The organism is Kitasatospora sp. NPDC048239 (assembly GCF_043202015.1).
GTDB lineage: Bacteria > Actinomycetota > Actinomycetes > Streptomycetales > Streptomycetaceae > Kitasatospora.
On the sequence record NZ_JBICZP010000004.1, the window covers coordinates 224,662 to 280,986 of the forward strand.

48 protein-coding genes and 1 riboswitch (1 of these 49 only partly in view) are annotated in these 56,325 nt (G+C 73.7%); of the genes, 19 read left to right on the forward strand and 29 right to left on the reverse strand.

Going from position 1 to position 56,325, the window contains the following annotated elements:
* Positions 1-389, forward strand: the 3' end of a protein-coding gene (locus ACGFZP_RS12315; protein WP_392931368.1) for an 8-oxoguanine deaminase. It extends 997 nt beyond the left edge of the window; the window shows 389 of its 1,386 coding nt (coding positions 998-1,386); the start codon falls outside the window, past its left edge; its stop codon occupies positions 387-389.
* A gap of 258 nt (positions 390-647) precedes the next feature.
* Here ACGFZP_RS12315 and ACGFZP_RS12320 read toward each other — a convergent pair whose 3' ends face one another.
* Entirely contained in the window at positions 648-1,886 is a 1,239-nt protein-coding gene (locus ACGFZP_RS12320) for an MFS transporter (RefSeq protein WP_392931370.1), read from the reverse strand.
* Between the two features lie 55 nt (positions 1,887-1,941).
* Here ACGFZP_RS12320 and ACGFZP_RS12325 point away from each other — a divergent pair, with 55 nt between their 5' ends.
* Complete coding sequence (locus ACGFZP_RS12325) at positions 1,942-2,949, forward strand: helix-turn-helix domain-containing protein (protein WP_392931372.1); 1,008 nt, start codon at positions 1,942-1,944, stop codon at positions 2,947-2,949.
* Positions 2,950-2,974: 25 nt separating this feature from the next.
* Here ACGFZP_RS12325 and ACGFZP_RS12330 read toward each other — a convergent pair whose 3' ends face one another.
* A complete protein-coding gene (locus tag ACGFZP_RS12330; protein WP_392931373.1) occupies positions 2,975-3,361 on the reverse strand; it encodes a gamma-glutamylcyclotransferase in 387 nt (128 codons plus the stop codon).
* Between the two features lie 142 nt (positions 3,362-3,503).
* A complete protein-coding gene (gene aceB, locus ACGFZP_RS12335; RefSeq protein WP_392931375.1) occupies positions 3,504-5,156 on the reverse strand; it encodes a malate synthase A in 1,653 nt (550 codons plus the stop codon).
* A 200-nt stretch (positions 5,157-5,356) separates the two neighbouring features.
* Between aceB and ACGFZP_RS12340 the strand changes: the two genes are divergently transcribed.
* Positions 5,357-6,154: an IclR family transcriptional regulator gene (locus ACGFZP_RS12340; protein WP_392931377.1), complete on the forward strand. Its 798-nt coding sequence runs from the start codon at positions 5,357-5,359 to the stop codon at positions 6,152-6,154.
* A gap of 186 nt (positions 6,155-6,340) precedes the next feature.
* A complete protein-coding gene (locus tag ACGFZP_RS12345) occupies positions 6,341-6,907 on the forward strand; it encodes a hypothetical protein (RefSeq protein WP_392931379.1) in 567 nt (188 codons plus the stop codon).
* Between the two features lie 100 nt (positions 6,908-7,007).
* Here the strand turns inward: ACGFZP_RS12345 and ACGFZP_RS12350 are convergent, their stop codons facing one another.
* Positions 7,008-8,258, reverse strand: coding sequence for a family 16 glycosylhydrolase (locus ACGFZP_RS12350; protein WP_392931380.1), 1,251 nt, complete (start codon positions 8,256-8,258; stop codon positions 7,008-7,010).
* Between the two features lies 1 nt (position 8,259).
* A riboswitch (cyclic di-AMP (ydaO/yuaA leader) is annotated at positions 8,260-8,425 on the reverse strand.
* Positions 8,426-8,721: 296 nt separating this feature from the next.
* Here ACGFZP_RS12350 and ACGFZP_RS12355 point away from each other — a divergent pair.
* Positions 8,722-10,761 (forward strand): hypothetical protein, encoded by a 2,040-nt coding sequence (locus tag ACGFZP_RS12355; protein ID WP_392931382.1) that lies wholly within the window; start codon positions 8,722-8,724, stop codon positions 10,759-10,761.
* A 173-nt stretch (positions 10,762-10,934) separates the two neighbouring features.
* Positions 10,935-11,264 carry a MoaF N-terminal domain-containing protein gene (locus tag ACGFZP_RS12360; protein WP_387945892.1) on the forward strand — a complete coding sequence of 110 codons (330 nt, stop codon included), beginning with the start codon at positions 10,935-10,937 and terminating at the stop codon, positions 11,262-11,264.
* Positions 11,265-11,478: 214 nt separating this feature from the next.
* Here ACGFZP_RS12360 and ACGFZP_RS12365 read toward each other — a convergent pair whose 3' ends face one another.
* A complete protein-coding gene (locus tag ACGFZP_RS12365) occupies positions 11,479-12,621 on the reverse strand; it encodes an alpha/beta hydrolase (RefSeq protein WP_392931384.1) in 1,143 nt (380 codons plus the stop codon).
* 337 nt (positions 12,622-12,958) lie between these two features.
* The gene (locus tag ACGFZP_RS12370; RefSeq protein ID WP_392932228.1) at positions 12,959-13,585 is read right to left on the reverse strand and encodes a TetR/AcrR family transcriptional regulator; all 627 of its coding nucleotides are present in this window, start codon (positions 13,583-13,585) and stop codon (positions 12,959-12,961) included.
* A 258-nt stretch (positions 13,586-13,843) separates the two neighbouring features.
* On the opposite strand from ACGFZP_RS12370, the gene ACGFZP_RS12375 reads away from it, so the two are divergent.
* The gene (locus ACGFZP_RS12375) at positions 13,844-14,608 is read left to right on the forward strand and encodes an SDR family NAD(P)-dependent oxidoreductase (RefSeq protein WP_392931386.1); all 765 of its coding nucleotides are present in this window, start codon (positions 13,844-13,846) and stop codon (positions 14,606-14,608) included.
* Between the two features lie 111 nt (positions 14,609-14,719).
* Here ACGFZP_RS12375 and ACGFZP_RS12380 read toward each other — a convergent pair whose 3' ends face one another.
* Positions 14,720-15,427 carry a TetR/AcrR family transcriptional regulator gene (locus ACGFZP_RS12380; protein ID WP_392931388.1) on the reverse strand — a complete coding sequence of 236 codons (708 nt, stop codon included), beginning with the start codon at positions 15,425-15,427 and terminating at the stop codon, positions 14,720-14,722.
* 144 nt (positions 15,428-15,571) lie between these two features.
* Between ACGFZP_RS12380 and ACGFZP_RS12385 the strand changes: the two genes are divergently transcribed.
* Entirely contained in the window at positions 15,572-16,663 is a 1,092-nt protein-coding gene (locus ACGFZP_RS12385; RefSeq protein ID WP_392931390.1) for a DNA-binding protein, read from the forward strand.
* Positions 16,664-16,772: 109 nt separating this feature from the next.
* On the opposite strand, the gene ACGFZP_RS12390 is transcribed toward ACGFZP_RS12385, so the two are convergent.
* On the reverse strand, positions 16,773-19,871 hold the full coding sequence (locus ACGFZP_RS12390; protein ID WP_392931392.1) for an NPCBM/NEW2 domain-containing protein: 3,099 nt from the start codon (positions 19,869-19,871) through the stop codon (positions 16,773-16,775).
* 839 nt (positions 19,872-20,710) lie between these two features.
* On the opposite strand from ACGFZP_RS12390, the gene ACGFZP_RS12395 reads away from it, so the two are divergent.
* The gene (locus ACGFZP_RS12395; RefSeq protein ID WP_392931394.1) at positions 20,711-21,700 is read left to right on the forward strand and encodes an aldo/keto reductase; all 990 of its coding nucleotides are present in this window, start codon (positions 20,711-20,713) and stop codon (positions 21,698-21,700) included.
* Between the two features lie 258 nt (positions 21,701-21,958).
* On the opposite strand, the gene ACGFZP_RS12400 is transcribed toward ACGFZP_RS12395, so the two are convergent.
* From ACGFZP_RS12400 to ACGFZP_RS12425, 6 genes are all read right to left on the reverse strand, one after another.
* Positions 21,959-23,035 carry an LLM class flavin-dependent oxidoreductase gene (locus ACGFZP_RS12400; protein ID WP_392931396.1) on the reverse strand — a complete coding sequence of 359 codons (1,077 nt, stop codon included), beginning with the start codon at positions 23,033-23,035 and terminating at the stop codon, positions 21,959-21,961.
* Positions 23,036-23,039: 4 nt separating this feature from the next.
* The gene (locus ACGFZP_RS12405) at positions 23,040-23,945 is read right to left on the reverse strand and encodes an ABC transporter substrate-binding protein (RefSeq protein ID WP_392931398.1); all 906 of its coding nucleotides are present in this window, start codon (positions 23,943-23,945) and stop codon (positions 23,040-23,042) included.
* Between the two features lie 59 nt (positions 23,946-24,004).
* Positions 24,005-24,712 (reverse strand): ABC transporter ATP-binding protein, encoded by a 708-nt coding sequence (locus ACGFZP_RS12410; protein WP_392931399.1) that lies wholly within the window; start codon positions 24,710-24,712, stop codon positions 24,005-24,007.
* A complete protein-coding gene (locus tag ACGFZP_RS12415; RefSeq protein ID WP_392932230.1) occupies positions 24,709-25,527 on the reverse strand; it encodes an ABC transporter permease in 819 nt (272 codons plus the stop codon). Before ACGFZP_RS12415 ends, ACGFZP_RS12410 begins: the two co-directional genes overlap by 4 nt.
* 140 nt (positions 25,528-25,667) lie before the next feature.
* On the reverse strand, positions 25,668-26,690 hold the full coding sequence (locus ACGFZP_RS12420) for an ABC transporter substrate-binding protein (protein ID WP_392931401.1): 1,023 nt from the start codon (positions 26,688-26,690) through the stop codon (positions 25,668-25,670).
* A 113-nt stretch (positions 26,691-26,803) separates the two neighbouring features.
* Entirely contained in the window at positions 26,804-27,835 is a 1,032-nt protein-coding gene (locus tag ACGFZP_RS12425) for an ABC transporter substrate-binding protein (protein ID WP_392931402.1), read from the reverse strand.
* Between the two features lie 382 nt (positions 27,836-28,217).
* Between ACGFZP_RS12425 and ACGFZP_RS12430 the strand changes: the two genes are divergently transcribed.
* The gene (locus ACGFZP_RS12430) at positions 28,218-29,000 is read left to right on the forward strand and encodes an IclR family transcriptional regulator (protein WP_392931404.1); all 783 of its coding nucleotides are present in this window, start codon (positions 28,218-28,220) and stop codon (positions 28,998-29,000) included.
* A gap of 111 nt (positions 29,001-29,111) precedes the next feature.
* Here the strand turns inward: ACGFZP_RS12430 and ACGFZP_RS12435 are convergent, their stop codons facing one another.
* The 6 genes from ACGFZP_RS12435 to ACGFZP_RS12460 all read right to left on the reverse strand — a co-directional run bounded on the left by ACGFZP_RS12435 (position 29,112) and on the right by ACGFZP_RS12460 (position 34,901).
* Entirely contained in the window at positions 29,112-29,798 is a 687-nt protein-coding gene (locus tag ACGFZP_RS12435; RefSeq protein ID WP_392931406.1) for a winged helix-turn-helix domain-containing protein, read from the reverse strand.
* Between the two features lie 82 nt (positions 29,799-29,880).
* Positions 29,881-30,009 carry a hypothetical protein gene (locus ACGFZP_RS12440; RefSeq protein ID WP_387945856.1) on the reverse strand — a complete coding sequence of 43 codons (129 nt, stop codon included), beginning with the start codon at positions 30,007-30,009 and terminating at the stop codon, positions 29,881-29,883.
* 504 nt (positions 30,010-30,513) lie between these two features.
* Complete coding sequence (locus ACGFZP_RS12445) at positions 30,514-31,179, reverse strand: ATP/GTP-binding protein (RefSeq protein ID WP_392931408.1); 666 nt, start codon at positions 31,177-31,179, stop codon at positions 30,514-30,516.
* Positions 31,160-31,702, reverse strand: coding sequence for a DUF742 domain-containing protein (locus tag ACGFZP_RS12450; protein WP_392931410.1), 543 nt, complete (start codon positions 31,700-31,702; stop codon positions 31,160-31,162). The genes ACGFZP_RS12445 and ACGFZP_RS12450 overlap by 20 nt, the downstream gene beginning before the upstream one ends.
* Before the next feature lie 8 nt (positions 31,703-31,710).
* Positions 31,711-32,130 carry a roadblock/LC7 domain-containing protein gene (locus tag ACGFZP_RS12455; protein ID WP_387945850.1) on the reverse strand — a complete coding sequence of 140 codons (420 nt, stop codon included), beginning with the start codon at positions 32,128-32,130 and terminating at the stop codon, positions 31,711-31,713.
* Entirely contained in the window at positions 32,127-34,901 is a 2,775-nt protein-coding gene (locus ACGFZP_RS12460) for a nitrate- and nitrite sensing domain-containing protein (protein WP_392931411.1), read from the reverse strand. The genes ACGFZP_RS12455 and ACGFZP_RS12460 overlap by 4 nt, the downstream gene beginning before the upstream one ends.
* Before the next feature lie 454 nt (positions 34,902-35,355).
* Between ACGFZP_RS12460 and ACGFZP_RS12465 the strand changes: the two genes are divergently transcribed.
* From ACGFZP_RS12465 to ACGFZP_RS12480, 4 genes are all read left to right on the forward strand, one after another.
* Positions 35,356-37,185: an AMP-dependent synthetase/ligase gene (locus ACGFZP_RS12465; RefSeq protein WP_392931413.1), complete on the forward strand. Its 1,830-nt coding sequence runs from the start codon at positions 35,356-35,358 to the stop codon at positions 37,183-37,185.
* A gap of 205 nt (positions 37,186-37,390) precedes the next feature.
* Entirely contained in the window at positions 37,391-38,533 is a 1,143-nt protein-coding gene (locus ACGFZP_RS12470; RefSeq protein ID WP_392931415.1) for a polysaccharide deacetylase family protein, read from the forward strand.
* 110 nt (positions 38,534-38,643) lie between these two features.
* Complete coding sequence (gene cutA / locus ACGFZP_RS12475; protein WP_392931417.1) at positions 38,644-38,967, forward strand: divalent-cation tolerance protein CutA; 324 nt, start codon at positions 38,644-38,646, stop codon at positions 38,965-38,967.
* A gap of 432 nt (positions 38,968-39,399) precedes the next feature.
* A complete protein-coding gene (locus ACGFZP_RS12480; protein WP_392931418.1) occupies positions 39,400-40,314 on the forward strand; it encodes a nitroreductase/quinone reductase family protein in 915 nt (304 codons plus the stop codon).
* Positions 40,315-40,454: 140 nt separating this feature from the next.
* On the opposite strand, the gene ACGFZP_RS12485 is transcribed toward ACGFZP_RS12480, so the two are convergent.
* The 3 genes from ACGFZP_RS12485 to ACGFZP_RS12495 form a co-directional block, all read right to left on the reverse strand.
* The gene (locus tag ACGFZP_RS12485; RefSeq protein ID WP_392931420.1) at positions 40,455-41,255 is read right to left on the reverse strand and encodes an SGNH/GDSL hydrolase family protein; all 801 of its coding nucleotides are present in this window, start codon (positions 41,253-41,255) and stop codon (positions 40,455-40,457) included.
* 335 nt (positions 41,256-41,590) lie between these two features.
* Positions 41,591-42,232, reverse strand: a complete 642-nt coding sequence (locus ACGFZP_RS12490) for a hypothetical protein (protein WP_392931421.1) — start codon at positions 42,230-42,232, stop codon at positions 41,591-41,593.
* Between the two features lie 206 nt (positions 42,233-42,438).
* Complete coding sequence (locus ACGFZP_RS12495) at positions 42,439-43,320, reverse strand: hypothetical protein (protein WP_392931423.1); 882 nt, start codon at positions 43,318-43,320, stop codon at positions 42,439-42,441.
* Positions 43,321-43,787: 467 nt separating this feature from the next.
* On the opposite strand from ACGFZP_RS12495, the gene ACGFZP_RS12500 reads away from it, so the two are divergent.
* Complete coding sequence (locus tag ACGFZP_RS12500) at positions 43,788-44,957, forward strand: exonuclease SbcCD subunit D (RefSeq protein WP_392931425.1); 1,170 nt, start codon at positions 43,788-43,790, stop codon at positions 44,955-44,957.
* On the forward strand, positions 44,954-48,007 hold the full coding sequence (locus tag ACGFZP_RS12505) for an AAA family ATPase (RefSeq protein WP_392931427.1): 3,054 nt from the start codon (positions 44,954-44,956) through the stop codon (positions 48,005-48,007). The genes ACGFZP_RS12500 and ACGFZP_RS12505 overlap by 4 nt, the downstream gene beginning before the upstream one ends.
* A 40-nt stretch (positions 48,008-48,047) precedes the next feature.
* On the opposite strand, the gene ACGFZP_RS12510 is transcribed toward ACGFZP_RS12505, so the two are convergent.
* The gene (locus ACGFZP_RS12510) at positions 48,048-48,320 is read right to left on the reverse strand and encodes a hypothetical protein (RefSeq protein WP_392931428.1); all 273 of its coding nucleotides are present in this window, start codon (positions 48,318-48,320) and stop codon (positions 48,048-48,050) included.
* 172 nt (positions 48,321-48,492) lie between these two features.
* Between ACGFZP_RS12510 and ACGFZP_RS12515 the strand changes: the two genes are divergently transcribed.
* A complete protein-coding gene (locus tag ACGFZP_RS12515; RefSeq protein WP_392931430.1) occupies positions 48,493-49,041 on the forward strand; it encodes a DUF1990 family protein in 549 nt (182 codons plus the stop codon).
* A gap of 38 nt (positions 49,042-49,079) precedes the next feature.
* Here the strand turns inward: ACGFZP_RS12515 and ACGFZP_RS12520 are convergent, their stop codons facing one another.
* From ACGFZP_RS12520 to ACGFZP_RS12530, 3 genes are all read right to left on the reverse strand, one after another.
* A complete protein-coding gene (locus ACGFZP_RS12520; RefSeq protein ID WP_392931432.1) occupies positions 49,080-49,568 on the reverse strand; it encodes a YjbQ family protein in 489 nt (162 codons plus the stop codon).
* 259 nt (positions 49,569-49,827) lie between these two features.
* On the reverse strand, positions 49,828-50,094 hold the full coding sequence (locus ACGFZP_RS12525; protein ID WP_392931434.1) for a hypothetical protein: 267 nt from the start codon (positions 50,092-50,094) through the stop codon (positions 49,828-49,830).
* A 520-nt stretch (positions 50,095-50,614) separates the two neighbouring features.
* Positions 50,615-50,749, reverse strand: a complete 135-nt coding sequence (locus ACGFZP_RS12530) for a hypothetical protein (protein ID WP_392931436.1) — start codon at positions 50,747-50,749, stop codon at positions 50,615-50,617.
* A 42-nt stretch (positions 50,750-50,791) separates the two neighbouring features.
* On the opposite strand from ACGFZP_RS12530, the gene ACGFZP_RS12535 reads away from it, so the two are divergent.
* On the forward strand, positions 50,792-53,029 hold the full coding sequence (locus tag ACGFZP_RS12535; RefSeq protein WP_392931438.1) for a CDP-glycerol glycerophosphotransferase family protein: 2,238 nt from the start codon (positions 50,792-50,794) through the stop codon (positions 53,027-53,029).
* Between the two features lie 164 nt (positions 53,030-53,193).
* Here the strand turns inward: ACGFZP_RS12535 and ACGFZP_RS12540 are convergent, their stop codons facing one another.
* The gene (locus ACGFZP_RS12540; RefSeq protein ID WP_392931440.1) at positions 53,194-53,406 is read right to left on the reverse strand and encodes an EF-hand domain-containing protein; all 213 of its coding nucleotides are present in this window, start codon (positions 53,404-53,406) and stop codon (positions 53,194-53,196) included.
* Positions 53,407-53,625: 219 nt separating this feature from the next.
* On the opposite strand from ACGFZP_RS12540, the gene ACGFZP_RS12545 reads away from it, so the two are divergent.
* The gene (locus ACGFZP_RS12545; RefSeq protein ID WP_392931442.1) at positions 53,626-54,294 is read left to right on the forward strand and encodes a lysophospholipid acyltransferase family protein; all 669 of its coding nucleotides are present in this window, start codon (positions 53,626-53,628) and stop codon (positions 54,292-54,294) included.
* Between the two features lie 116 nt (positions 54,295-54,410).
* On the opposite strand, the gene ACGFZP_RS12550 is transcribed toward ACGFZP_RS12545, so the two are convergent.
* Complete coding sequence (locus ACGFZP_RS12550) at positions 54,411-56,225, reverse strand: ABC transporter ATP-binding protein (protein WP_392931444.1); 1,815 nt, start codon at positions 56,223-56,225, stop codon at positions 54,411-54,413.
* Positions 56,226-56,325: the final 100 nt, after the last annotated feature.

The window sequence follows — 56,325 nt, forward strand, 5'->3', positions numbered from 1 at the left end:
CCAACGAGTCCGGCGAGCTCGGCACCGAGCTGCGCAACGCGCTGCTGATCAACCGCCTGCACGGCTCCCCGACCGCGCTGACCGGCCGCCAGGCCCTGCGCCTGGGCACCATGGGCGGCGCCCGGGTGCTCGGCCGGCAGAACGAGATCGGCTCGATCGAGGTCGGCAAGCTCGCCGACCTCGCCCTGTGGAAGATCGACGGCATCATGCACTCCTCGATCGCCGACCCGATCGCCGCCCTCACGCTCGGCGCCCTGCCCCCGCTGGCCACGCTCTTCGTCAACGGCAACGCCGTGGTCGAGAAGGGCCAGCTGACCACCGTCAACGAGGACCGGATCGCCCAGGCCTGCGCCCGCGCCGCCCGGGAGCTCGCCGCCCGGCCGGTCTGACGGCCGGATCCCGAACCACAGCCCAGATACCTGACAACACCCCAGATCCGTTACAACACGCCAGATCCCCTACAACACCCCAGACTCCGGGCCGCCCAGGGACGGTGCGTGACCCGGACTCCGTGAGCCGCCTCCAACCGGGCGGCGAGCGGACCGCAGCCCCGGACCCACGGCGAGGGTCCGGGGCTGCGGCGTACCCGCACCCGACCGGGCCGCCCGCTCCCACCCCCGTGGGGCGCGGGCCGGCCCGGCCGGCCGTCACCCGGCGCGCGCCGCCCCGCGGACGGCCACCGGCAGGGCCTGCCCGGCCAGGGCGAACAACCCCGCCAGGACCACCCAGCCCACCGCGCCGTGGTCGACCGCCGTCAGCGTGATCACCAGCGGCCCGATCACGTGCGCCGCCGCCTGCCCGCTCATGAACACCCCCTGGTACTCGCCGTGCGCCTGCGGATCGGCCAGGTCCAGGCTGAGCGTCCAGCCGCCGGCCGAGGTCAGCAGCTCCCCGAGGGTGTGCACCAGCGCCCCGGCGAGCAGCACCCCGGCGGCCGCCGCCGCCGGGCCGTACTGCGCCGCCGCGTAGACCAGACAGGCGGCCGCCAGCAGCAGCGCGCCCCGGGCACACGCCCGCGCGGCCGTGGCGAGATCGGTGACCCCCCGGCTCGCCCGGACCTGGAACAGCACCACCAGCAGGCAGTTGACCACGTTCACCGCGGCGAGCACCGCCGGCGGCGCGTCCGTGCCGAGCACGATCCACAGCGGCAGGCCCACCCCGAGCACCGCGAGCTGCAGCTCCAGCACCGCGTGCAGGGCGGTGACCAGCAGGTACCGGCGGTCCCGCAGCGCCGAACGCCGCTTCACCGGCACACCGGCGTCGGCCGCCGGGCCGGCGTCCCCGTCCGGGACGGGCAGCCCGACCAGCAGCGCCGACGCCCCCAGGAAGCTCAGCGCGTCCAGCACCAGCACGGCCACGTACCCGGTGTAGGAGTCGCTCTGCAGGACGAGCGCCGCTCCGCCGGAGCCGACGACCAGGCCGGCGTTCATCACCGAGCGCAGCAGCGCCCGGGCACGGATCTGGTTCTCTGCTGGCACCGCCCGGGCGATCAGGGCGCTGCGCACCGCCGACGAGCCGCGCGACAGCACCGTCGCCGCGCAGGTCAGCACCACGAACGCGGCGAAGGAGTGCACGAAGGCGTAGCCGAGCACGGCCGCGGCCTCCAGCGGCCCGACCACCAGCAGCAGCCGCCTGCTGCCGACGCGGTCCGCCAGCCGCCCCATCGGCACCCCGGCGAGCACGCCGCAGACGCCGGCGATCGTGAGGCCGAGCGCGACCCGACCGGGTGTCAGGCCGATCGAGCGGGTGAAGAAGAGCACGCTCACCGTGATGAAGAGGCCGTTCCCGACCGTGTTCACCAGGCTCATCAGCACGAGTCGGCGCAGCAGTGGATCGTCGGGCAGAAAGCGGCCGACGACGGTCGGGCGCGCCATGGTGGAGGTCATGGCAGAAGCACAGCGGGGTTCCCGAACGGGCGGAATTCTTTTACCGTTACGGTCAATGTTCGAGTTCCGTTTCGGCGTCGACGACCTCGCCGCGACCTGGTTCGCCTACTCCCCGCTGCAGGAGGCGGTGCTGAGCCTGCGCACCCGTTCGGCGGCCGCCCGCTACCCGGAGCAGCAGCCGTGGCTCGCCCGCTGGCAGTCCCGGTACGAGACGCTGGACACCGCGCTGCTGGAGTCGCTGATCGCGCCGGTCGGCTTCGTACCGGACTTCCTCACCCCCCGTCCGAGCGGCCCCCGTCCGGACTTCGCCGCCGAACTCGCGCGCTTGGCGGATACCCCGCCGGAGGTGGTGCGGGCGGACGTGCTCGCCGCGTACCGGGGCGACGGCAGCCCGCTGCCGCCGGTGCTCGCCGGGCTCGTGGACGACCCGGCCGCGCTGACCGCGCGGGTGGCCGAGGCGCTGGAGGCGTACTGGACGCGCTGCCTCGCGCCGGACTGGTGGCCGCGGGCGCGGTCGGTGCTGGAGGCGGACATCGCCTACCGGGGCCGGATGCTCTCGGAGCGCGGCGCGGAGGGGCTCTTCGCGGACCTCGACAACCGGCTCTGCTGGCAGGCCGGGGTGCTGCGGCTCACCGACCCGCATCCGGCGGTACGGGCCCTGGCCGCCTCGGTGGACGTCGCCGGGCGGGGGCTGGTGCTGATCCCGACGCTGTTCGGGCTGGGCGCGCAGACCGACATCACCCAGGTGGGGCCGCCGCTGATCGCCTACCCCGCGCGCGGCAAGGCCACCATGAGCGAGGGTCTGACGGCCGCTCACCGGGCGGTGCCGCACGGGCCGCTGGCCGGGCTGATCGGCGCGCCCCGGGCCAGGCTGCTCGTCCTGCTCGCGACTCCCGCCAGCACCACCGAGCTCGCCCACCGGCTGGGCGTCACCCCGGGCGCGGTCAGCCGCCATCTGGGGGCGCTCGCCGCCGCGGGCCTGCTCGACCGGGCCCGGCACGGCCGCAGCGTGCTCTACCGCCGCAGCCGGCTCGGCGACGAGCTGGCTGCGGGCCGGTCCTGAGCCGCCGTCGGCGCGGGCAGCCGGCTCAGGCCGTCCGGCCGAGGGTGGCGAGGTAGGCGCGCCAGCCGCCGTGGTGGGTGATCTCGCGGTGGACGCCGCGCTCGGCCTCGCCGCGGGCGAGCAGCATCGAGAGGCAGGCGGAGCCGTCGTCGAGCTCGATCACGCCGAGTTCCAGCTCGCGCGGCTCGCCGGGGAGGATGACGTCCCGCAGGTGCTCCAGGGTGATGTCGTAGAGCTCGCCCTCGACCGCGGTGCCGACGGCGGGGTCGGGGTGCAGCCCGGGGCAGACGTCGTCGATGGAGAAGAACCGGTAGCCGGGCGCGGTGCGGGCCGGACCGATCAGGGCGTCGGCGACGGAGGCGTGGAACGGACCGCCGACCATGGCCTGGCCGTTGAAGAAGATGCGGGGCACTGCGGGCTCCTCGGATGACAGGCCGTTCCGTACGGCGACGAGAGGACAGGTGGGTTCGTCGCCGTACGGAACGGAGTAAAGGGGCGGCCGGACTGCTACAGCCTGGCAGGCGGCAGCGGCCGCGCCGGTGGATAGGTTGGGATCAGCCCAGCAGGGGAAGCGCGGGGAGGGTCAGGAAGTCCGCGAACTCCTCGGCGAGGGCGACCTGTTCGAAGAGCCCGGCGGCCTCGCGCCAGCGCCCACCGGCGTAGGCCTCGTCGCCCAGCTCGGCCCGGAGCCCGGCCAGCTCCTCGGCCACCAGCCTGCGCACCAGCTCGGCGGTGGCCTTCTCGCCGGTGTCGGCCAGCACCACGCCGTTGTTGACCCACTGCCAGATCTGCGAGCGGGAGATCTCGGCGGTGGCGGCGTCCTCCATCATGTTGAAGATGCCGACGGCGCCGAGGCCGCGCAGCCAGGCCTCGATGTAGCGGATCCCGACCTGGACGGCGTTGTGCAGGCCGGCCCGGGTGCAGCTGCCGCCGGAGCCGGCGATGTCGAGCAGCTGGGCGGCGGTGACGGGCTCGGCCGGGCCCGGGTTGTCCTTCTGGTTCGGGCGCTCGCCGAGCACGGCGTCGAAGCAGGCGCGGGCGACCGGGACGAGGTCGGGGTGGGCGACCCAGGAGCCGTCGAAGCCGTTGCCGGCCTCGCGCTCCTTGTCGGCCTTGACCTTCTCCAGGGCGGCGGCGTTGACCTCGGGGTCGCGTCGGCTGGGGATGAACGCGGCCATGCCGCCGATGGCGTGGGCACCGCGCCGGTGGCAGGTCTGCACCAGCAGGCGGGTGTAGGCGGCCATGAACGGGGAGGCCATGGTGACGGAGTTGCGGTCCGGCAGGATGTAGTGCTCGCCGGCGTCGCGGAAGTTCTTGACGATCGAGAACAGGTAGTCCCAGCGGCCGGCGTTGAGCCCGGCGGCGTGCTCGCGCAGCTCGTAGAGGATCTCGTCCATCTCGAACGCGGCGGTGATGGTCTCGATCAGCACGGTGGCGCGGATGGTGCCGTGCGGGATGCCGAGGGCGGCCTGGGCGTGGGTGAAGACGTCGTTCCAGAGCCGGGCCTCGAGGTGGCTCTCGGTCTTCGGCAGGTAGAAGTACGGGCCGGAGTTCGGGTCCTCGGCGCCGCGGGCCAGCAGCCGGGCGGCGTTGTGGAAGAAGTAGAGGCCGAAGTCGAGGAAGGCGCCGGCCACCGGGGTGCCGTCGACCAGCAGGTGGTTCTCGTCCAGGTGCCAGCCGCGCGGGCGGACCACGACGGTGGCGAGTTCGGCGGCGGGCCGCAGGGTGTAGGCCTTGCCGGCCGGGGAGGTGAAGTCGATCCGGCCCTCGAAGGCGTCGATCAGGTTGACCTGGCCGCTGACGACGTTCTCCCAGGTGGGGGAGGTGGCGTCCTCGAAGTCCGCGAGCCAGACCCGCGCCCCGGAGTTGAGGGCGTTGATCACCATCTTGCGGTCGGTGGGGCCGGTGATCTCGACCCGGCGGTCCCGGAGCGCGCGGGGGGCCTCGGCGACCTTCCAGTCGCCGGCCCGCACGGCGGCCGTCTCGGGGAGGAAGTCCAGCGTCCCGGCCCTGGCGGTCTCGGCTCGGCGGGTCTTTCGTCGGACCAGGAGTTCCTGCCGTCGGCCTTCGAAGGCGCGGTGGAGGCCGACCACGAAGGCGACCGCCTCCGGAGTGAGCACCTCCTCCGCCCGCGGGACGCGCGGACCGGCGACAGTGACGACCGGAGCGGCGGGAGAGGCGCCGGCGGGTCCCTGATCTGTAGCCATGGGCAGGACACTCCTAAGACGGTTGAGCCTGGCGAAGGGAGCTCCGGTGGGAACTTCCTTGATCTGAACCGATCGGAACCCACCTGTCGGCGGGTCCGATTCTGTAAGGTGGAGACTAGTTTCCGCGATACAGAATTTCAACGGTTTGTTGAGATGATCGCTGGGACTCTACTCCTCCCCCGACAGCGAAGGGAACGCCGGTGGTCGCCACCCCCGACACAGCATCGACGACCAGCACGGACCGCGCGAGCGGCGGCGTGCAGTCCGTCGAGCGCGCCTTCCAGCTGCTGGAGGCACTGGCCGACGCCGGCGGCGTGGCGACGCTCAGCGAACTGTCCACCTCGTCCGGTCTGCCGATGCCGACCATCCACCGCCTGGTTCGTACCCTCGTGCAGCAGGGCTATGTCCGCCAGGACACCGCGCGCCGCTACACCCTCGGGCCGCGGCTGATCCGCCTGGGCGAGACGGCCGGCCGGCTGCTCGGCAGCTGGGCCCGCCCGTACCTGGCCGAACTCATGGAGGCCACCGGCGAGACGGCCAACCTGGCCGTGCTGGAGGGCGGCGAGGTGGTGTACGTCGGGCAGGTGCAGTCGCGGCGCTCGATGCGGATGTTCACCGAGGTCGGCCGCCGGGTGCAGCCGCACTGCACCGGCGTCGGCAAGGCGCTGCTGGCGCAGCTGCCCGAGGAGGAGGCGCGCGCCGTGCTCGGCCCCAACCCGCTGCCCGCGCACACCTCGTACACGGTGACCGACCCGCAGCAGCTGCTGGACCAGTTGGCGCAGGCGCGCGAGCGCGGCTACGTGGTGGACGACCAGGAGCAGGAGATCGGGGTGCGCTGCATCGCGCTCGCGGTACCGGGTGCGCCGACCCCGACGGCGCTCTCGGTCTCCGGTCCGGAGGCGCGGATCCGGGCCCTGGAGGAGCAGGCGGGCGCGGCCTCGCTCGTCCCCGTCATGCAGGAGATCGCGACCCGGCTGGGGCGGGTCCTGGCACCCTGACGGGTCGTCATCGCACTGTTCTCGCACGCAGGGTCGAACCGGCCGACTTCCGGTGGGCCCGTTCGGCCGTTCGAGCGGCCCGAGGGCGGGTTGCCCCGGCCGCGGCGGACCGGTCGGTCACGCTGGGGGCGGACGCGCCCCGCGACGGTGCGGGGCGCCGCAACGCAGAGGGCAGGGTGAGCGGCAATGTCGCGTAGTACGTCCGTACGGGGTTTCCTCGGCAGGTCACTGATGGCGGGGGGCGCCCTGGTGGCGATGGTCGGCGGGACCGCCCTGGCGTGTCCGGCCGACGACCCCGCGCCGAACCCCGCGCCGACCGCCGAGGTCTCGGCGCCGGCCGCGGCCGCCGTCCCGTCCGACTCCGACCTGGCGGTGGTCCGGATCGACCCGGACCCCGCCTCCCCGGGCGGCACCACCACGGTGCACGCCTTCGTCGCCAACCTCGGCCCGGACCGCACCGCCTCGCCGTTCACCGTGGTGGTCACCCTGCCGGAGGGGGTGACGGCCGAGGGGCCGTTCTTCCCGGAGAACTGCTACGAGTTCCAGAACGGCCACCGGGTGCGCTGCACCTTCCCGGCCGGGCTGCCGGACTACCAGAGCGCCACGGCGCTGATCCCGGTCCGGCTCGCCACCACCGTCCCCCTCGGCGAGCTGACGGGCGGCTACGTCGCGGTGCGCGGCGACGACGACCGGAACGAGAAGAACAACCGGCAGCCGTTCAGCATCCAGGTCGTGGAGACCGCCCGGAGCTGAAGCCGGAACGGCCCGGGCCGTACCGTGCTGCGCCGTGTGGGCGCGGGACGGTACGGCCCGGGTCGTTCTGCCGGGCCGGCTCGGGTTCTGCCGGGGCGGCCTAGCGGTAGACCCGGACGTAGTCGGCGGCGAAGGTGATCGGGGCCGTGCCCGTCGGCGCGGGGTGGTACTGCCCGGCGCTCAGGGACAGGTTGAGGATCAGGTACGCCGACCAGTTGGCACCGACGCCCTTGCCGTCCGCGAAGACCTTCACCCCGTTGATGTACCAGTCGACCGAGTTGGCGCCGTACTGGGTGCCGACGGTGACCCACTGGTCGTGGGCGATCGCCTTCGCGTCGGTGACGTACTTGTGGTCCGCGTTGACGTGGTTGGTCAGCTCCAGCAGGTTCGCGTTGTCCGAGTGGTACTCGAAGGTGTCGATCTCGCCGTGGTTGCCGCTGGTGCTGTTCCACGTCCACAGCGCCGGCCAGGCGCCGGTGCCGGCCGGGAGCTTCACCCGGGTCTCGACGTAGTCGCCGGTCTTCACCTTGAAGCCCTCGCTGGAGTACTCGGTGGTGAGCAGGCCGGTGTCCCAGGCCTGCTTGCCGTTCTCCAGCGTGTGGCTGCCCGGCTTGGCGGTGAACGTGGCGGCGCCGCCGGAGACGGTGACGTTGTTCTTGTTCAGCCAGTCGAGCTTGTTGTCGTTGGGGTTGTGGTCGCCGTAGTGGTACGAGCTGCTCTTGTCGGCGGTCCAGCGCGAGCCCAGGGCGAGGCTGTTGAACTCGTCGGACCAGGTCAGCTTCTTGCCGGCGACCGGCGCGGCGGGGGCGGTCGTACCGGTCGGCGTCGGCGCGGGGGTGGGGGTCGGCGCGGGGGTCGGCGTGGGCGCGGGGGTCGGCGTGGCGGTGGCGTTGGAGACCACCAGCTGCTGGGAGGCCAGGTTGTGCCAGGCCCCCGCCGAGTCCTGCCAGAAGCCGAACTGGGTGTAGGTGCCGGCCGGCAGGGTGCGCGAGCCGGTGGTGATCGACAGGCCGCCGGGGCAGATCCTCGCGTTGGCGACGTTCCCGGGGAAGTCGAGGTTGTGGCCGGCCGCGTCGCGCACGCCGACGCCGAGCGTCTTGGCGGTGAAGCAGGTCGAGGAGTGCACCGTGAGGGAGGCGGTGGAGGCCTTCCCCGCGACCATGGCGGCCGGGGTGAGCCGGTCCTGGGTGACGGTCGGGGCGGCGGCCGCCTGGGCGGTGGTGACCGCCGGGACGCCGAGCAGGCCGGCGCCGGTCACGGCGAGCGCGCCGGTGACGGCGAAGGCGGTGTTGCGGCCCCGGTGGGAGGGGCGGGCATGGCGCGGTGCGGTGCGCCGGGCAGGCTTCTGCATGGGGTGTCCTCTGCCACGCCTGCGAGGTGAGCTGTCGGGTTCGGGCTGAGGTTGCCCGGCCGCCTGTGGAGCGGCTTCACCCCTAGCCGCGGCCCGTGCGCGGGAGCGCACGGGTCGGGCACTGACCTTGGGTCCCCCGCTCCCGTCCGCTGTGGTGCTCGGTTACGCGCCGTCGGGTGGACAGGACTCGGCGTCCCGACGGCGGGGTCCGCGAGGGCGGACGACTCGTGCAGGCTAGGCAGGCCGTCCGGAGCGCGCCAAGGAATCGGCGGCGGTTGTCGCGCAGCTCACACCGGCCCGGGCGGGCCGCCGGTCCACCGGCCGGACGCTCGGACATGTGTACGTTCCGTGGCGCTTATGATGTCGCATTGAAGGTCGTGTACCCACGGGTGCCGGCCGGGATCGCGTCCTTACGGGGGGGGTGCGAGACACAGGACCCGATCGAAGAGAGCGCTCTTTCGCGATGGCCTTTCCGTCTGCCGTACTGGACCGACCGTCGGATGCCCCACCGTTCACCGGAGAGCTCCGCCCCCAGGAGGGCGGGACGCCACGGCGCCGCCTTCCGCTGCTCGCCGCACTCCTCGCGGCGTCCTGGCTGCTGCCGCTCGCCCTGCACCCGGCCGGACTGGACGTGCTGCTGCTGCCGGTCCTGGTGCTGGCCGTGGCCTCACTCGTCCGGGTCGGCGGCGGCCTGGTCGACCGGCTCTTCGCGGCCGCCCTGATCACCGCCGCCGGCGTGATGACCTTCGGGCTGGTCTTCTCGGTCTGGCCGTGGGGCATCCACCCCGTGCCGACCGCCGGGGTGCTGCTCAGCACCGTCTGCCTGGCCGGCTGGCTGGCCGGCCGGCGTCCGCGCCTGCCGCTGCGCCTGCGCGGGACGGACCTGCTGGTCGCGGGCACCGCGGCCGTCGTCTGGTACCACCTGCACCGGGCGGTGGCCGGCAAGTCGCTCACCGAACGGGTGGCGTACATCGCCACCGCCGAGGACCGGCTCGGGCACTTCTCCTACTTCGAGGGCATCCGGCACGTCGGCGGCTACGCCTTCCTGCACCAGGAGCAGGCCCGGACGTACATGATGACCCCGGCCGAGGCGGTGTACCCGCAGGGGTCGCACTTCCTGCTGGCCTGGGTCGACGCCCTGGTCCGCTCCTCCACCGCGCCCGGGGCCGCCCTCGACGCGATGAACCGCTACTTCCTCTACGTGCTGGCCGCCTACGCGCTGCTCTGCGCCGCCCTGGTCTGGGCGGCCCGGTGGATCGGCGGCCCGCGGCTGCGCGGCTGGCAGGCCACCGCCGTCTGCGCGACCGCGGCCTCGCTGATGCTCGCCGGCAACTACTCCGACCTGGTCGGACACGGCTTCGACTCCACGATCATCGGCCTGCTCCTCCTCGCCGTGGCGCTCCCGCTCGCGGTGCGGCCGGCCATGGGCCGCGCCGAGCACCTGTTGATCGCCGTGGCCGGCCTGATCACCGTCACCTACGTCTACAACCTGTACGGGGTCTTCGCGGGCCTCGCCGTGGCGGCCGGGGTGCTGGTCAACCGGCGCCGCTTCGCCGGCCGGTGGCGCTCGACGGCCCTCGTCCTGCTCGCGGGGCTGGGGGTGGCGGCGCTGCCCAGCGCGGTGTCCGTGCTGTCCGACCTCGACGTCGCGAGCACCTCGAACCTGGCCGGACCGATGGTCGGCGCCGACCGCGCCCTCCTGCTCGGCGGCGGGCTGCTCGCCCTGCTCGGCGCGCTCGGCCGGACCACCCGGCGCACCGCCGCCGGCCAGGCGCTACTGGTGCTGGTCGTCGGGGCGGGCCTGGTAGTCGGCGGCTTCGGGTGGTGGCAGCTGCACACCATCGGGCACTACTCGTACTACTTCGAGAAGATCGCCGCCGCCGGCGTGGTGATCGGCCTGATGTCGATCGGCGCGGTCGGGCTGCTGCTGCGCCCCTCCCCAGCCCCGGCGCGCGGCACCTCCCGCCCGGCGCTGCTGCGCCGCGGCGGCGAGGCCGGCCTGTCGGTGCTCGCGGTGGCGACCGCGCTCAGCCTGTTCGCCGGCGTCCAGTGGGGCGTCCTGACCGCCTGGAGCAAGCCCGCGGCCTGGTACGCCAACCCGCTGGTGGTCTGGAGCCACGGCAAGGGGCGCAGCGATCTCGCGCCGTTCGCCACGACGCTGGTGGAGCGCGACCTCGCCCGGGCGAACGGCGGTCCGCTGATCGCGCTCTACTCGGACGACTCCTACCAGAACCTGCGCTCCACCTTCGTCGCCGAGCTCCTGCTGCGCCGGGGCGGCGAGATGCGGGCGCTGTACGACGTCTACACCGTCAAGGTCTCCTGGCAGCCGACGGCGGAGCAGTACCAGAGGATGCTGCAGGACCTGAGGAACACCATCGCGAGGCTCCCCGCCGCGCCGACCGTGCTGGTGGCCAACAAGTTCATTGCGGACCGGCTGCAGGCCGACCTGACCGCGGCGAGGGTGGCGGCCACCGTCCTGCACGGGCCGGTGCTCGGGCAGTGAGCGGCGGGGTGGTGGGCGTGCGGCGGTGGGCGGGTGGCGGGGTCGTGTGGCGGTCCGCCGCGTCGTGGGGCGCCGTGAAGTCCACCGGGAAGTCCGCCGGGAACGTCACCCGGTCGGATAGGTTGGAGGCCGACCTGCATGCACCGCACGAGACAACGAGGACCAGCCCAGCCATGACCGCGTCCCTGCCCGCCTTCGCCGGCCGCACCTACCTCTTCCAGGTCGACAACGGCGCGGCGTTCCGCAACGCCTACTCGGCCGACGGCAAGCGGCTGCGCTGGGAGGGCCTCGGCGAGTCGGCCGGCCAGTGGGAGGACGTCGCGCTGCACGTGGCCGAGGTCGGCCCCCAGGTGTACTTCGTCAGCTGGACCGAGCAGAGCGGTATCACCGTCAGCCACGTCATGGACCTCGGCAAGCTGACGGTGCGCGCCTTCTGGACGTACGAGGGCGAGGGCGGCCGGGTCGGCGAGCTGCACACCGGGACGCTGGAGCCGGTCGCCTGACCTGCCGGGCCTCGACGGACCACCGCCGGCCCTGGCGCTTGCCCGGGCCGGCGGTGTCGTTCCCGGGCGGTGTCGGTCCCGGGCGGTGGCCGTCTTCGGGCGGGTGTCCGGTGCCGGTGTTCGGTGCGGGTGTCCGGTGCCGGCGTTCGGTGCGGGCGTCCGGTGCCGGCGTTCGGTGCGGGCGTTCGGTGGGGTCTGCGCGGGGTCGGGTGGCTCAGACGGTGTCGGCCGGCACCTTGAGGTGCTGGGACAGCCACTCGAGCGAGGACGGCAGCAGCTTGCTCCAGGTCTCGAAGTTGTGGCCGCCGGTCTGCAGCATGCTGTACGAGACCTTCATCGGGCTGTGCGCGGCCGCGATGAACGCCTCCGTCTCGCGGCGGTACTCGCCGTCGCCCTCCCTGGTGCCGGCCAGCAGCACGGACACCTTGGGGTGCGGCAGGTTCTTCAGACGCCACATCAGGTCGGCCTCGTCACGGCGCTGGTGACTGCCCTTGAAGAGGTCGCCGGTGGTCGGGTCGTCGGCGGCCTGGTAGTAGCCGGAGAGCGAGACGGCGGTCGGGAAGACCTCCGGGTGGCGCATGGCCAGCTTGAGGGCGCAGTAGCCGCCGGTCGAGTTGCCCATGAAGCCCCAGGCCTGCGGGTCGCCGGAGACCCGGAAGGACGCCTGGATGGCGGACGGGACGTCCTTGACGAAGTACGCCTCGGACTGGGCGCCGCCCGGGATGTCCTCGCACTCGGTGTCCTGCGGCAGCGCGGGCGACGGCCGCACCAGCACCATCACGGTCGGCTGCATCCGCCCCTCCTGCAGCAGCTTGAGCGCCGCGCCGGGGTAGTTGAGCCGGGTCACCAGGTTCTTGGCGATCCCCGGGAAGCCGGTGCTGACGACGACCGCCGGGAACTGCTTCTGCGCGTACTCCGGCTGGAAGTACTGCGGCGGCAGGTAGACGTACCCCTCGGTGGAGAGGCGGGTGGTGGCGCCGTCGATCCGGATCTCGCGGATCTCACCGGACTGCTTGGGGTCCCGGCCGAGCGCCCCGCCGCCCTGGACGGCCGCGTGGCCGATGGTCTCCACCTGGAGGCGGCCGGAGGCGTCCACCTTGTTCTGGATGGTGACCGGGCCGTTGTCGCCGGTGCCGAGCAGGTCGTCCCAGCTGCTGTAGAAGGCGAAGTAGTTGTTCGCCACCAGGCCGAGCGCCGCGAGCACGGTGAGCTGGGTGGCGAGCAGGGCGCCGATCCGGCCGAGCACCGCCTGCCAGTTGCGCTTCGCCAGCCTCGGCCACAGCCAGACCGTGCTGGCCATCACCGCAACGGCGATCAGTACGGTCAGCGCCAGCACCTTGTGGCTCGTCAGACCCATGTCCTACTTGCTCCCACGCCTCGAACTGCCCGCCCCCGCAGCTAGGACACCCAGGACGGCCGCCCCGGTTCCCCCGTTCGAAGGACGGGGGCCTGCGCCGAGGCACGATCAACAACCAACCAACCCTAGCGCTCCGAAGTGGCCGTCCGGACCCGCCGACCAGCGGGGATCGAAGTACGGGGGTCGGGGGTGACGTGGGGAGCGTCACAGGGGTCGGGCAGGGATCGCGCTCTCGGCGCCTGACGCTCCGTCCGCGGCGAGCGAGCCGCGGACGGAGCGTCAGGCACCGGCGCGGCGGGCATCAGGCCCTTCCCGGTCGGCGCGCGGGCGGCGGGCCTCAGGCGATCAGGGCCCAGAGGCGGAGGCCGGCGGTGAGTTCGCGCATGCAGCGGGCGCCGAGTTCCTGCGGGGAGCCCGGGCCGGCGGCGGGGGCGTCCGAGAACGCCCACTCCTCCAGGGCCACCCGGATGGCGACGGTCGCGGCGGCGGCCGCCAACCGGATCTCCAGCTGGTCGGTCCCCCGGGGGCAGCGGGCGGTGAGCACCGCGCGCAGCCGCTCCTCCGAGTCGCCGTGCACCCGCTGCCAGACCGCGTCCAGCCTGGCGTCCCGCAGCAGGTCACGGGTCCAGTGCATGGCCTCGATCGCCTGGTCGTCGACCGGCGTGAGGGACTCCACCGCGGAGCGCTCCAGGGCCTCGCGCACCGGCAGATCGGCCGAGCTCTCGGCGAACAGCAGCACCCAACGGCGCCCGCCGGCCGCCAGCAGCGGGGCGACGGCCTCCTCCTTGACCCGGAAATAGCGGTAGAAGGTGCGCAGCGAGATGCCGGAGGTGACGGCGATCTCCTCGGCGGTGGTCGCCTCGACCCCGCGCTCGGCGAAGAGCGCGGCTGCGGTGCGGGCGATCTCCAGCCGGGTGTCGTCACGGCGGCGCTGATTCAGGGTGGGGCGTCCGGTCACGGAGATCAGCCTACGCGGCTGCGCGCCGTGATGGCGCAACGTGCCATCTGGGCACGTCATGCCAGAAAAGGCACGTTCCGGCGGAGTGGCACGGCATGCCGTTCTGGCGCGCGACGCCCAGGTCGCAGAACGCCCTGATGACACGACATGCCAATTCGGCACGCTGCGCCGATATGGCACATCATGACTTATTGGCACGTTGTGCCACTTGGGCGTACCGTGTCAGTCGAGGTCGAGAGGCCACGAACGAAACGGAGTACCACCATGGAGCGCTTCAGCGGACGGAACGTCCTGATCACCGGCGGCGGCTCGGGCATCGGCCAGGCCACCGTGCACCGGATCCTCGCCGAGGGCGGCCGGGTCGTCGCGGTGGACGTCAACGAGGACGGCCTCAAGAAGACCCTGGACCGCGCGCACGCCGACGGCACCGCCGACCGGCTCGCCGTCACGGTACTGGACGTCTCCGACGAGGCCGCCGTCCGCACGGCCGTGGCCGAGGCGGTGGCCGGGCTCGGCGGCCTGGACGTCCTGGTGAACGCGGCCGGCATCCTGCGCTCCTCGCACACCCACGAGACCAGCCTGGAGTTCTGGAACAAGCTGCTCGCGGTCAACCTGACCGGCACCTTCCTGATGACCCGGGAGGCGCTGCCCGCCCTGCTCGCCGGCGGCCGAGGCGTGGTGGTCAACTTCAGCTCCACCTCCGCGACCTTCGCCCACCCCTACATGGCCGCGTACGCCGCGACCAAGGGCGGCATCCAGTCCTTCACCCACGCGATCGCGGCCGAGTACGCCAAGCAGGGCCTGCGCGCGGCCTGCGTCGCGCCGGGCAGCATCGACAGCGGCATGACCAACAACCCGGGCCTGCCCGCGGACGCCGACTTCAGCCTGCTCGGCAAGCTCTCCCCCGCCCTCGGCCAGGGCTTCGCCGGCCCCGAGACGGTGGCCGGCGTGATCGCCATGCTCGCCTCGGACGACGGCGCCTTCATCACCGGCACCGAGATCCGGATCGACGGCGGCACCCACATGTGACCACCCGCGTCCGACCGCGACCACCCGCGGCAGCGCGAAGGGCCCGTGCCGGGTGGCACCGGCCCTTTCGCCACGGTGCCGAGCACCCCGGGTCGGCCGGTCGACGGCGCGTCAGCCGAACGCGCCGTGCCGGGCGGCCGCGAGGGCTGCGGCGACGGCCCGGTCGGCGGCCGCGTCGTCGACCGGCTCGGCGGTGATCAGCACCCGGAAGTAGAGCGGTGCGGCCAGGGCCTTGACGACCTCGGCCGGATCGACCCCGGCGGGCAGCTCGCCGCGCCCGACGGCCCGTACGACGACCGGTTCGGCGCGGCGCAGCCGGTCCTCGAAGATCCGTGCCCGGGCCTCGGCGACCCCCGGCGCCTGGACGGCCTCCGACAGCATCACGGCGAGCACCGCCGCGCCGGACGGCCCGCCCAGCCAGGCGGCCAGGCCGCGGGCGAGGGCACACAGGTCGCCCTCGATCGTGCCGGTGTCGGGGATCGGGATGTCCGCCGCGAGCTGCCCGGTCAGGGCGTCGACGATCAGCGCGTCCCGGTCCTTCCAGCGCCGGTAGACCGTGGTCTTGTGGACGCCCGCCCGCCGGGCGACCCCGTCGACGGTGAGCGCGGCGTAGCGCATCTCGGCGAGCTCGGCGAGCGTCGCCTCCAGGACCGCCGCCCGCACCTTCTCCCCCCGCCCGACCACCGGCCGCCGCGCCACCGCGGAGCCACCGGACGCGGCGCCGGACGGGTGGGGCTCGGGCACCTGCGGCTCGGCGACGCGGGGCTCGGCGGCGCGGGGCTCGGAGGTGCGGGGATCGGAGGCGTGAGGCCCGGACACGTGAGGCCCGGGCGCGCGGGAATCGGACGGCATTGCAACTCCTGGTTGCGTTACGACAAGGGGCGTGACACCCTCACCGTATCGCGTATCGCAACGGGGAGTTGCGATACCGCCCATGGCCTTGCCATCTGGAGGGGAACCCGCATGCCCAGGCCCTACCGCCACACCACGCCCGTCCCGCAGAAGTCCGCCACCGGCCAGGTGGCCGCCGTCTACACGCAGATGAAGGCGGACTTCCTGCTCGCCGACGGCCCGCTGATGAGCCTCTCCCCCGCCCCCGAGGTGTTGGCCGCCACCTGGGCGCTGCTGCGCGAGGCCGAGATCGTGGGCACCGCGGCACGCGCGGACAAGGAGGCCGTGGCGAGCACCGTCTCGCTGGCCAACCGCTGCCCGTTCTGTACCGAGGCGCACGCCCTGCTCGCGCACGGCGCCGGCGCCCACGAGCTGGCCGAAGCCGCCCGGGCCGGCCGGGCGCCCGCCGATCGGCGCCGCGCCGCCCTGCTCGACTGGGCGGCCGCCACCCGCTCCCCCGGCACCCCGTTCCCGAGCACCCCGCCGTTCCCGCCCGCGCAGACCCCCGAGTTCGTCGGAACGGCACTGGTCACCCACTTCATCAACCGGATGGTGACCTCGCTGCTCGACGAGGAGGCGTTGCTGCCGAGCGCAGTGCGCCGCTCGCAGTACGTCCGGCGGGCCGCGGCCCTGACCATCGGGTCCGCTGCTCGGCGCAACCCGGCGCCCGGAGCCGGCCTCGCCGTTCTCGCCGGGCCCCCGCCGGTCGGCCCGCCGCCCGCCTGGGCCGGGGAGGGCCCGATCGGCACCGCCTACCTGGCCCTGCGCGCCGCCGCCACGGCCGGCGGCGAACTTCTGGACGCCGGGGCCCGGGCCGCGGTGGTCGGCGCCGTGGCGGACTGGGACGGCGGGCATCCGCAGCTAGGCGGCGACCCGACCGGCGCGGCGGTGGCCGGCCTCCCGGAGCTCGACCGCCCGGGGGCCCGGCTGGCACTGCTGGCCGCGCTTGCCCCGTACCGGATCACGGACGGGGACGTGGCCGCCTGGCGGGCGGCCCAGGCGCGCCGAGCAGGCCAAGCAGGCCTCGGAGGCGGTGCTGACGGAGGCGGTACGGACGGGGGTGACGGCGCGTTGACCCGGCTGCTCGCCTTCGGCGCGATGGCGGCGGTGCTCCGGGTCGAGACCTGGATCTCCTCCGGGGTGCACCCGGCGCCCGCCCCCTGACCGATCCCGGGGGCGGACGGCGGCGCCGCCACGGGCGGGACACGGTCCGAGGCCCGGACGCCCCACGCCGGCGGGCCACCTGGAGCGGCCCGCCGGCGTGGAGTCGGTACTACCGGACCAGCTTGACCCCGGCCCAGTCGGCGTGGTCGCTGTTGATGCCGTCACCCGCATCCGTCACCTTCAGCACCAGCGACTTCACACCCGCGATACCGACATCGATCGACGCGGTCGCACTCGACGGCGTCATCACCGCCGGGCTCCCGTACAACTTGACCCCGTCACCCCACACCTCGAACCTGACCGTCGCATTCGCACCGACCTCGTCATCCACGCCCACGTCCGACTGGAACCGCGAGTAACCGCCGTCCAGCGTGTACGTGATCACACTGTCGGCATGCGTCCCGATCCCCTTCGGATACGCGGTGCCGTTCAGCTTGATCGGGTTGGACTCGACGCTCCTGTCCTTGTGCACGGCGCCCCACCCGATCGTGGGGGTACCCGTCCAGTCCAGCTCGCTGAGGGCCGTCGGCGCCTGGGAGCCCCCGACGATCTTGGCCCCGGCCCAGTCGGCGTGGTCGCTGTTGATGCCGTCACCCGCGTCCGTCACCTTCAGCACCAGCGACTTCACACCCGCGATACCGACATCGATCGACGCGGTCGCACTCGACGGCGTCATCACCGCCGGGCTCCCGTACAACTTGACCCCGTCACCCCACACCTCGAACCTGACCGACGAGTTCGCACCGACCTCGTCATCCACGCCCACGTCCGACTGGAACCGCGAGTAACCGCCGTCCAGCGTGTAGGTGATCACACTGTCGGCATGCGTCCCGATCCCCTTCGGATACGCGGTGCCGTTCAGCTTGATCGGGTTGGAGTCGACACTCCTGTCCTTGTGCACTGTGCCGGAGCCGCTGCTGGCGTTGCTCCAGGTGAGGTCGCTCAGGTCGACCGTCTGGCCGCTTCCGCTGGTGGCGGTGGAGACGGCGACGCTGTTGCTGGCCCCGGAGGCGTTCCCGGCGGCGTCGACCGCCTTCACCGTGAAGGTGTACGCCGTCGAGGCCGTCAGCCCCGTCGCGGTGTACGCGGCACCCGTCGAGGAGCCGACTCGGGTGGTGCCTCGGTAGATGTCGTAGCCGGTCACGCCGACGTTGTCGGTCGACGCCGTCCACGACAGGCCGACGCTGCTCGACGTCACGTTGCCCGCCGTGAGTCCGGTCGGCGCGGTGGGAGCCGTGGTGTCGCCGCCCGCCGCCCCGGCGGTCGCGGTCACGGACGCGCCGCCGACCACCGGCACGGTCACGTAGGACACCGTCTTGCCGTACAGCGACTTGGTCTGCGGCGTCTGCGCGACGCCGTTCACGGTGATGGTGGCGGGAGTGCCGTAGAACTGGGCCTCCCAGTTGACGGTGCCGCCGGAGTTGTTGGTCAGCGTGGAGCCGGTCGTACCGGTGTGCTTGAGCTTCAGGTCGTTGTCCCCGACCTTGAGGTGGTCGATCTCCACCCACGGCGTCTCGGCCGTCAGCCGCGAGACGGTGGCCACCTTGTCGTTCGGGGCGTCCGGCTGTACGCCCATCATGCCGTCGATGACGCTGCTGACCGCCAGGAAGGACACCTCGGGGTAGTTGTTCTTACCCGCCATCAGCTTCTTGAGCCAGCCCCAGCCCTCCTCGGACCGGTTGTACTGGTAGTACATCTCCGGCAGGTAGGAGGTCGCCTCGACGTTCAGGTCGTCGTCGTTGGCGGCGATGAAGTCCAGGTAGCCGCTGGTCCTGGCGCCCTGGTCGCCCAGGCCCGTCAGCATCATCAGGAAGCTGGCCTCGTGCCCCCAACTGCTGTAACCCGTACCGGCGGCGTCCTTGCCGCGCATGTACCGGTTGTTCGACGCGTCCCACCAGTTCCGCTCGAACTGGTCGCGCACCCGCTGGGCGCGGTCGGCCCACTTCGTGCTGTTGGCGGTGTCGCCCTTGGCCTTCAGGATCGCCGAGTAGGCCAGCATCGACTGGTACTGGTACCCGAGCGAATCGGCTGCGGAGACGAGGTTCTCGTTCGGGAACTCGAAGAACGTCGCCGTGTACTCCCCGGGCTGCTTCCTGGAGACCGGCTGCTCGCTCGACGGGTCCGCGTCGTTCCAGGTGACCTCGTGGCCGGCCAGGAACGGGCCCATCGTCGAGTCGTAGTACGCGGAAAGGGTCGGATCGTTGATCCAGTCCGCGTTGCCCGTCCACTGGTACTGCTTGTACGCCTTGGTCATCAGGTTGAACGGCGAGGGCAGTTCACGGAATCCGGTGCCGTCGATGTAGTACATGGCACCGGAGGAGCTGTGCGCCCACAGCGGCCAGCCGTTCTGGCCCGGATCGTCGGCGTCGCCGGCGAAGGTCCTCATCATGTTGAACGTCTCGGCGTCCAGGCCGAGGGCGTGCGCGCCGTCCGACTGGTGGGCGATGTCCCGGTTGTAGTACGACTCCCGGTTGGTGTAGGCGCCCCAGTAGCCGGGGGCCACCGCCGTGTGCGTGGGGTTCTGGAGGCGCCACCACTCGGGTTCGTGCCCCATCATCGGGTTCCCCGGGTAGAACGTCATGCCCAGGGCCCGGTCCTTGCCCCAGTTGAAGCCGTCCTTCAGCGCCGCGTTCGGCGAGTCGATGGACAGCGCACTGGTCGGCGGGCCCACGTGCGCCTGGACGGTGATCCGGTCGACGCGCGGCACCTCGCCGGCCGACGTGGCCGTCAGCTCGATGACGTCACCGGCCTTGAGCCTCACGTTGCTCGACGTCCGGGTGTCGATGTTCATCGGGTCGGTGTAGTCGCGGCCGTTGCGCTGGGAGGTCGCCCAGGAATCCACGGGGGTGGAGTTCACGGAGATCCGGTAGGTCACCCCGCTCGCGGTCCTGCCGTTGTAGCGCGTGATGAGGTCGTAGGAGCCGTCAGGGCCGTTGAACGTCGTGGTGGCGGTGCTGGTCTGACCTGAAGCGCCCCGGGCATAGGTGACGTTGTCGACCGGGTTGCCGTTCCAGGTGTGGTTCACCGTCTCCGTCGCGAAGTTGGTCAGCGACATGCTCTCGACTTCGATCACGTAGGGCGCAGCCGTCAGCGCAGCCGGCGGCTGCACCGCCATCGACTGCGCCATCGCGGGCGCGCCGGGAAGCGCGATCGCGGTGCCGGCCGATGCGAGGACGGCTGATAGTGCACAGGCAAGAAATCGACGCATGCGCGATCGATCCTTTCGTGGGGGTGTTCCTCGTTTCGAGGACGGTCGGCTTCGACCGCCCTTCCGTGGGGGGTGGAACATGGCCGCGAACGCGTCGGATCCGACGCGCGGCTGAGGTCGCGTCAGCCGGGAGAGGCCGGCCAACCCGTGCCCGCTCACGCCCGGGCTCGTCTGCCGCCGCTGCAGGCGCGCGGGGATCGCGCCGACGGCACAGGGCGGTTCCAGACAGCACGGTTCCGGACAGCACCGCGTCGACGCAGCGCGGTGGCGACACAGCACAATGCCGACACAGCGCGGTGCCGGCACGAGGAGACGCGGTACGGGGAGACGCGGGGCAGGCGGGGGTGTGAGCCGCGCCGAACGCGGCGGCGGGCTCGGATGACTCCTTTCCTCACACAACGTGTTGAAAGATGTTCAACTGTGTTGCCTATTGAGCACTTTGCAGAGAAGTGGTGTCAATAGTTGCGTCCGGTCCGATCGCGGCGGCCACCGCCGGGAGCAGGCCGGACAGTCCGGCCCGAGCAGGGCGCCTCGGCGCGCGGACCCGGGTGCGCCGGGCCCGCCCAACGCCGCATATCCGCAGGTCAACGGCCCGGTACGGGCGAACGGCCGCCGCCCCGGCAGGGCGGCCGGAGCGGGTGGCGACGGGTGGGGCGGCGCAGGCGAGTCGGGATCGGGCACCGAACTTGCAGGAAAAGAATGACGCAGCTTCAGAAAGTTTTCATCAATGTATTGCATGTGGCGGCAGGGCGCGAGTAGCGTCCTCCCCGCGCACCGCCATACCGCGGGCCGGCGCTCGGTCCTCCCGGGGGCCGCCCCCAGCTGGCAGGATGTCCGACATGACCTACCTCGCCGCGGATGACCGCTACGCCTCGATGACCTTCCGCCGGGCCGGCCGCAGTGGCGTGCAGCTGCCCGCCGTCTCGCTGGGCCTGTGGCACAACTTCGGTGACGCCCAGCCGCTGGAGGTGCAGCGGGCCGTGCTGCGCCACGCCTTCGACCGGGGCATCACCCACTTCGACCTGGCGAACAACTACGGCCCGCCGTACGGCAGCGCCGAGCGCAACTTCGGCCACCTGTTCGCGCAGGACTTCCGCCCGTACCGGGACGAGCTGTTCATCGCCTCCAAGGCGGGCTGGGACATGTGGCCCGGCCCCTACGGGGACGGCGGCAGCCGCAAGTACCTGCTCGCCAGCCTGGACCAGTCGCTGGACCGGATGGGCCTGGACTACGTGGACGTCTTCTACTCGCACCGCCACGACCCGGAGACTCCGCTGGAGGAGACGATGGGCGCGCTGGACTCGGCGGTGCGCGCCGGCAAGGCGCTGTACGCGGGCATCTCCAACTACCCGGCGGAGCAGCACCGGGAGGCCGTGGCGATCCTGCGGGACCTGGGCACGCCGGTGCTGATGAACCAGTGCTCGTACTCGATCCTCAACCGGTACGTCGAGGAGGGCGTGCTGGACGCCGTCGGCGACACCCAGACCAGCCTGATCGCGTACTCCCCGCTCGCCCAGGGCCTGTTGACCGACCGCTACCTGTCCGGCGAGGTGCCGGCCGGCTCCCGGATGTCGGTCGGGCACTTCCTGCGGGAGGAGGCGCTGACCGGCTCGAAGCTGGAGCAACTGCGGTCGCTGAACAAGGTGGCCGAGCGACGCGGGCAGACGCTGGCGCAGCTGGCGCTCTCCTGGGTGCTGCGCGACCCGCGGGTGGTGTCGGTGATCATCGGGGCGAGCAGCGTCGCCCAGCTGGACCAGAACATCGACGCGCTGAACGGCGGCCCGCTGACCGCCGAGGAGCTGGCGGAGATCGACACGCTCAGCCGCTGAGGCGGCGGGTGCGTGGTGCGGCCCGGACTTCCCGGGCCGCACCACGTGACCTGCGGGGGCCTCGGGGCGTTGTACCGTCCGCACACGTCCTTCGAGACCTCGGGAGTCCCCGTGCGGATGATCATCCTTCGGAGCATGGCGCGCTTCGCCCACCGGCTGGCGCTGACCTCCCCCGTGCCGTTCCCGCTGCTGCCGGGTGCCCGACCCGCGGTCGGTACCCGGCAGCCGCACCACTGGTGACGGTCAACGCCCCGCTGATCAACGGCGGTTGACGCCCAGCGCCGGCAGGACGGTCTCGGCGACGCGGTGGGCCTCCTCCAGCAGCGGGTTGCCGGAAAGGATGAAGGTGTCCACGCCGAGCGACTCGAACTCCTGGAGGCGCTCGACCACCTGGGCGGTCGAGCCGACCACCGCCGTGCCGGGCCCGGGCCGGAACAGGCTCATCCCGGGCCAGAGGTTCGGGTGGGTCTCCAACTCCCGTGCACGGGCCGGGACCTTGCCGCCGTGCTGGCGGAACTGCCGCTGCCAGCCGACCCCGTCCTCGCTCCGGGTGTCGCCCAACTGGCGGGCGTAGGTGGCCTCGCTGGTGACATCGAGCAGCCGGTCCGCGGCGGCCCAGGCCTCGTCCTCGGTGTCGCGGACGATCAGGTGCAGCCGCAGCCCGATCCGCAGGCTGCGCCCGTACGCGGCGGCGCGCTCGCGGACCAGGTCCAGCTTCTCCCGGAGCAGGTGCGGCGGTTCGCCCCAGGTGAGGTAGACGTCGACGTGTTCGGCGGCCATCTCGATGCCGGCCGCCGAACTCCCGCCGAACCAGAGCGGGATGCCGCCCGGCTGGACGGGCGTGAGCTCGCGCAGGCTCGCCCCGGCGTTCCTCAGGTCGTAGAACTCGCCCTTGTGGTCGAAGACCTCGCCGGCGGTGAGGCGCTTGACGATCGACCAGTACTCGGCGCTCAGCCGGTAGCGGTCGTCGTGTTCGACGTCCAGGCCGTACTCGCGCAGTTGCGCGGTGGAGCCGTTGACCACGTTGAACCGCAGCCGGCCGCCGTGCAGATGGTCGAAGCTGAGCGCCATCTTGGCCAGCAGGGTGGGCGAAATCAGTCCCGGGTGGACGGCCAGCAGCGGCTTGAAGGCCGGACCAGTGGCGGCGGCCAGCGCGTTGCCGAGATCCCAGACGTCGTACAGGTCCGTCGCGAGCAGCGCGCCGGTGTAGCCCAGGCGCTCGACGCTGCCCGCGAGTTGCTGGAGGTAGCGGAGGTCGACCGGGCGGCGGCCGGCCGGCTCCCACGGGTAGTGGCCCTCGCGCGGGATGATGTACCAGAGGACTTCGGAGGCCATCGGGTCAGACCGCCTTGGCGAGCGCGGCGGCCACCGGGGCCTCCAGAGCGGGCAGATGGGCGTCGGCGACGGTCAGCGCGCGGTCGATGAAGCCGACCTGGTGGAAGATGTCCGCGGCCTCCTGCTGCTCGGCGACGAAGGCGGCGGTGGCGGGCTCCAGCCGCCAGGGCAGGCCGGCCAGCGCGCTCCGCCAGTCCTCGGCCGAGCCGCCGAGGTCGGCGGCGGCGATCGCGGCGGCCTCGGCGAGGTTGGCGGCCACCCAGGCGTCCGCCCGGCGCAGCGCCGCGCCGATCGCGGCGACCGCCTCGGGGCGGTCGGTGGCGAAGTCGCGGCGGGTGAAGAACACCGAGCGGTCGGTGATGACGTCGCCGGTCCGGATCAGTTCGCGGAACCCTCCGGCCCGGCGGGCGGCGGCGAGTTCGGCGCCCTGGGCGATCCAGCCGGCGATCTCGCCGTCGCGCAGCCGCTGCGCCGGGTCGGTGCCGGCCGCAGGGCGTACGGGGGTGATGTCCTCGGCGTAGGAGAGTCCCTCGGCGTGCAGGGCCTTGGCGAGCAGGTGGGTCTGCCAGGAGCCGATGCCGAGGACGACGGTGCCGCCCTTGAGGTCGGCGACGCCGTGCACCGGTCCGTCGGCGCGCACCAGCAGGGCGCCGTGGTCGGGGCGGGGCTCAGACACCGCCGCGTACACCAGGTCGTGGCCGGCGGCCTGGGCGGTGACCGGCGGGGTCGAGCCGGTGCCGCCGAAGTCGATCGTGCCGTCGGCGAGCAGCTCGCCGGTGCGGGTGCCGTCGGTGTAGTGGTGGAACGCGCCGGTCTCGCCGAGCGGGGCCAACTCCTCGTCCAGGTAGGTCAGGCGGGAGAGGTAGTAGAGCGAGGGGTTGCTGGCGTGGACGCCGAGGGTGATGGCCATGGTGATCTCCAGGGGGGCGGGCGGGGGCGGGCTGGGGCGGGCTGGGCGAGCGGAAGGGGTCAGTGGACGCCGAGGTCGGCGAGCAGGCGGCGGCGCAGGTCGGCGAAGGCCGGGTCGGCCGGGTCGCGGGGGCGGTCGACGGTGACGTGCTCGTCGCGGACCAGTCGGCCGTCCCGCAGGACGGCGACCCGGTCGGCGAGCCGGACGGCCTCCTCGACATCGTGGGTGACCAGTAGGACGGCCGGCCGGTGGCGGCGGACGAGGTCGCCGACCAGGTCCTGCATGCGCAGCCGGGTGAGCGCGTCCAGGGCGGCGAACGGCTCGTCCAGCAACAGCAGTTGGGGCTCGCGGACGAGCGCCCTGGCGAGCGCCACCCGCTGTGCCTCGCCGCCGGACAGCGTGGCGGGCCAGGCCTCGGCGTGCTTCTCCAGGCCGACCTCGGCGAGCGCGGCGAGCCCGGTATCCCGGGTGGCCGCGCCGCGCGGCAGGCCGACGGTGACATTGGCCAGCACCCGCTTGGACGGGACCAGTCGGGGCTCCTGGAAGACCACCGTCCGCACCGGCGGGACGAGGACGGTGCCGGCGTCGGCCTTGTCCAGTGCGCCAAGGATCCGCAGCAGGGTGGTCTTGCCGGTGCCGCTGGCACCGAGCAGGGCGACGAACTCGCCGCGGGCGATGGAGAGGTCGACGCCGTCGAGGACGGCCCGGGTGCCGAACACCCGGCGCAGTCCGCGCAGGTGCACGGCGGGGGTCGCGAGGGTGGTCATCGGGCTGCTCCTTGGGTGGCCTTGCGCCAGGGCATCAGGAACCGCTCCAGCAGCCGGACGACGCCGTCGGCGGCGAGGCCGAGCAGGCCGTAGACCAGGATGCAGACGGCGAGGATGTCGGTGCGCGAGTAGTTCTGGGCCTGGGCCATCAGGTAGCCGATGCCCTCGGTGGAGTTGATCTCCTCGGCGGCGATCAGCGCGATCACGCTGAGGGTCATGGACAACCGGAGCCCGGAGAGCAGCGCGGGCAGTGCGCCGGGCAGTACGACGGTGCGCACGATCGCCCAGCGGCCGAGGCCGAAGCTGCGCATCGCCTCGATCAGCTTGCGGTCGGAGTTGCGGACGCCGCCGGAGGTGGAGACGTACATCGGGAAGCTGGTGGCGACGCCGATCAGGGCGATCTTGGCCGTCTCGGTGATGCCGAACCAGACCATGAACAGCGGCACCAGCGCCAGGAACGGCACGGTCCGCAGCACCTGGACGGCGGAGTCCAGCAGTTCCTCGCCCAGCCGGAAGAAGCCGGTGACCACGCCGAGCACCAGGCCGGTGGCGGCGCCGAGGAGCAGGCCGAGGCCGGCCCTGGTGAGCGAGACGGCGAGCGCGTCGGTGAGCTGGCCGTTGCCCCAGAGCTCGCCGACGGCCTCGGCGACCTGGGCGGGCGAGGCGAGCACGTCCTGGGTGAGCGCGCCGGTGGCGGAGGCCAGGGCCCAGCCGCCGAGCAGGGCGAGCGGGCCGATGGTGCGCAGGACCAGGGCGAGGGCGCGCGGGCGGGGCGCGGGCAGCCGGGTGCGGGGGGCGACCAGGCCCGCCTCCAGGGCGGCGGCGGTGCCTTCGGGATCGGCAGGAGGGCCGGCGGGATTGCCGACGGCGGTGCCTTCGGGATCGGCACGAGGGCCGGCGGGGTTGTCGGCCGGGGGCTGCGCCGGCACCGACGGGGTCTCGGTGGCGGGGGCGCTCACTTGGCACCGCCCGCGAGCCCGTTGACGTCGATCAGGTACGGCTTGACGTCGACCAGCTGCTTGGTGACCTTCTGGTCGGCGAAGAACGCCGCGACGGTGGCGAACCGGGCGGTGTCGGCCTCGGAGATGGCATCGGCGGTGGCGCCCTGCCTGACCACGTTGATCGCGACGGCCTTCTCGGCGGCGGTGACGGCGGTCGGCCCGGAGTCGGTGAAGACGTTGAGGTAGCCGGCCGGGTCGGCCTTCTCCTTCAGGCCGTTCTCGTGCAGGTAGGTGTAGAAGGCCCCGACCACCTCGGGGTGCTTCTCGGCGAAGCCGTTGCGGACCGCCCAGACGGCGTAGTTGTCGGAGCCGACCTCCTTGCCGTCCACCAGGAAGTGCGCGCCGGAGTTGGCGATCGACGGGGTGGAGAAGGTGTTCCAGGTGGCCCAGGCGTCCACCTGGCCGGAGTTGAAGACGCCCGAGGTCTGGTCGGCCCGCAGGTAGACGCGCTCGACCCGGTCGGCGGGCACGTTGTTCTTCGCCAGTGCCTTGAGCAGCAGGTACTCGCTGGTGCCGCCCTGGGAGACGGCGACCTTCCGTCCGACCAGGTCCTGGACGCTCCTGATCGGGGAGTCGTTCTTCACCAGGATCCCCTCGCCGACGCCGTCGGGGGCGGTCTGGGCGAACAGCTTGAAGCCTGGCTTCTGGGCGAGTGCGGCGACGGCCGAGGTGATCGAGCCCTGGGCGACGTCCAGTTGGTCGGCGGAGAGCGCCTGGGCGGCGGGGGCGAACGGCCCGGCGCTGCCGGTCCAGGCGACCTTGGCGTGGACGGCGGCGAGGGCCCGGTCCAGCGAGCCGTCCTTCTTGCCGAGGGCGAGGAATCCGTTGTTGCCCGGGTCGGGCAGGCGCAGCACCGTCTCGGCCTTGCCCCCGCCGTCGGCGGAGGCCTTGGCGCCGTCGGTGGACGAGCCGCAGGCGGTCAGGACGGTGGTGGCGAGCAGGACGGTGGCGGCGAGGGCGAGGCGGTGGGTCTTCACGGTCGACTCCAGACGGGTGCGTCAGCCAGGGGCGGGGCTGACGGATGACGGGCGGTGAGCAGCGGGCGGAGGCGGACAGATGACGGATATCACCACCTGTCGCCCGGCGGTCGCTATCCGTGCGCGGCGCCGCGGCGGCGGTCCAGCAGGGCGCGGGCGGCGCGCAGGGGCTCGGGGTCGGCCCAGCCGCGGATGTCCACGGCGGCGTCGAGGAAGCCCTGCCGGTGCAGGAAGCGCTCCTGCTGCTCCAGCAGGCCGAGGCGCTCCTCGGAGAGGTCGAGGTGCAGGGTCCGGTGGCTGCCCGGTGCGTAGGCCCCGGCGACGCCCTCGGCGCCGGCGCCGGTCTCGGCCTGGAGGATCCGGACCACCTCGGCCGGGTGTTCGGCGGCCCAGTCGGCGGCCTCCAGCAGGACGGCGAGGAAGCGGGTGACCAGGTCGGGGTGGTCCTCCAGCAGGCTCTGGTGGACGGTCACCGGCCTGGGCGTGCCGTTGTTGACCCGGGTACGGCGGTCCGGCGCCGTGTCCAGCTCGACCGCGACCTCGGCGCCGATCCGGCGGGCCGCCTCGACGGCCAGCGCACCCTTGACGTAGACCGCGTCCACGGTGCCGTCCCGCAGCGCGGCGAGTTCGGCGGCCCACTGTCCGCCGCCGGGCGCGGCCGGGACGTCGACCAGCCGGGCGTCGTCCAGGGTGAGCCCGGCGAGCGCGAGCGCACCGTGCAGCCCGGACAGGGCCATCGCCCGCCAGAAGTCGATGCCGATCCCATGACGTGGGACGGCCAGCCGCAGGCCGCGCAGCTGCCCGGGTTCGGTGACGCCGCTGCCGGCCCGGACCAGGACGACCTGGCGCTCCTCGATCCAGGTGAGGCCGACCAGCCTGGTCCGCTCGCCGCGTGAACGCGCCCACAGCGCGGGCACGTTGCCCCCCTCGCGGAACAGGCCGGGGAGCGCGTGGGTGTAGTGGTGGTCGGCGGCGACCTCGGGCGGGGCGTCCTGGAGCGAGCGGACGGTGATGCCGTCGGCTGCGAACTCCCGGGCGAGTCGACCTTGGTCGGCGGCGATTCCGGTGGCGGTGGGGACGGGGCAGCGGGTGAACCAGAGGGTGTCCGGGGCGGCCTGGACGGTACTGCGGGCGTGGCTGGGCACGGTGGCGGGTTCCTCTGCGGCTGGGGGTGCGCGGGCGCGGCGCGGCACAGGGCAATGGGAGTGCGTGGGGTGTGCGGAGGTCGTCGGACGCGGTGTGCGTCAGCGACAACAGGTGCAGGAGGCGGGGCACCGGTAGGTCGTCACGGCGCTGCTCCTTCCTGTCGGGGTGTCATCCGGGCACCGGGCCTTGGCCGTCCGGTGCGATGTGCCGAGCGTTCCACGGCCCGGGAGCGCGAAGCAAGCCTTTGCCACATGGTGGGATCAGTTGTTCATGAACGCCATCCCATTGCAACGCCATCGACACAATTCCGCAGCACCGGCTGCCATAGTCTGGAAGGGCTTCGGTGAACCCGCCGGAGCCCCGGACAGAACGCGAGGTGCCATGGCCGAGGCCGCAACCGCCGCCCAGAGCCCGCCGGCCGGCGCCCAGGCCGTCCAGCGCGCGCTCGGGCTGCTGCACTGCTTCCACGACAACGGCCCCGACCTGAGCGCCTCGGATCTGGCCCGCCGGATGGGGCTGTCGGTCTCCACCGCGCACCGGCTGGCCCGCACGCTGGTCAGCGCCGCGTTCCTGGAGCAGGACGAGCAGACCGCCCGCTACCGGCTCGGTCCGGCCGTCGCCGAACTCGGCCAACTCAGCTTCCACCAGCGCGGGCTGCACCTGGCCGCACCCGAACTCGACCTGCTCGCCCGGCGCACCGGCGCGACCGCCGACCTGGCGATCCGCAGCGGTCCGCACGCGGTGATCCTGGTCGGCGCCTCCGTCCGCCCGGACACCGGTCTGGGGCTGCGCCGACCGCTGCACTCCACCGCACTGGGCAAGGTGCTGCTGGCCTGGCCGCGCCCCGGGGAGACGGGTGCGGCGGCGCTCGGCCCGCTGGAACCGTTCACCCCGCGGACCATCACCGAACCGGAGCTGCTGGAAGCGGAGTTGGCGAAGGTCCGGGCCGCCGGCCACGCGCTCAACGACGGCGAGTCGGCCACCGGGGTCCGCACGGTGGCCGTCCCGGTACTGGACCACGCCGGACAGGCCCGGTTCGCCCTGGCCGTCCGCTCGACGCCGGTCCACCTGACGGACGACCGGCTGGACTGGTTCCTCGGGTATGCGCGGACCTGCGCGGCGGCGCTGGCCGTCCTGCTGCTTCCGCCGGAGCACCGGGCCTGACCCTCGCCACTCCTCCTCTCCACGCATATGCTTGACGCGGCCTCAGAACATGTGCACCGGCCCGGCGTTCACCAGGGAACGCCGGGCCGGTGCACATGGTTCGGCAGCGGGTCAGGCCACCGGGGTGTACTTGTAGCCGACCCGACGGACCGTCACGATGCTGTCCCGGTAGGCGACACCGAGCTTGCGGCGCAGCCGTGCGACGTGGACGTCCACCGTGCGGCCGTCGCCGACGTGGCCGTAGCCCCAGACCGCCGAGACCAGGTGGTCGCGGGTGTGCACCCGCTGCGGGTGCTCGGTGAGGTGGGCCAGCAGCTCGAACTCCAGGTAGGTGAGGTCGAGCAGCCGCCCGTCGACGTAGGCGTTGCGGCGCTCCACGTCCACGCTGATGCCGCGGCCGGCGGGCCGGACCGGCCGGACGGTGGCAGCGGCGCCGGGAGCGGTCGGGGCGGGAGCGGCCGGGGCCGCGGGCGCCTGGGCCGGGGAGTCCTCGGCGGGCACCAGGACCAGGTAGCCGACCATCGGGTTTCCGGCCGCAGCGCCGAACTGGGCGCCGTACTGGGCGAGTAGGGCCTGCGACAGTGCACCCTGGGGCAGTGCGGCGACGACGGCCGCACCCTCCGGCAGGGCGGCGAGCAGGGCTTGCGGCGCCTGGGGTGCGGGGGCCTGCGGGGCGGCCGAATGCTGCGGGGCGGCGGCCCCGCCGTGCCATCGGTCGGCGGTCGAGGGGACGGACCGGACCGCGCGCAGGTGCGGGGTCGCGGCGGGGAGGGGAAGGGTGGCCGTGGAGGAGGACATGGTGCCGCTCATTTCGCGCGTGACGGACGGGGTGGAGTCGTCTGCGCGTCGACCGGGCGTGCTGCCGGGGGCTGATCCGAAGTCAGCGGGCGGAGAGCCGGGACGCGCTGGGCGAACCCGGACACGTCTGGTCGAACAGGTGCGGCTGCCGGGACGGCCAGAACGGCTCGAGGTCGAAGCGACCTCGGCTGCTGTCCACGACGTTGTTCATGCGCCTATTCAACCATGTGAACGGACCGTTGCACCGCACCGGTTGTGTCGCCCCCGTCACGCAGACGGTAACGGCGGCGGGAGGGATGGGAGGTACGGGGTTCACTGGTGCTCTCCGCGAAGCGGGCCTGGGATGTCCGGCCGACAAGCCGGAACACGCGTCCGGGTCGACGAGTTGGCGGAATGCCGGAGGGTTACCGACAGACCGGGAGGGATCGCCCGGTCACCGACAGCAGGCGCTGCAGATCAACGCGTGGTCGATGTACCGGCGGATCGTCAGCGCCGGAGTGACCGGTGCGAGCGGCCGAGCCGGGGCGGGCGTGACGGCGGGCGACCGACGGTCAGTGGCCGTCATGGTGCCCTCCCCCTTGTTGCTCCCGGTGCGCCCCGGCGGTACGGCCGGGCGGCTTCGACCCAGAGCCTTCCACGCCGGGCCGGGCAAGGCAACCTCCACGTCACCGAATGTCCGGGATGCGGACGGCCCGGTGAGACGGCGGGGCCCGACTCAGACCCTCGCCGGCGCTCCACGGTGCCGCGCGGCCGCGTGCTCGACCAGCGCGACCAGCAGTTCCTTGCCGTCCTCGCGGCGCCTGGCGTCACACAGCAGCACCGGGACCCCGGGGTCGAGGTCGAGCGCGTCGCGGACCTCCTCGGGGGTGAACACCTCGGTGCCCTCGAAGCAGTTCACCGCCACCACGAAGGGGATGCCGCGCTGCTCGAAGAAGTCCACCGAGGGGAAGCAGTCGGCCAGCCGCCGGGTGTCGGCGAGTACGAGCGCGCCGAGCGAGCCGCGCGCCAACTCGTCCCAGACGAACCAGAACCGGTCCTGGCCGGGGGTGCCGAACAGGTAGAGCGCGAGACCGGGCCGCAGGTCGATCCGGCCGAAGTCCATGGCGACGGTGGTGGTGCGCTTGGCCTCCACGCCCGAGGTGTCGTCCAGCGGGCGGCCGAGTTCGCTCAACTCCTCCTCGGTGCGCAGCGGGCGGATCTCGCTGACCGAGCCGACCAGGGTGGTCTTGCCCGCGCCGAAGCCGCCGGCGACCAGGATCTTCACCGCGACGGCCGGGCCGCCGCGCCAGCGCGGGTCGTTGCCGCCGGAGGGGTCGGCGGTGGCGGCGGGGTCGGCGGCGGCCATGGCGGTCCCGGGGTGGTCAGAGCGCACGGAGTCCATTGATCACGTCTCGCAACAGGCGCTCGTCCGGCAGCTCGGCGAGCGGAACGGGTCGGGTGACGCTGATCAGTTCGGCGTCGTAGAGGTCGCCGAGCAGCACCCGGACCACGCTGACCGGCAGGTCGGTGTAGGAGCCGAGTTCGGCGACGGAGAGCGGCTCCCGGCGGCACCAGGCCAGGATGGTCTGGTGCTCCGGGTCGAGCACGTGCGCGGGCACGGCCCCCGCGGCCGGCCCGGGCTCGGCCGCGGTGACCAGGGAGATCAGGTCGAACAGGCCGTCCTCGACCGGCCGGGTGCGGCCCCGGGTCATCGAGTACAGCCGCACCACCGGTCCGGCGTCGTCGTCGAACCAGCGGTCGTCGACCGGGGTGCGCGGCCGGAACAGGTCGAGGTCGGACTCGTCCTGCTCCGGGCCGTCATGGTCCTGGCCATCGCGCCCTTTCGGGTCCTGGCCCTCCGGGTCCCGGTCCGGCCCGTCCTGGTCCGGGTCGTCCTGCCCCGGTGTCGGCTCCTGCTCCGCCATCAGGCCGCTCATCTCCCCGGCGGGGCCGTCGCCGTTCGCGGCTCGGCGGCCAGGTGCTCGCCGACCCGCTTGACCAGCAGGGCCATCTCGTAGGCGATCTGGCCGATGTCCGCCTCGGCCTCGCTCAGCACCGCCAGGCAGCTGCCGTCGCCGGCGGCGGTGATGAACAGGAAGGCCTCGTCGAGCTCGACCATGGTCTGCCGGACGCCGCCGACCTTGAAGTGTCCGCCGGCCCCCTTGGCCAGGCTGTGGAAGCCGGCCGCGACGGCGGCCAGGTGCTCGGCGTCCTCGCGCTCAAGGCCGCCGGAGGCGCCGGTGGCCAGCCCGTCGCTGGACAGGATCACCGCGTGCCGCAGGGCCGCGACCCGGCCCACCAGGTCGTCCAGGAGCCAGTTGAGGTCCCCGGACGGCTGCGTCGAAGTGGTCATGAATCTGTTCCTTCCGCTGGAGCGCGTGGTGCAGGTGGTGCGGGTGGAGCGAAGGGTGCGGGTCGCACCCGTGGTGTGGGTGGCGCGGCGGGGGTCCGCCGGACGAGCGGCGCGGTGGCTCCGGGGGGCGGCGCGGGCAGCGCCGCGGGGGCGGGCGCCGGGGCGATCGCGCGGCGGGACGGGTCCGGGGGCTCCCAGGCGGGCACCGCGACGGGACGGGCGGGGGCCGGCGGGGCCGGGACGCTCGCGCCGCGGCCCCGGGTGAAGCCGCGCTGGAAGGAGGCGAAGGTGGCCCGGGCCTCCTCCGGGGAGCGCTCGCGGGCGGTGTCGGGGCCCGCCCCCGGGGCGGCCTCCTGGACGGCGCGCTCCTTGAGCTGCGGGGCGAGGTTCGCCTGCCGGACGCGGCGCGGCAGCACGCCGGTGCCCGAGCCTGAACCAGGACCGGGGCCAGTGCCGGTGCCGGGTCTGACGTCCTCGACGGGTCTCGCGCCGACAGCCGTACCGTCCGCAACGGCCGTTTCGTCCGCGACGGCCAGGCCGTCCACGGCCAGGGCGTCCTGTGCCGCCAGGTCCTCGCGGCGGTGCCGTCCGGTCCCCGGCGACTCGCCGTCCCCGGCGGGTGCCGAGACCAGGACCGGTCCGCCCTTGGTCCGGGCCCGGCGCGGCAGGCCGCCCGGGGTCCGGGCCGGCTCGGGCGCCGACGGGCGCGGTCCGCTGTTCCCCCGGTGCCGCCCGCTCTGCGGGGTCTGCGGCGCACGGGCGTCGGCGAGCGCCGGCACCGCCACCAGGTCCCGCTGCCCGCGCCTCGCGGAACCGGCACCGGTCGGGGCGGACCGCGGGGCGGCCGCGGCGGCGGGCGGTTCGGGCAGCCCGTCCGGGGCCTCCGCCAGGAGCTCGCGCGGTATCAGCACCACGGCCGTCGTCCCGCCGTAGGGCGAGGGTCGCAGGTGCACCCGGATGCCGTGCCGCCGGGCCAGCCGGCTGACCACGAAGAGGCCCAGCCGGTCGGTGTCGGCGAGGTCGAACTCCTGCTCCACGGCGAGCCGCTCGTTGATCTCGGCGAGCGCCGACTCGCTCAGCCCGAGGCCCCGGTCGTCGATCTCCAGCGCGAAGCCGTGCGCCACCACCTCGCCCTGGACGGCGACCTGGGTGTTCGGCGGGGAGAACACCGCGGCGTTCTCGACCAGTTCGGCCACCAGGTGGGTGACGTCCGCGACCGCGCTGCCGAGCAGCCCGGTGCCGGGGAACGGCCGGACGCTCACCCGGGCGTAGTCCTCCACCTCGCCGACCGCCGCGCGCACCACGTCGACCATCCGCACCGGCTTGCGCCAGGCCCGCCCCGGCGAACCGCCGGCCAGGATGATCAGGCCCTCGGCGTGCCGGCGCATACGGGTGGTGAGGTGGTCGACCTTGAAGAGGTCCTCCAGCTCCGCCGGGTCCTCGGTGCGGCGCTCCATGGTGTCCAGCAGGGTCAGCTGGCGGTGCAGCAGCACCTGGCTGCGCCGGGCCAGGTTGACGAAGACCGCCGAGACCCCGCGCCGCAGTTCGGCCTGTTCGACGGCGGCCTCGACGGCGGCCCGCTGCACCGCGTTGATCGCCCGCCCGACCTGGCCCACCTCGGCCGGACCGAACTGCAGCTCCGGCGCCTCGACCGCGACGTCCACCGCCTCACCCCGGCGCAGCCGCAGCATCACCGAGGGCAGCCGGGTGCCGGCCAGCTCGTTCGCCGCGTTGCGCAGGCCGATCAGCTCGCGGGCCAGGCCGCGCCCGATCCGGTAGGAGATCACCACCGACAGCACCACCGCGACCAGGCCGATCGCACCGGCGATACCGCCGCGCCAGAGCAGGTTGATCGCATACGAGCGCTCGCGGTCGGCGATCGCCGCGGCCAGGCGGGTGTTGATCGCGGCGAGGTCGCCCAGCGCCCGGTCGGCGGTGTCCCGCCAGGCGTCGCCGTTGATCGCCTGGACCACCCGCTCCGGACCGCCGGCGCCCACGAAGTCCGCCTCGGCCCGGGCCAGCGCGGCCCAGGCCTCGCCCCCGCGCAGCGCGATGTAGTCGGCCTGGTCCGCCGGGTCCAACTCGATGACGTAGACGGTGAACAGCGCCTGCTGGTTGTGCAGCGCGTCCAGCGCGACCTGGAACTGTTCGGCGGTCGGGCGGCTCTTGGCGCTGCGCAGGCCCTCCATCGCCGAGTCCTCCTGCGCGAGGTACTCACGGGCGCGCGCCAGCTCGATCAGGATGGTCCCCTGGCGCGGCAGTTGGCCGCTCTGGCGGGCGACGAAGGCGGAGCGGAAGCCGAAGATCGGCTTGACCAGGTCGCTGTACTGGCCGAGGGCGAACTCCCAGTTCAGCGCGGAGCGGTTGATCTGGCCGCGCAGCGGGGTGAGTTGGTCGGCGGCGGCGAGGATCTGCAGGAAGCGGCCGCGCTGCGCGGCGTCCAGCTTGCCGCCCGCGCTGTTCTTGCGCTCGCGCAGGACGGCGAGGTCCCGGTCGGTGGCCGCCTGGGCGCGCTCGAAGGCGTCCCGCGCGGCGCCCGACCCGGGGTCGGCCAGCCGCTGGACGGCGGCCCGGCGCTCGTTCTGCAGGTCCCCGGCGTACCGGTCGAGCGGAGTCCCGAACTCCTTGTACGTACTGGTGACCTCCAGCTGGCCCCAGACGTCTCCCGTGGTGGCGAGCGTCGCGTACGCCCACAGGGCGGTGAGCGCGACGATGGGCACCAGGAGCAGCGCGATGATCTTCGCGCGGATCGAGCTGCTGCGCAGACGCATGGAGTCCTCGGTCGGGAAGTGCCAGGCGCGGACGGGGAGGGCGGGGTCGGGTGGCGGTCGGCCTTCGACGATCGTCGGTGGTCAGGGTCGGTCCTCGCCGGGAGCCTCCGGCCGCAGGTCTGCGAGAGCCTACTACGCCCCGACCACTCGTTCGAGGGTCGAATCCGTCGTCTCCGCACCCTCGCCCCGATCGTGTCCGGATCATCCCGGACCTCCCTGATTCGCCCGCCTCCACAGCCCGCCCGAAGCCTCCCCCGAACCTCCCCGACCGGGCCCCCACCACGGCACTCTCCGTACGGACAGGTGCCGATCTCGTCGCGTCACGGTCACAACCCTGGGCAGTGACAGAGCTATCCGATAGTTTCGCTCCACCTGCCCGACCTGTTCGGCGCGCCGCCGATCCGGACGCCCGCACGGGTCCGACCGGCAGGACGCAGACGGATACGGGGGCACAGTGCGCGAGTTCACCACCCCTGCCCTGGCCGGTCCGCCGGCCACCGGCGGACTGGCCGACTCGCTGTACGACACCGCCGAACGCACCCCCGAGCTGGTCCAGCTGGCGCGGCCGGCACCCGGCGGCGGCGCGTGGCTGGAGGTCACCGCACGCGCCTTCCGGGACGAGGTGCTGGCGCTCGCCAAGGGCCTGCTGACCCGCGGCGTGCGGTACGGCGACCGGGTCGCCCTGATGTCCCGGACCAGGTACGAGTGGACCTTGTTCGACTACGCGCTCTGGTCGATCGGCGCCATCCCGGTGCCGATCTACCCCACCTCCTCGGCCGAGCAGGTCCGCTGGATCCTCGCCGAGACCCAGGCGGTGGCCTGCGTGGTCGAGGAGGAGGACCACGCGATGACGGTCGGCGCGGTCTGCGACGCGCTGCCCGACCTCACCGGCATCTGGCAGCTGGACCGCGACTGCATCACCGCGATCATGGAGGACGGCAGCGGCGTACCGGACTCCCTGGTCCACCGGCAGCGGCTCGGCGTGGCCGCCGGGAACATCGCCACCGTGGTGTACACCTCCGGCACGACCGGCCGCCCCAAGGGCTGCCTGATCACCCACGCCAACCTGGCCGCCGAGGCCGACAGCCTGCTCGGCGGCTGGGGCGCGGTCTTCCACGACACCGGCGGCCACCAGCCGTCCACCCTGCTGTTCCTCCCGCTGGCGCACGTCTACGGCCGGGCGGTGCAGGTGGCCGCGATCCGCGGCGGCTTCCGGATCGCGCACATCCCGGAGGTCTCCACCGAGACCCTGTTACCCGCCCTGGCCGTCCTGCGGCCGACCTTCCTGCACGCCGTCCCGTACGTCTTCGACAAGATCTTCCAGGCGGCCCGGCGGGGCGCCGAGGAGGCCGGACGCGGCGAGCTCTTCGAGCAGGCCCGCCAGGTGGCCGTCGACTGGGCTGCCGCCCGCGAGCGGCGCGCCTTCGGCCGCGGCCCGGGCCCGAGCGCCAAGCTGCGCCTGCAGCACGCGGCGTACGACCGGGCCGCCTACCAGCGGCTGCGCGCGGCCCTCGGCGGCCGGGTGCGCGCCATCATGTGCGGCGGATCCACGCTCGGCCGGGAGCTCGGCCTCTTCTTCACCGGCGCCGGCTTCCAGCTGTACGCGGGCTACGGACTGACCGAGACCTCCGCCGCGATCACCGCCAACCCGCCCGGCCGGCAGAAGATGGGCACGGTCGGCCGCCCGCTGCCGGGCGCCACCGTCGCCATCGCCGACGACGGCGAGGTGTGGGTGCGCGGCGACACCGTCTTCAGCGGGTACCTCAACCACCCGCAGTGCACGGCCGAGTCGCTGTACGACGGCTGGTTCGGCACCGGCGACCTGGGCAGCCTGGACGAGGACGGCTACCTCACCATCACCGGCCGCAAGAAGGACCTGATCGTCACCAGCAGCGGCAAGAACCTCGCCCCCGCGGCGCTGGAGGAGCGGGTCCAGGCCCATCCGCTGATCTCCCAGTGCATGGTGGTGGGTGACGACCGCCCCTACGTCGCCGCGCTGATCACCCTGGACCAGGCGGCCCTCGCGCACTGGCTGAAGAGCCACGGGCGCGAGCAGCTGGACGAATGGGCGGTGCTCGCCGACGAGGAGCTGCACACCGAGGTCCAACGGGCGGTGGCCGCGGCCAACACCGCCGTCTCGCGCGCCGAGTCGATCCGCGCGTTCCGCCTGCTGCCCCGGGAGTTCAGCCTGGAGCAGGGGCTGCTGTCCCCCTCGCTGAAGCTGCGGCGGACGGCGATCACCGAGCGCTACCAACAGGACATCGAGGAGCTGTACGCACCCTGACGTTCCGTCTTGTCCCTTTTGCCGGGCGGGACATGGAGGCGCTTCACCTTCCGTTCCCTTGACGGACCGACTGGTCCAGTCCATTGTTTTGCCTCGGTCTGAGTGCGGCACGCCGACGGCTCCCGCCCCTCGGGGAGCGCCCCCAACTCGATACCGCGCCCTCCCCAACGGGTGCGGTCCCCCACGCAGGAGTCCTCACTTGTCCATGTCCTCGCGCCTTTCCGCGCTGGCCGCGTGCGCGGCCCTCACGGTGTTCGCGCTCGCCGCGCCCGCCTCCGCCGACGCCGCCCCCACCGCGGCCCCGGCCCCGGCGGTCGACCCGGTCCAGGTCGACCTGGCGACCAACCCCGGTTTCGAGATCCCCGCCTCCTCGCTCGCCGACTGGGGCTCCGTCCCCGGCTGGCGCTGCGCCGGCGGACCCGCGGAGGCCGCGCTCAGCACCACCGCCCCGCACTCCGGCGGCTCGGCCCTGACCGTCACCCCGGTGAGCGGCGACTCCACCGGCGAGTGCGTCCAGACCGTCTCCGTCCAGCCCAACACCACCTACACCGCCTCGGCCTGGGTGCGCGGCTCCTACGTGTTCCTCGGCGCCACCGGCACCGGCCGGGACGTCGCCCCCGCGTGGGCGGAGACCACCGGCGGCGGCTGGAAGCAGCTGACCACCCGCTTCACCACCGGCCCCACCGCCTCCACCGTCCGGCTGTACGTGCACGGCTGGTACCAGCAGGGCCCGTTCTCCGTGGACGACGTCCACGTGTCCGGCCCCGCCCCGGCCCCGGCGACCCCTGCCGGCAGCGTCGCCACCACCGACAAGGTCGTCTTCTTCACCGTGGACGACGGCTGGCAGCGGACCCCCGAGGCCGAGCAGTTCATCGCCGACCACAAGCTGCCGATCACCGCCTTCCCGCTGCCGATGCCGGCCGGGACCGACCCGGACTTCTTCAAGCGCGTCACCGCCGTGGCCGGCTCGTCCGTCCAGGACCACAGCGTCTCCCACACAGACCTCACCACGCTCTCGGCCGCCGAGCAGCAGGTCGAGATCTGCGACGCCCGGGACTCGCTGACCCGCATCTTCGGCACCGCCCCGACGGTCTTCCGCCCGCCGTTCTTCGCCTGGAACGCCGACACCCTCCAGGCCGCCGCCAACTGCGGCATCCGGACCGTCCTGACCGCCGACGCCGACTTCAGCTGGGGCGCCTCCAACGTCTGGCACCCGGGCACCCTCCAGCCCGGCGACGTCGTCCTCCTCCACTGGACCGACACCCTCGCCACCGACCTCCAGCGCGCCCTGGCCGCCGCCGACGCCGCCGGCCTCAAGCCGGCCGGCCTGGCGTCCTACCTGCGCTAGGGGCCTGACCGGCACGGTCTGACGACCCGTGCGGCGCGCCGTCGATCCCGGGAGGACCGGCAGCGCGCCGCACGCCTCGGCGCCGCCTTGACCCGGCCTAGGCTGGCCTCATGAAGAACTCCGACCTCACCGTCGTCACCACCACCCACGAGGACGAGGCCAAGGCGCGGGCGCTGGCCGCGGCCGTAGTCCGCGAGCGGCTGGCCGCCTGCGCCCAGGTCTACCCGGTCCAGTCGGTCTACTGGTGGGACGGCGAGGTGCGGGACGGCGCCGAGTGGCGCATCGACTTCAAGACCCGCGCCGGGCTGTTCGACCGGCTGGCCGCGTTCGTCGCCGCGCAGCACGAGTACGAGACACCCGAGCTCATCGCCGTCCCGGTGACCGCCGGATCGACGGCCTACCTCGGCTGGGTGGCCGCCGAGACGGCCGGCTGAGCCGGCGCACCAGGGCGGGGCGGGACTGGGCGGAGCGGCTCTGGTGCGGGCCGGGTGGGACTGGGCCGACCGGCGTCAGCGATCGGGTACGGCCCTCGTTGACAGCCGACGCGGCGGGTGGCTCTAATGGGGGCGTGCAGCGCGATGTCGGCCACAGAGAACTGGGCCGGCCGGCGATCGAGCCAGCACCTTTCACCGAGGGACGATGCGCGATGAGTTCTCACTCCGCCTCCCTGATCTGACGTCATCGGCCGCGGTAGCGCCCGCCCGCGTCCGTATCCGTCCGCTCCGTTCGACTCGGCCGGTTCCCGCTTGCGGCGGCTCGGATCACCCCGCCGTCCGCCTGCTCCCCGCTTGTCGTCCCGCGGTACCGCGTACGCGTGCTGCGCCTCCGGTGGCCTCCCCCCTTTCTCTGGAGACCCACACAAGCGCATGCCCATGTCCTCCCATCATTTCAATCAGACGGTCATCGAGGAGTTCCGTGCCAACGCCGGCCGGGTCGGCGGCCCCTTCGAAGGCGGCGACCTGCTGCTGTTGACCACCACCGGCGCACGGTCCGGCCGCGAGCACACCGTGCCGCTCGGCTACGTCCGGGCCGACGGCCTGCTGTTGGTGGTCGCCTCGGCGGCCGGAGCGCCGGACCACCCGCACTGGTACCGCAATCTGCTCTCCCACCCGGTGGTACGGGTCGAGCTCGGCACGGAGGTGTTCGACGCGATCGCCGTACCGGCCGAGGGTGCCCGGCGGAAGCGGCTGTTCGAGGCCGTGGTCCGGGTGGCACCGGGGTACGGCGACTACCAGGCGCTCACCGCGCGCGAGCTGCCCGTCGTGGTGCTGGAACGCCAGGAGCCGGACCCGCGCCCGGTGGCCACCCTGGCGGACAAGCTGCTGGAGGCCCACACCTGGCTCCGCGCGCAGCTGCGACACGTCCGGGAGGAGGCCGAGGCCTCGATCGCCGGGCAGGCCCCGAGCCTGGGGCTCCAACTGCGGCAGCACTGCCTGGCGTTCTGCGAGGGCCTGACCCACCACCACACCGGCGAGGACGCCCACATCTTCCCGGCCCTGGCGCGCAGCCACCCGCAACTGCGCGAGGCGCTGGAGCGGCTGGGTGCGGAGCACCGGGCCGTCGACCGGCTCAAGGGCGAGCTGGTGGCCCTGCTGGATTCGGCGGGGGTGGGCGGGCCGGAGCGGTTCCGGGCGGAGCTGGCCCGGATGTCGGCCGAGCTGGAGGCGCACCTGGACTACGAGGAGGAGTCCCTGCTGCCCGTCCTGGCCGCGATCCCCTTCCCGCCGACCGGCGCCGGGGGCCCGCCCGGCAACGGGACCGGGACCAGGACCGGGAGCTGACAGCAAGGCGGGAGCCGACAGCACGGCCGGGAGCTCGGACCGGAAACCGAAGCGGGGCCTGCCGGCCGGTCATGGCCGGACAGGCCCCTGGGTGCCTGCCGGTGCCCGCCCTTCGGCGGCCACCGGCACGGCACCGGACGCTACGCCTGCGCCGTGAAGACCGGGAGGTAGCCGCCCGAGTGGCCGGCGGCCTTCGGGTGGTAGCTCTCGTCGACGGGCAGGGTGGTGCTGTTCAGCCAGGTGGTGCTGCTGCCACAGATCTCGTGGTTGGTGAAGACGCTGCGGACGTCGCCGAAGGCGAAGCCCGCGTTGGCCGCACGCTTGGCGAGGACGTCGTCGAGCACGTCCGCCGCACTGTTGATGGCGGCACGCTTGGTGTCGCCGATGCCGAAGATGCAGCTGCCGCCGACCTTGTAGAGGTGCGGGTAACCCAGCACCACCACGCGGGCGTTGGGCGCCTTGGCGTGGATGGCCGCGTACACCTGGTCGAGCTGGCCGGGCAGGGTGGTGGTGGCGTACTTCTTCCCGGCGGCGACGGCGTTGAGGCAGGCGCTCTCGGAGTCCAGCACACAGGTCTGCATGGTGCTGGCGAAGCCGGCGTCGTTGCCGCCGATGCTGATGCTGACCAGGGTGGTGCCGGAGTTCAGCACCGAGAGCTGGTTGTTGAGCACATCACCGGTTCTGGCGCCCGAGCAGGCGACAAAGGAGAAGGACGACGGCGCGTGCGCGTTCTTCCAGAGGTACGGGTAGGCGTTGGTGCTCCGCTTGCAGCTGCCGCTCTCGCTGGTGTAGCTGCCGGCGCCGACGCCGGACGCGTACGAGTCGCCCAGCGCGGCGTAGTTGACGGTGGCGGCGCTGGCCGACGAGGCGGTGAAGAGGGTGGTGAGGGTGAGGAGTACCGCCAGGGCGGCTACGGACATGGCACGGGTGGGGCGTAGCATGACACCTCCAGGGAGTGACCTGAGTCACAGATGTTGATACCAGGCGGTAGCATCCCCGGGAAGTGGTCATGCCAAGGATATTGACGGTCGGTCTGCGGACGGTGGAGTGAACTCGACCACGCGGACGGGCGTTTGCGCTGCTCAGGCCCCGGCGGCGCCCCCCGCCTCGCGCACGATCGCCTGTTCGAATTCTTGACCGTCCATCAAGCATCCGGCCCCACCGATGCGGGCACGGACCGTCGGGCCCACCGTCGGCGCGACGGCCCGCGCCCCAGGCGACCCGCGCACGGCACCGGGGCGCCCTCCCCCGTTGCCGGCGGCCCTTCGGAGCTGACTCAGCCCCCGGCGGCCGGGTAGACGGAGCCCGAGTGGGCCGGGCCGGGGAAGACCACGCAGCCCTCGACCGGCAGTTCCTCGATCGCCTCGTTGGCGGTCGCGGGCACGCCCAGCCGGCGCACGGCGGACGACACCGCGGCCCGGGCCTGGCGCAGGCCGGGCTCCCCCCAGCCGAGCAGCTCGACCGCCAGACCGGGGGCGACCAGCAGCCGCCGGTAGTGCCGCCCCGAGGCCGGGTCCGGCGCGCTGGGACCGACCGCCCGCAGCGCGGCGGCCATCCGGACCCGGGCGCACTCGTGACCGCCGTTGGCCGAACCCACCCGGTCGTAGAGGTAGCCGAGGTAGTACGGCGTACCGATCACCGCCTGGGCCTCCTCGGCCGCCTCCCGGGCCAGGGCCGAGCCCGGATCCCCGGCGTCCTCCGGCTCCAGTGAGCCGCCGGGGAGCGAGACGATGCCGTCCCTGGGGTTGACCAGGGTCAGCACCCGGCCGTCGGGGGCGAACAGCCACCCCCACGACTGCTTCACCGGCAGCCCGCCGGGCACCTGCTCGCCCGGTCGCCACGGCCAGCCCGCGGTGGGGCGCCGACGCACCCTGCCGAGCAGCTCGGCGATCTCCGCGCTGAACTCGATCCGGCCCATGCGTCCCCCCTTTCGGTGTCGGGCTCGCCGGACCGGCGGTGCGCGGGGAGGACCAGCGGTGCGCGGTTCGGGGCGGAGCGGCGGGAACGGCGGCGTGGGGTACCGCCCGCTCCTGCTGTTGATCTTCCCCGAAATCTTCCCCGAACAGGCGGTCGATGAACAGTCCCCAGCGCCGCTTGGTGGACGCGGGGGGCTGGAGCCGCTGGTCAGGCCATCGGCCCACCTCCGCCGTCGGACGCGTCGGAGTGACCCCGCCCGCCACCGCCGGGCGGCGGGAACGGGGGCAGCGCGAAGGCCGGGACCGCCGCCGACCCGGGCGGGAGCGGCAGGCCCCGGCCGGCCCCCTCGGCGAGCGCGCCGCACACCTCCCGGACGGACATCGGCCGCAGCCGCCCCTCCGCCAGCGCCCAGCCGCACACCTGCGGGCCGTCGGGCGCCGCCGGATCCCGGTGCAGCAGCAGCGCGCCGGTGCCGCGCGCGGCCGTACCCGCCGCCAGGGTGACGCAGAACGCCTCGGCGTCCCGACCGCCGGCGAACAGCCGGCCGCCCTCGGTGCATAGCTCCGCCGCCGTGGCGAGCTCCTCCCCGTCCTCCGGGCCGTGGCAGCTCAGCGTCAGCAGGTGGCAGCCCTCCCCCGCCCCCTCGGCCAGCGCCAGGTACACCGCGGTGACGTGGTGCATCACCGCCTCCATCAGCGACCGCCCCCGCGGGCCCTCGCCGACCGCCGCGAGCAGCGCCGCGCAGCCGATGGAGATGCGCACCCTGGCCCGGTGGTCGTCGACCAGCACCGGCAGCAGCTCGGCCAGCCGCTCCCCCGCGTAGACGAAGGGCTCCCCGGCCAGCTCCGGATCGGCCGCGTACGCGACCCGGGCCGCCGCGGCACCCGGGTCGAGGCCGAACGCCTCGCAGTAGTCCTCGTAGTCGGCCGGTTCGAGCACCCGCAGGTGCACCTCCAGCCCCTGCCCGTGCAGGGCCCTGAGCCTGGCGTCCGTCCGGCTCAGGTAGGCCGGGAAGGCCGCGCCGCCGAACAGGCCGTGCCGCGCCAGCCGGGCGAAGTCGACCGCCCGGGCGGCCACGGCGAGCGCCACCGGCTGCGGCGGGGGCGCACCGCGGGCCCGGCCCCGGCTCCGGGAGCGGCCGCCGGGACCGCCTCCGCCCACCCCGGACGGCGCCCGCCCCGACGCACCCCCGCCACCGGGCGCCCGGGCCGCGCCCCCGCCACCGCGCCCGGCCCCACGCCCGGCCCCACGCCCGGCGCCGGCTCCGGCCCCGGGACGCCCGGCGGGCGGGCGGCTCCCCGACCGGGCCCGCACCCGGCACGCCACGGGCCCGGTGGCGGCGAAGAACGTGGACGACTGGTACATGGCTCCTCCTCGGTGTCGCACCGGCCCCGGAGCCCCTGGAAGGCCCCCGGCGGTGACGATCGAGAACATACACACCGTTACCGACAATCGACCGAGAGCGACCGCCCGGGCCCGCGCGGAGCCCCGGGCCGGGCCGGTCGGCCGGGCTGTTTCGCCCGGGTTGTCAGTGGCGGACGTTAGGGTCGGGGACCATGCGACTGCTGCATACCTCCGACTGGCATCTCGGGCGCTCCTTCCACCGGGAGAGCCTGCACGACGCCCAGCGCGCCTACCTGGACCACCTCGTGGAGGTCGTCCGGGCCAGACGCGTGGACGCCGTGCTGGTCGCCGGCGACGTGTACGACCGGGCGCTGCCGGGGCTGGAGGCGGTCGCCCTGTTCGACGACGTGCTGCACCGGCTGGCCGGGCTGGGCGTGCCCACGGTGTTCATCAGCGGCAACCACGACTCGGCCCGCCGGCTGGGCGTCGGCGCGGGCCTGATCGGCAGGGCCGGCGTCCACCTGCGGACCGACCCGGGCGAGTGCGCGGAGCCCGTGCTGCTCACCGACGAGCACGGGCCGGTGGCCGTCTACGGGCTGCCGTACCTGGAGCCGACCCTGGTCCGCGAGCGCTTCGGGCTGGAGCGCGGCGGCCACGCCGCGGTGCTCGGCGCGGCGATGGACCAGGTCCGGGCCGACCTCGCGGCCCGCCCCGCGGGCACCCGCGCGGTGGTGCTGGCGCACGCCTTCGTCACCGGCGGCGAGACCAGCGACAGCGAGCGGGACATCGCGGTCGGCGGTGTCGCCTCCGTGCCCGCCACCGTCTTCGACGGCGTGCACTACGCCGCGCTCGGCCACCTCCACGGCTGCCAGACCCTCGCCCCGCACCTGCGCTACAGCGGCTCCCCGCTCGCCTACTCGTTCTCCGAGGTGAACCAGCGCAAGACCATGTGGCTGGTCGACCTCGCGGCGGACGGCTCGGTCGCCGCCGAGCGGGTCGACTGCCCGCAGCCGCGCCCGCTCGCCTGTCTGCGCGACACCCTCGACCGGCTGCTGGACGACGAGCGGTACGCCCCGTTCGAGCAGTCCTGGGTGCAGGCCACGCTCACCGACGCCGTCCGCCCCACCGAGCCGATGGAGCGGCTGCGGCGGCGCTTCCCGCACACCCTGCAGCTGCTCTTCGACCCGGACCAGGCCGAGGAGGGCGCCACCGGGTCGTACGCGGCCCGGGTGAGCGGTCGGGCCGACCTGGAGATCGCGGAGGGCTTCCTGCGGCACGTGCGCCCGGGCGCCGCACCGGACCGGGACGAGCTCGACTGGCTGCGCGAGGGCTTCGAGAGCGTCCGGGAGACCACCGACCGGAAGGCCGAGCTGCCCCGATGAGACTCCACCGGCTGACCGTCGCCGCCTTCGGCCCGTTCGCGGGCACCGAGGCCGTCGACTTCGACGCGCTCGCCGCCGGCGGCCTCTTCCTGCTGCGCGGCGCCACCGGCGCGGGCAAGAGCAGTGTGCTGGACGCCGTCTGCTTCGCCCTCTACGGGGACGTGCCCGGCGCCCGGCGGGCCAACCGGCTGCGCAGCGACCACGCCGACCCGCTGCGGCTGACCGAGGTCCGGCTGGAGCTGACGCTCGGCGGCCGGCGGCTGGAGATCATCCGGCTCCCCGAGCAGCAGCGGCCCAAGAAGAAGGGCACCGGCTGGACGACCGAGCGGGCCCAGACGCTGCTGCGCGAGTGGGCCGCCGACACCGGGGACGGCACGCCCGGCTGGCGGCCGGTCAGCAAGTCCCACCAGGAGGCCGGGGAGGAGATCCAGCGGCTGATCGGGATGAGCCGCGAGCAGTTCTGCCAGGTGGTGCTGCTGCCGCAGGGCGACTTCGCGCGGTTCCTGCGGGCCGACTCGGAGGAGCGCGGCAAGCTGCTGCGCCGGCTGTTCGACACCGAGCGGTTCCAACAGGTGGAGTCCTGGCTCGCCGAGCGCCGGCGCGCCCAGGAGGCCGCCGTCCAGAGCGATCAGCGGCGGCTGCGGGCCCTGGCCGACAAGGCCGAGCAGGCTGCCGGACCAGCGGCCGAGCCCGCCGCCGACTGGGTGCCCGGTGAGGACGAGACCGCGCACCCGGCCGCCGCCGACCTCACCGGCGCGGTGCTCGGCTGGGCCGCGATCCTGCGCAGCGGCGCAGCCGAACAGCTCGCGGTCGCCGACGCCGCCCTGGCCGGCGCGGAGTCCGCCCACGAGGAGGCCGGGCGGGCCCGGGCCGCCGCCGAGGAGCTGTCCGGCCGCCAGCGGCGGCACCGCGACTCGGCGCTCCAGGCGGCCCGGCTCGCCGAGGACGAGCCCGCGATGGAGCGGGACGGCCGCCGGCTGGCGGCCGCACAGGCCGCGGTCGGGGTGGAGTCGGTGCTGCGGCTGCGCGAGTCCGCCGACGGCGCCCACCGGGCGGCCCGCGAGGAGGAGCACCGCCACCGCGAGGCGCTCACCCGGGCGGGGCACCCGGACGGCCCCGGGCTGGCCCGGGCCGAGGAGCCGGAGCTGGCCCGGGCCGAGCGCCGGCTGCGGGACGAGGCGGTCCGGCTGGAGGCGGCCCAGGAGGACGAGCGGCGCTGCACCGCGCTCGCCCGCGAGCAGCGGACGGCGGACGCCGAGCGCCGCAGGGCCGAGGAGCTCGCCGAGGAGGCCCGCGACTGGCTGGACGACTTCGAGGAGCGGCTGGCCGCCCTGCAGGAGGAACAGGCGGACACCCGGGCGGCCGGCGCCCGGGTCGAGCAGCTGGACGCCCGGAGCGCAGAGGTGACGCGGCGGCTGGCCGCCGCCCGCCGCCGGGACGCCCTGCGCGCGGAGATCGCGGACGCCGGTCCGCGGGTGCTCGGGCTGCGCGCCGAGGCGCTGAACGCCCGTGAGCACAGCCAGGACCTGCGCGAGCGCCGGCTCGCCGGCATGGCCGCCGAGCTGGCGGCGCGACTGCGCGCCGGCGAGGCCTGCCGGGTCTGCGGCTCGCCGGAGCACCCGGCACCGGCCAGGCCGACCGGCGGCCAGGTCGGTGCGGCGGACGAGGACCGCGCCCGGGCGGCGCAGACGGCGGCCGAGCAGGCGGCGGACACCGCCGAGCGGGGGCTGGCGGACCTCCGGGTCCACGAGGCGGCCGCCGCCGGTGCGGCCGGACCCGACGCCACCGAGGCGCTCGCGGAGGCGCTCGCCGTGCTGGAGCGCGAGCACCGCGAGGCCTCGCGGGTGGCCGAGCGCCTCGGCCCGCTGACCCAGCGGATCGAGCGCCTCGCCCAGGAGCAGACCACCCGGCTCGCCGCACTGCGGGACGCTGGCGAGCGCAGCGCGGCGCTCACCGCCCGGATCCAGACCCTGCACGGGGAGCAGGAGGAGCTGGCCGCGAGGGTCGCGGCGGCCCGGGGCGACGCGCCGTCGGTGGCCGACCGCTCGACGGCGCTGTCCCGGCTCGCCGACCAGGTCACGGCCCTGGCGGGTGCCGCGCGGGCCCGCACGGAGGCGGCGGCCCGGCTGAAGGACGCGGACGGCGAGCTGGCCGCGGCCGCGGTCTCGGCCGGGTTCGGGAGCGCCGAGGAGGCCCGGGCGGTCCTCCTGCCGGCCTCCGAGCGGGAGCGGCTGGAGGCCCGGCTGGAGCGGCACCGCTCGGCGCGGGCCGCGGTGGAGCGGCTGCTCGCCGAGCCCGAGCTGGTGGCGGCCGCGGCCTGCCCGGCGGCGGACCTCCCAGGCACCCAGGCCCGGCTCCAGGGCGCCACCGACCGGCTGCGCCGGGCGCACGCGGCGCAGGACGCGGCCCGCCGGCGGTGCGAGGAGCTGGCCGGGATCGGACGGCAGCTGGCCGCACTGGCCGCCTCGCTGGCCCCGGCGCTGGTCCGGTTCGCCCGGATCAACCGGCTCGCCTCGCTCGCGGCGGGCACCTCCACGGAGAACCGGCTGCGGATGCGTCTGGAGTCGTACGTGCTGGCGGCCCGGCTGGAGCAGGTGGCCGCCGCGGCGAGCGACCGGCTGGTACGGATGTCCGGCGGCCGCTACACGCTCGTCCACAGCGACGACCGGGGCACCGGCAACCGGCGCTCCGGCCTGGCCCTGCGGGTGGTGGACGCCTGGACGGGCACCGAGCGGGACACCGCGACGCTCTCCGGCGGCGAGAGCTTCTTCGCCTCGCTCGCCCTGGCACTCGGCCTGGCCGACGTGGTCACGGACGAGGCGGGCGGTATGCCCCTGGACACCCTGTTCATCGACGAGGGCTTCGGCACCCTGGACGAACAGGCGCTGGAGGAGGTGATGGACGTCCTGGACGGTCTGCGGGAGCGGGACCGCGCGGTGGGCATCGTCAGCCACGTCGCGGACCTGCGCACCCGGATCCCGGCCCAGCTGCTGGTCCGCAAGGGGCGCAGCGGCTCCACCCTCGCACTGGCCCGCCGCGAGGACGTCTGACGGCGGGGTGCCGGGGCGCCCGGCCGTTCGCCCGGGCGCGTCAGCCGGAGCAGGCGATCCGCTGTGCCTGCTGCCAGGTGCAGACGGGGCAGAGCGTCGTCCCCGGGTGGTCCGCGGGCAGCTCGGTCGGCTCGCCGCACAGCACACAGTCGGCCCGCGGCCCGGTCAGCCCCGGGTCGTGTGTCAGCGCCGCCACCGCCCCGGCGGGGGCCACGGCACAGACCGGGCCCGCGTCGTCCGCGCCGCCGTCCACGACACTGCCGTCCACGGCACTGCCGTCCACCGCACCGACGCCGTTCGCTGCTTCACTCATGCCGCCTTCCTACTCCGCCGCCCCACCGGGTCGCAAGGCCGGTCCGCACACAGCAGGACGGTCCAGCTACAGCAGGCCGGGCACGGAGCGACCGGGCGGGCACCGGGCGACCACCCGCCCCGCCACCCGCCCCGCCACCGGCCGGGGCGGCGCGCCCCAGTACGGTGGCGCCATGCCCACCACCCTCGACCAGCGCCTGCTCGCCGCCCGGGCCGCCTCGCCCAGCTATCCGGAGGTCGGCGCCACCCGGGACGCCCGGCTCCCGGCCGGCTACGCGCACCTTCGGCGGCGGATCCACCTCGGGCACGGGCCGGAGGTACTGGAACGGGCCGGGCGCCACGTCCTCGGGTGGGGCAGCCAGCTCGGCACCGGCTTCGCGGTCCATCCCCACGCCCCGGCCGAGCCGGGCGCGACGGTGCTGATCCGGCTGAGCCTGCCCGGCACCCGCCGCCCGAGGCTGGTGATCCCCTGCCGGGTCGTGTGGACGGTGGACGAGCCGGACCGGATCGGTTTCGCCTACGGGACCCTGCCGGGGCACCCGGAGTGCGGCGAGGAGGCGTTCCTGGTGAGCATGGACGGCGACGGCGAGGTCTGGTTCGAGGTCACCGCGTTCTCCCGGCTCGCCGCCTGGTACGCCCGGCTCGGCCGCCCGGTGGCGGTGCTCTGCCAGTACCTGGCGATCGAGCGCTACCTCACCGCGGTGGCGGCCGCGGTCCGGTAGCAGCGGGCCGAGGCGGCCCGCCGGGCTCCCGTAGCGCCTCAGCCCAGGAAGGACAGCCGGACCGTCCGCCGCGGGTTGTCACCGTTGGTGTCGACCAGGACCACGGACTGCCAGATGCCGAGCGCCAGTTGGCCGCCGATCACCGGCAATGTGGCATGCGGTGCGACCAGGCCCGGCAGCACGTGGTCGCGGCCGTGGCCGGGGCTGCCGTGCCGGTGCCGCCAGCGGTCATCGGCCGGGAGCAGCTCACGCAGCGTGGCGAGGAGGTCGTCGTCGCTGCCCGAGCCGGTCTCCAACACCGCGATGCCGGCCGTGGCATGGGGAACGAAGACGTTGAGCAGGCCGTCGCGCCCGGCGGCGCGCTCGTCGAGGAACGCGGCACAGCGGCCGGTGATGTCGAGCGCGACCTCGCGGCTGCCGGTGGTGATCTCGAAGGTGGTGGTCTGGAAGGAGGAGGCCTGGGGGTTGGGGGCCTGCGAGGAACTGGTCTGGGAGCTGCTGGAACTGGAGTGGTTGCTGTCCGCCATGGCGCCATCCTCACCCACGTCAGGGGGTGCGCCGGACCGCCTCGCCGTCTCCCCGGACCGCCGGACCGCAGCGGCACGGCGGCGCAGGCCGGGAGCCTCGTCCTCCGCGCGAGGAATGCCCCGGGTACGCCAAAGACCCGATGGGCCCTTGGGTCCATCGGGTCGGTGCCGGTGTGCGCGGGGAGCCTGGACGGCCCGGAGGGACCGCGAGGGCCCCGGGGCCGGACAGGGCCTAGAGCAACGCCCTAGGGCAACCGCCCTAGCCGCGACTGCCGAAGAGGCTTCGCTTCAGTCGCCGCAGCGGCGCCAGCAGCGACACCCGCACGTGGCGACGCGGCGCGGTGGGGGCTCCGACGCCACGTGGCGTCAGCTCCCTTATCAACCCGAGCGCCTCGGCGGTGTCCACCGCCGGGAGCGCGGGCGCGCCGAGCACAGCCAGGTGCCGTTCGATCCTGCGGCCGGTCGTACCGACACCGCACTGGATAGCCGGCACGCGGGCCCGAGTCCGCGCTTGCATGTGTTCCATCAGTTTTCCCACCCCTACGAGGCGCCAGGGCCGTGAGGCGAAGACTATCCGTGACAGACGGCCTTCGCGCAACCGTCCTGGTGTTCTGCCACCGTACCGTGCGACGTCAACTGACGGTGCACCAGGGGCAGAGCGACCGGTCACGACTAGGCATCAATGATGGTGCACGACCGGCCGGAGGTCAGCGGGGGCCGGAGGCACGGACCCGGCGCTCGCCCAGGAGGTACACGCCGGGCGCACAGGGTCGACACAGGGAGCCGCTGGCGTACACAGGCGGGCGGGAACGTACACAGGGCGGCGAACTGCAGGGACTGGCGGCAGGCGCCGACCGCAGCGGACCTTATAGGGGACAGCCCCCTCAGCTGCGGCGCTCCTCACCGTGACAATCTGTTCAGGAAGTGAACACATTCGAGGGATTGACTCGGGGGAAACCTCCAAGCAATATCTCTTTCGGCGACATCAGTGCGAGACACGCTCAGAAGTGCGTTCGACTGATGAAGAGCGATGTAAGGATTCCGGCTCACCCGAGCCACTGCCCGGCCGCCTCGACGCTGCGGCGGCCAGGCTCGGGGGGTGCCCGGACCGGCGGCCGGCCGTAGAGGGTCGGCCGGGCCGCCACCCGGCTGCCGGTGCCGCCCTCCACAGGGCGCGGCACCGGCGGTTCCGGATCACCGCGCGCTCGGTAGACTCGGCCAGCGTGCCAGTCCTCCTCAGCATCGTGCTCCCCGTCCACGGCGTAGAGCGCTTCCTGCCCCGCTGCCTCGACTCGATCCTCGAATCCGGTCCGGCCGGCGAGCCCCGCGAAGCCTCCGCCGCCGAGGAGCCGCGCTTCGAGGTGATCGCGGTCGACGACCTCTCCCCCGACCGCTGCGGCGAGATCCTCGACGAGTACGCGGCCCGCGACCCCCGGCTGCGCGTGCTGCACCTCGGCGAGAACCAGGGCCTGGGCGGCGCCCGCACCGCCGCGCTGCCCGAGGTCAGCGGCGAGTACATCTGGTTCGTGGACAGCGACGACTGGCTCCCGGAGGGCACCGTCGCGGCCGTCCTCGACGAACTGGAGCGGGAGCGGGCCCGGGAGAAGGAGGGGGACGCCCCCGCCGACGTCCTGCTGACCGGCTTCACCCACGTCTATCCGGACGGCGGGACCGAGCCCAACCCGTGGCGCCAGGTGCTGGCCGGCTCCCCCCTGGAGCAGGGCTGCACCCTCGCCGAGCACCCCGCGCTGTTCCGGACGGTGATGTCGGTCTGGAACAAGGTGTTCCGCCGCGAGTTCCTGCTCGGCCTCGGCGTCTCCTTCGGCCGCGGCTTCTACGAGGACATCTCCGTCACCTACCCGGCCCTGCTGGCCGCCGGACGACTGCGCTACCTGGACCGCCCCTGCTACTTCTACCGGCGCGGCCGGGCCGGCGCGATCACCAGCACCGCCTCCCCCAAGCACGCCGACGCCTTCGCCCAGTACGACGCGATCTTCGCCTTCCTGGACCGCACCGAGCGCCCCGTCCCCGACGCCCTGCGCACCCTCGTCTTCGAGCGCACCGTGCAGCAGGCCCTGACCGTCCACGACACCCCGGGGCTGGTCCCCCCCGAGCTGCGCAAGGACTTCTTCCGCCGGATCGCCGAGCACTTCGCCCGCCACCGCCCGGCCGGCTACCGCTTCCCCGGCGGTCTGCGCGGCGTGCAGTACCGGCTCGCGGCACGCGGTTCGCGGATCGCCTACGCCGAGCTGCGCCGCACCGGGCGGCTGCCGCGCGAGCTGAAGCGCGGGGCGCGGGCGGTCGCACCGGCGGTGAGGCGCGGGGTGCGCAGCAGCGCCCGCTTCACCGCGTACAACGCCTTCCGCCGACTGCCGCTGGACGAGCACCTGGCGGTCTACGCGGCGTACTGGCACCGGGGTTACGCCTGCAGCCCGGCCGCGATCTACGAGAAGGCCCGGGAGCTGGCGCCCGCCGTCCGGGGCGTCTGGGTGGTGGAGAACCGCACCCAGGCGGCCACACTGCCGACCGGGGTGCCGTACGTGATCGTCAACACGCCCGCGTACCTGAAGGCGATGGCGACCGCCAAGTACTTCGTCAACAACGTCAACTTCCCGCGGACCATGGTGAAGCGGCCCGGCACGGTGCACGTCCAGACCCAGCACGGCACGCCGTTGAAGGCGATGGGCATGGACCTCAGGGACCACCCGGTCGCGGCCGACGGGATGGACTTCTCGCGGCTCCAGGAGGCCGTCGACCGCTGGGACTTCCTGGTCTCCTCCAACCCGCACACCAGCGAGCACTTCGCCCGGGCCTTCCCCGGCCGGTACGAGATGCTGGACACCGGCTACCCGCGCAACGACCGGCTGGCGAACACCACGCCCGCCGAGGTGGCCGCGATGCGCGAGCGGTTCGGGCTGGCACCGGGCCGGACGGCGGTGCTGTACGCGCCGACGCACCGCGAGGGCCAGGGCGGGTACGTGCCGCTGGTGGACGTCCGCGAGCTGGCGCGGCGGCTCGGGCCGGGGTTCACCCTCCTGGTGCGCACGCACTACTTCCACACCGGCGGCCCGGGCGACCTGGTGGCGGGCGAGGGGGCCGCGGAGATCGTGGACGTCTCGGCGCACCCGACCGTGGAGGACCTCTACCTGGCGGCGGACGTGCTGGTCACGGACTACTCGTCGATGATGTTCGACTACGCGGTGCTGGACCGGCCGGTGGTGGTCTTCGCGCCGGACTGGGAGCAGTACCAGCGGGTGCGCGGGGTCTACTTCGACCTGTTCGCGCAGCCGCCGGGCGCGGTCACGGTGGACGCCGACGGGCTGGCGGCGGCGCTGCTGGCCGGGGATCCGGAGCCGGCGGCGCGGGCGGCCTTCCGGGAGCGGTTCTGCCCGTGGGACGACGGCGGGGCGGCGGAGCGGGTGGTCCGCCGGGTGTTCCCGGTGCCCCCCGCCACGGCCTGAGCGGACTGCCGGGGCGGCGCGGGCTCCGGGGCTGCTCGGCGCTCGGCTGCCCGGCTGCCCGGCTGCCCGGCTGCCCGGCTGCCCGGCCCGGGAACGCCGAGAAGGCCGGGAACGCCGCTGCGGGGCACCCGCCGTCGGCAGGGGCCCCGCAGCGGTGAACCGGGTCAGCTCTGGCGCGCGGCCAGGAACTCGTCGAAGGTCAGCTCGCCGTCGTGGTTGGTGTCCATCTGGTTGATGATGGCCTCGGCCACGGCGATCGACGTGGTCAGGTCGCCGAGCTCACGCGCGACCTTGGCGTACTCGGCGGCGGTGATCCGGCCGTTGCCGTTCACGTCGTACTTGTCGAAGGCCGCGCGGATCGTGTCGACGTCTGCCATGGGTTGCCCCTCCTGAGGAACTGAAGAACTGCTGATGTGCGTTTCCGACGGCCGTACCCTACCCGGCCGTGGCGAGCACCACGGCTGGCGGGAGTGGACGGCCTCCCGGGTGGGTGTCGTAGTCTGCGGGTCTGACCTCGGCCCGGCCGGGAACCGACCACCGATTGTCGTATGTTCAGGCCCGGGCGCCTCCCGGGCGCGCTCGTCCAGGGAGGGACCGTGCTCGACCTTTTCACCAAGCTGGTGCTGAAACCCGTCTCGCGGGGCATCTGGCGGCCGGACATCCAGGGCCTGGAGAACGTGCCGCGCAAGGGCGGGGTGATCCTGGCCAGCAACCACCTCTCCTTCATCGACAGCGTGGTGATCCCGCTGACGGCGCCGCGCCGGGTGCACTTCCTGGCCAAGGCCGAGTACTTCACCGGCACGGGGCTCAAGGGCGCGCTCTCCAAGGGCTTCTTCGAGTCGATCGGCGCGGTGCCGGTCGAGCGCGGTACCTACCGCTCCGCTCAGGCCTCGCTGGAGTCGGCGCTGGAGATCCTGGAGGACGGCAAGGCCTTCGGCATCTACCCGGAGGGCACCCGCTCGCTCGACGGGCGGCTCTACCGCGGCAAGACCGGCGTGGCCTGGCTGGCGCTGACCGCCGGCGTCCCGGTGGTCCCGGTGGCGCTGGAGGGGCCCGAGCAGATCCTGCCGATCGGCAAGCGCGTGCCGCGGGTCCGCAAGGTGACGGTCCGCTTCGGCGAGCCGCTGCACTTCGACGAGCTGCACGGACAGGCCCGCTCGCTCAAGGCCCGGCGGCAGGTCACCGACGAGGTGATGCGGGCGATCCAGCAGCTCTCCGGCCAGGAGTTCGTGGAGAGCTACAACGAGCTCCCCAAGGCCGCCTGATCCGCGCCTGCTGGTTTCGCACCGTCCGGTCCCGTACCAACTGGTCCCGCACCGTCTGATCCCGGGCCGTCTGATCCCGGCCGTCTGATCCGAGCCGCGTCCCCGGCTGCCGCGCCCTACGCGGGCGCGGCGGCGACCGGCGCCTCCCGGCGCAGCAGCGCCGCGTAGCGGCCGTTCGCCTCGACCAGCCCGTCGTGGGTGCCCAGCTCGGCCACCTCGCCGCGGTCCAGGACCACGACCTGGTCGGCGGAGCGGATGGTCGACAGCCGGTGGGCGATGGTGATGGTGGTCCGGCCGGCCGCCAGGGTGTCGATCGCCTGCTGGACGGCGAGCTCGGTGCGGTTGTCCAGCGCACTGGTGGCCTCGTCCAGGATCAGCACCGGCGGGTTGCGCAGGATGGTCCGGGCGAGTGCGAGCCGCTGCTTCTCCCCTCCCGAGAAGCGGTAGCCGCGTTCGCCGACCAGGGTGTCGTAGCCGTCGGGCAGTCCGGCGATGGTCTCGTGGATCTGCGCGGCCTCGGCGGCGGCGACCAGTTCCGCGTCGGTGGCGTCCGGCTTGGCGAAGCGCAGGTTGTCGGCGACCGAGGCGTGGAAGAGGTAGGTCTCCTGGGAGACCACGCCGACCGCCCGGGCGAGCGTGTCGAAGGAGAGCTCCCGGACGTCGACGCCGTCGATGGTGACCCTGCCCCCGGTCACGTCGTACAGGCGGGGGACGAGGTAGCTGAGCGTGGTCTTGCCGGAGCCGGTCTCGCCGACCACGGCGAGCGAGCCGCCGGCCGGGACCTTCAGCTCCACCCCGGACAGCGTGGGCCGCTCCTGCTCCGGGTCGTAGCGGAAGTCGACGCCCTCGAAGCGGACCTCGCCCCGGATCGTCTCCAGGGTGACCGGCCGCTCGGGCTCGGCGATCTCCACCGGCAGGTCGAGGTACTCGAAGATGCGCTGGAACAGCGCCAGCGAGGTCTGCACCTGGACGCCGGTGGAGAGCAGGCTGATGGTCGGGCGGAACAGGCCCTGCTGGAGCGAGACGAAGGCGACCAGGGTGCCGATCGAGACGATCGGCGAGCCGCCGGCCGCCGCCAGGCCGGCCGCCCAGTAGATCACCGCGGGCATCGCGGCCATCACGATCTGGATGGTGTTCATCCGCCAGCGCCCCGCCATGCTGGCGCGCACCTCCAGCTCGGCGAGCTGGTCGGACTGCTCGGTGAACTCCTTGGAGAGCGATCCGGAGCGGCCCATGGTGCGGCCGAGCAGGATGCCGCTGACCGAGAGCGACTCCTGGACGGCCGAACTCATCGCGGCCAGCTGCTTCTGCCGCTCGGTGGTGATCTTCTTGCGCTCGCTGCCGACCCGGCGGCTGATCCAGACGAACAGCGGCAGGAGCAGCAGCGAGACCACGGTGAGACGCCAGTCCAGCGCGACCATGGCGACCACCGAGGCGACCACGCTGGTGAAGTTGGAGACCAGCGAGGTGGCGGTGGAGGTCACGGTGGACTGCATGCCGCCGATGTCGTTGGCGATCCGGGACTGCACCTCGCCGGTGCGGGTGCGGGTGAAGAACGCCAGGGACATCCGCTGGAGGTGGGTGTAGACGGCCGTGCGCAGGTCGTGCATGACGCGCTGGCCGACGGTGGTGGATATCAGGGTCTGCACCACGCTGAAGACGCTGTTGACCACGGCGGTGGCGATCATGCCGAGCACGAGGAGGGTCAGCAGTCCGGTCCGGCCCTGCGGGATGGCGGTGTCCAGGACGGCCCGCAGCAGGAACGGCGACACCACCGAGACCACGGCGGAGGCCGCCACCAGCAGCCCGACGGTGGTGAGGCGGCCCGTGTAGGGGCGGAACAGCGCGAGGATGCGCCGCCACTGGGCGGGCGGGCGGGGCTCGCCCTCGGCGCGGGCGGGCGGGGTCCATCGGATGCCGTCGGGCCTCAAGGGCGGGCCTCCCTCGGTCGGGCGCGCGGTGGCGCGGCGGGTTCGTCTGATGCGGCGGGTGTGTCTGATGCGGCGGGAACGGCAGGTGTGGCGCGCACTG

Coding starts and splice junctions, on each gene's coding strand:
- ACGFZP_RS12320 (WP_392931370.1), bottom strand. CDS start 1,886: ATGACCTCCACCATGGCGCGCCCGACCGTCGTCGGCCGCTTTCTGCCC.
- ACGFZP_RS12325 (WP_392931372.1), top strand. CDS start 1,942: ATGTTCGAGTTCCGTTTCGGCGTCGACGACCTCGCCGCGACCTGGTTC.
- aceB (WP_392931375.1), bottom strand. CDS start 5,156: ATGGCTACAGATCAGGGACCCGCCGGCGCCTCTCCCGCCGCTCCGGTC.
- ACGFZP_RS12345 (WP_392931379.1), top strand. CDS start 6,341: ATGTCGCGTAGTACGTCCGTACGGGGTTTCCTCGGCAGGTCACTGATG.
- ACGFZP_RS12350 (WP_392931380.1), bottom strand. CDS start 8,258: ATGCAGAAGCCTGCCCGGCGCACCGCACCGCGCCATGCCCGCCCCTCC.
- ACGFZP_RS12355 (WP_392931382.1), top strand. CDS start 8,722: ATGGCCTTTCCGTCTGCCGTACTGGACCGACCGTCGGATGCCCCACCG.
- ACGFZP_RS12360 (WP_387945892.1), top strand. CDS start 10,935: ATGACCGCGTCCCTGCCCGCCTTCGCCGGCCGCACCTACCTCTTCCAG.
- ACGFZP_RS12365 (WP_392931384.1), bottom strand. CDS start 12,621: ATGGGTCTGACGAGCCACAAGGTGCTGGCGCTGACCGTACTGATCGCC.
- ACGFZP_RS12375 (WP_392931386.1), top strand. CDS start 13,844: ATGGAGCGCTTCAGCGGACGGAACGTCCTGATCACCGGCGGCGGCTCG.
- ACGFZP_RS12385 (WP_392931390.1), top strand. CDS start 15,572: ATGCCCAGGCCCTACCGCCACACCACGCCCGTCCCGCAGAAGTCCGCC.
- ACGFZP_RS12390 (WP_392931392.1), bottom strand. CDS start 19,871: ATGCGTCGATTTCTTGCCTGTGCACTATCAGCCGTCCTCGCATCGGCC.
- ACGFZP_RS12395 (WP_392931394.1), top strand. CDS start 20,711: ATGACCTACCTCGCCGCGGATGACCGCTACGCCTCGATGACCTTCCGC.
- ACGFZP_RS12400 (WP_392931396.1), bottom strand. CDS start 23,035: ATGGCCTCCGAAGTCCTCTGGTACATCATCCCGCGCGAGGGCCACTAC.
- ACGFZP_RS12405 (WP_392931398.1), bottom strand. CDS start 23,945: ATGGCCATCACCCTCGGCGTCCACGCCAGCAACCCCTCGCTCTACTAC.
- ACGFZP_RS12410 (WP_392931399.1), bottom strand. CDS start 24,712: ATGACCACCCTCGCGACCCCCGCCGTGCACCTGCGCGGACTGCGCCGG.
- ACGFZP_RS12430 (WP_392931404.1), top strand. CDS start 28,218: ATGGCCGAGGCCGCAACCGCCGCCCAGAGCCCGCCGGCCGGCGCCCAG.
- ACGFZP_RS12435 (WP_392931406.1), bottom strand. CDS start 29,798: ATGTCCTCCTCCACGGCCACCCTTCCCCTCCCCGCCGCGACCCCGCAC.
- ACGFZP_RS12440 (WP_387945856.1), bottom strand. CDS start 30,009: ATGAACAACGTCGTGGACAGCAGCCGAGGTCGCTTCGACCTCGAGCCG.
- ACGFZP_RS12445 (WP_392931408.1), bottom strand. CDS start 31,179: ATGGACTCCGTGCGCTCTGACCACCCCGGGACCGCCATGGCCGCCGCC.
- ACGFZP_RS12450 (WP_392931410.1), bottom strand. CDS start 31,702: ATGGCGGAGCAGGAGCCGACACCGGGGCAGGACGACCCGGACCAGGAC.
- ACGFZP_RS12455 (WP_387945850.1), bottom strand. CDS start 32,130: ATGACCACTTCGACGCAGCCGTCCGGGGACCTCAACTGGCTCCTGGAC.
- ACGFZP_RS12460 (WP_392931411.1), bottom strand. CDS start 34,901: ATGCGTCTGCGCAGCAGCTCGATCCGCGCGAAGATCATCGCGCTGCTC.
- ACGFZP_RS12470 (WP_392931415.1), top strand. CDS start 37,391: ATGTCCTCGCGCCTTTCCGCGCTGGCCGCGTGCGCGGCCCTCACGGTG.
- cutA (WP_392931417.1), top strand. CDS start 38,644: ATGAAGAACTCCGACCTCACCGTCGTCACCACCACCCACGAGGACGAG.
- ACGFZP_RS12480 (WP_392931418.1), top strand. CDS start 39,400: ATGCCCATGTCCTCCCATCATTTCAATCAGACGGTCATCGAGGAGTTC.
- ACGFZP_RS12485 (WP_392931420.1), bottom strand. CDS start 41,255: ATGCTACGCCCCACCCGTGCCATGTCCGTAGCCGCCCTGGCGGTACTC.
- ACGFZP_RS12490 (WP_392931421.1), bottom strand. CDS start 42,232: ATGGGCCGGATCGAGTTCAGCGCGGAGATCGCCGAGCTGCTCGGCAGG.
- ACGFZP_RS12500 (WP_392931425.1), top strand. CDS start 43,788: ATGCGACTGCTGCATACCTCCGACTGGCATCTCGGGCGCTCCTTCCAC.
- ACGFZP_RS12505 (WP_392931427.1), top strand. CDS start 44,954: ATGAGACTCCACCGGCTGACCGTCGCCGCCTTCGGCCCGTTCGCGGGC.
- ACGFZP_RS12510 (WP_392931428.1), bottom strand. CDS start 48,320: ATGAGTGAAGCAGCGAACGGCGTCGGTGCGGTGGACGGCAGTGCCGTG.
- ACGFZP_RS12515 (WP_392931430.1), top strand. CDS start 48,493: ATGCCCACCACCCTCGACCAGCGCCTGCTCGCCGCCCGGGCCGCCTCG.
- ACGFZP_RS12520 (WP_392931432.1), bottom strand. CDS start 49,568: ATGGCGGACAGCAACCACTCCAGTTCCAGCAGCTCCCAGACCAGTTCC.
- ACGFZP_RS12525 (WP_392931434.1), bottom strand. CDS start 50,094: ATGGAACACATGCAAGCGCGGACTCGGGCCCGCGTGCCGGCTATCCAG.
- ACGFZP_RS12540 (WP_392931440.1), bottom strand. CDS start 53,406: ATGGCAGACGTCGACACGATCCGCGCGGCCTTCGACAAGTACGACGTG.